General features: G+C 60.6%; 51 protein-coding genes (1 of these 51 cut by a window edge). 30 read left to right on the top strand and 21 right to left on the bottom strand.

What is annotated here, in order from left to right; translation table 11 throughout:
* A protein-coding gene (locus ACQY6C_RS09200; RefSeq protein ID WP_427967907.1) for an alpha-N-arabinofuranosidase crosses the window boundary here: on the top strand, positions 1-1,515 show its 3' portion. Its footprint begins 15 nt before the window's first position; the window shows 1,515 of its 1,530 coding nt (coding positions 16-1,530); its start codon lies beyond the left edge, outside the window; the stop codon is at positions 1,513-1,515.
* Positions 1,516-1,596: 81 nt separating this feature from the next.
* On the opposite strand, the gene galA is transcribed toward ACQY6C_RS09200, so the two are convergent.
* Positions 1,597-4,491: a beta-galactosidase GalA gene (gene galA / locus ACQY6C_RS09195; protein ID WP_427967904.1), complete on the bottom strand. Its 2,895-nt coding sequence runs from the start codon at positions 4,489-4,491 to the stop codon at positions 1,597-1,599.
* Positions 4,492-4,557: 66 nt separating this feature from the next.
* A complete protein-coding gene (locus ACQY6C_RS09190; protein WP_427967969.1) occupies positions 4,558-5,517 on the bottom strand; it encodes an alpha/beta hydrolase in 960 nt (319 codons plus the stop codon).
* Positions 5,518-5,899: 382 nt separating this feature from the next.
* On the opposite strand from ACQY6C_RS09190, the gene ACQY6C_RS09185 reads away from it, so the two are divergent.
* From ACQY6C_RS09185 to ACQY6C_RS09175, 3 genes are read left to right on the top strand one after another with little or no spacing between them, the layout of a single operon-like run.
* On the top strand, positions 5,900-7,030 hold the full coding sequence (locus tag ACQY6C_RS09185; RefSeq protein WP_427967901.1) for an aldose epimerase family protein: 1,131 nt from the start codon (positions 5,900-5,902) through the stop codon (positions 7,028-7,030).
* Complete coding sequence (locus tag ACQY6C_RS09180) at positions 7,027-8,811, top strand: IlvD/Edd family dehydratase (protein WP_427967898.1); 1,785 nt, start codon at positions 7,027-7,029, stop codon at positions 8,809-8,811. The genes ACQY6C_RS09185 and ACQY6C_RS09180 overlap by 4 nt, the downstream gene beginning before the upstream one ends.
* Positions 8,812-8,865: 54 nt before the next feature.
* Positions 8,866-9,654 carry a polysaccharide deacetylase family protein gene (locus tag ACQY6C_RS09175; protein WP_427967895.1) on the top strand — a complete coding sequence of 263 codons (789 nt, stop codon included), beginning with the start codon at positions 8,866-8,868 and terminating at the stop codon, positions 9,652-9,654.
* A gap of 150 nt (positions 9,655-9,804) precedes the next feature.
* Here the strand turns inward: ACQY6C_RS09175 and ACQY6C_RS09170 are convergent, their stop codons facing one another.
* The 3 genes from ACQY6C_RS09170 to ACQY6C_RS09160 all read right to left on the bottom strand — a co-directional run bounded on the left by ACQY6C_RS09170 (position 9,805) and on the right by ACQY6C_RS09160 (position 14,619).
* Entirely contained in the window at positions 9,805-11,034 is a 1,230-nt protein-coding gene (locus ACQY6C_RS09170; protein ID WP_427967892.1) for a glycoside hydrolase family 27 protein, read from the bottom strand.
* A 51-nt stretch (positions 11,035-11,085) separates the two neighbouring features.
* Entirely contained in the window at positions 11,086-13,452 is a 2,367-nt protein-coding gene (locus tag ACQY6C_RS09165) for a beta-L-arabinofuranosidase domain-containing protein (protein WP_427967889.1), read from the bottom strand.
* Between the two features lie 162 nt (positions 13,453-13,614).
* Positions 13,615-14,619 (bottom strand): zinc-dependent alcohol dehydrogenase family protein, encoded by a 1,005-nt coding sequence (locus tag ACQY6C_RS09160; protein WP_427967886.1) that lies wholly within the window; start codon positions 14,617-14,619, stop codon positions 13,615-13,617.
* 164 nt (positions 14,620-14,783) lie between these two features.
* Here ACQY6C_RS09160 and otsB point away from each other — a divergent pair, with 164 nt between their 5' ends.
* The 3 genes from otsB to ACQY6C_RS09145 are packed head-to-tail and all read left to right on the top strand — an operon-like array spanning position 14,784 to position 18,687.
* Positions 14,784-15,515 (top strand): trehalose-phosphatase, encoded by a 732-nt coding sequence (otsB, locus tag ACQY6C_RS09155; RefSeq protein WP_427967883.1) that lies wholly within the window; start codon positions 14,784-14,786, stop codon positions 15,513-15,515.
* A complete protein-coding gene (locus ACQY6C_RS09150) occupies positions 15,515-17,305 on the top strand; it encodes a glycoside hydrolase family 15 protein (protein ID WP_427967966.1) in 1,791 nt (596 codons plus the stop codon). Before otsB ends, ACQY6C_RS09150 begins: the two co-directional genes overlap by 1 nt.
* Positions 17,302-18,687, top strand: a complete 1,386-nt coding sequence (locus tag ACQY6C_RS09145; RefSeq protein ID WP_427967963.1) for an alpha,alpha-trehalose-phosphate synthase (UDP-forming) — start codon at positions 17,302-17,304, stop codon at positions 18,685-18,687. Before ACQY6C_RS09150 ends, ACQY6C_RS09145 begins: the two co-directional genes overlap by 4 nt.
* An 11-nt stretch (positions 18,688-18,698) precedes the next feature.
* On the opposite strand, the gene ACQY6C_RS09140 is transcribed toward ACQY6C_RS09145, so the two are convergent.
* The gene (locus tag ACQY6C_RS09140) at positions 18,699-19,127 is read right to left on the bottom strand and encodes a response regulator (RefSeq protein ID WP_427967880.1); all 429 of its coding nucleotides are present in this window, start codon (positions 19,125-19,127) and stop codon (positions 18,699-18,701) included.
* 144 nt (positions 19,128-19,271) lie between these two features.
* Here ACQY6C_RS09140 and ACQY6C_RS09135 point away from each other — a divergent pair, with 144 nt between their 5' ends.
* On the top strand, positions 19,272-20,048 hold the full coding sequence (locus tag ACQY6C_RS09135; protein ID WP_427967878.1) for a tyrosine-protein phosphatase: 777 nt from the start codon (positions 19,272-19,274) through the stop codon (positions 20,046-20,048).
* Between the two features lie 67 nt (positions 20,049-20,115).
* Complete coding sequence (gene trxB / locus ACQY6C_RS09130) at positions 20,116-21,087, top strand: thioredoxin-disulfide reductase (protein ID WP_427967875.1); 972 nt, start codon at positions 20,116-20,118, stop codon at positions 21,085-21,087.
* A gap of 46 nt (positions 21,088-21,133) precedes the next feature.
* Here the strand turns inward: trxB and ACQY6C_RS09125 are convergent, their stop codons facing one another.
* From ACQY6C_RS09125 to ACQY6C_RS09115, 3 genes are all read right to left on the bottom strand, one after another.
* Positions 21,134-21,568, bottom strand: coding sequence for an MAPEG family protein (locus ACQY6C_RS09125; protein ID WP_427967960.1), 435 nt, complete (start codon positions 21,566-21,568; stop codon positions 21,134-21,136).
* Between the two features lie 5 nt (positions 21,569-21,573).
* Positions 21,574-22,020: an MAPEG family protein gene (locus tag ACQY6C_RS09120; RefSeq protein WP_427967872.1), complete on the bottom strand. Its 447-nt coding sequence runs from the start codon at positions 22,018-22,020 to the stop codon at positions 21,574-21,576.
* A 77-nt stretch (positions 22,021-22,097) separates the two neighbouring features.
* On the bottom strand, positions 22,098-23,054 hold the full coding sequence (locus tag ACQY6C_RS09115) for a threonine ammonia-lyase (RefSeq protein WP_427967869.1): 957 nt from the start codon (positions 23,052-23,054) through the stop codon (positions 22,098-22,100).
* Positions 23,055-23,283: 229 nt separating this feature from the next.
* On the opposite strand from ACQY6C_RS09115, the gene ACQY6C_RS09110 reads away from it, so the two are divergent.
* From ACQY6C_RS09110 to ACQY6C_RS09090, 5 genes are all read left to right on the top strand, one after another.
* Entirely contained in the window at positions 23,284-24,495 is a 1,212-nt protein-coding gene (locus ACQY6C_RS09110) for a saccharopine dehydrogenase family protein (protein WP_427967866.1), read from the top strand.
* Between the two features lie 55 nt (positions 24,496-24,550).
* A complete protein-coding gene (locus ACQY6C_RS09105; RefSeq protein ID WP_427967863.1) occupies positions 24,551-24,937 on the top strand; it encodes a GxxExxY protein in 387 nt (128 codons plus the stop codon).
* 66 nt (positions 24,938-25,003) lie between these two features.
* On the top strand, positions 25,004-26,182 hold the full coding sequence (locus ACQY6C_RS09100; RefSeq protein WP_427967860.1) for a carboxynorspermidine decarboxylase: 1,179 nt from the start codon (positions 25,004-25,006) through the stop codon (positions 26,180-26,182).
* 65 nt (positions 26,183-26,247) lie between these two features.
* On the top strand, positions 26,248-26,757 hold the full coding sequence (locus tag ACQY6C_RS09095) for a hypothetical protein (RefSeq protein ID WP_427967857.1): 510 nt from the start codon (positions 26,248-26,250) through the stop codon (positions 26,755-26,757).
* 218 nt (positions 26,758-26,975) lie between these two features.
* The gene (locus ACQY6C_RS09090) at positions 26,976-28,181 is read left to right on the top strand and encodes a type III PLP-dependent enzyme (protein ID WP_427967855.1); all 1,206 of its coding nucleotides are present in this window, start codon (positions 26,976-26,978) and stop codon (positions 28,179-28,181) included.
* Between the two features lie 172 nt (positions 28,182-28,353).
* Here ACQY6C_RS09090 and ACQY6C_RS09085 read toward each other — a convergent pair whose 3' ends face one another.
* The 4 genes from ACQY6C_RS09085 to murI form a co-directional block, all read right to left on the bottom strand.
* Positions 28,354-29,049, bottom strand: coding sequence for a nitroreductase (locus ACQY6C_RS09085; RefSeq protein ID WP_427967852.1), 696 nt, complete (start codon positions 29,047-29,049; stop codon positions 28,354-28,356).
* Between the two features lie 79 nt (positions 29,050-29,128).
* Positions 29,129-29,407 carry a YdeI/OmpD-associated family protein gene (locus tag ACQY6C_RS09080; protein ID WP_427967849.1) on the bottom strand — a complete coding sequence of 93 codons (279 nt, stop codon included), beginning with the start codon at positions 29,405-29,407 and terminating at the stop codon, positions 29,129-29,131.
* A 3-nt stretch (positions 29,408-29,410) separates the two neighbouring features.
* Positions 29,411-30,631, bottom strand: coding sequence for a 5-aminolevulinate synthase (hemA, locus tag ACQY6C_RS09075; protein ID WP_427967847.1), 1,221 nt, complete (start codon positions 30,629-30,631; stop codon positions 29,411-29,413).
* 119 nt (positions 30,632-30,750) lie between these two features.
* Entirely contained in the window at positions 30,751-31,557 is an 807-nt protein-coding gene (murI, locus tag ACQY6C_RS09070; RefSeq protein WP_427967957.1) for a glutamate racemase, read from the bottom strand.
* Between the two features lie 108 nt (positions 31,558-31,665).
* Here murI and plsY point away from each other — a divergent pair, with 108 nt between their 5' ends.
* The 6 genes from plsY to ACQY6C_RS09040 all read left to right on the top strand — a co-directional run bounded on the left by plsY (position 31,666) and on the right by ACQY6C_RS09040 (position 38,683).
* Positions 31,666-32,277: a glycerol-3-phosphate 1-O-acyltransferase PlsY gene (plsY, locus tag ACQY6C_RS09065; protein WP_427967845.1), complete on the top strand. Its 612-nt coding sequence runs from the start codon at positions 31,666-31,668 to the stop codon at positions 32,275-32,277.
* On the top strand, positions 32,274-33,383 hold the full coding sequence (dprA, locus tag ACQY6C_RS09060; RefSeq protein ID WP_427967842.1) for a DNA-processing protein DprA: 1,110 nt from the start codon (positions 32,274-32,276) through the stop codon (positions 33,381-33,383). Before plsY ends, dprA begins: the two co-directional genes overlap by 4 nt.
* A gap of 25 nt (positions 33,384-33,408) precedes the next feature.
* A complete protein-coding gene (locus ACQY6C_RS09055) occupies positions 33,409-34,122 on the top strand; it encodes a hypothetical protein (protein ID WP_427967839.1) in 714 nt (237 codons plus the stop codon).
* A gap of 82 nt (positions 34,123-34,204) precedes the next feature.
* The gene (locus tag ACQY6C_RS09050; protein ID WP_427967836.1) at positions 34,205-34,870 is read left to right on the top strand and encodes a hypothetical protein; all 666 of its coding nucleotides are present in this window, start codon (positions 34,205-34,207) and stop codon (positions 34,868-34,870) included.
* Positions 34,871-34,966: 96 nt separating this feature from the next.
* Entirely contained in the window at positions 34,967-37,489 is a 2,523-nt protein-coding gene (gene topA, locus ACQY6C_RS09045; RefSeq protein ID WP_427967833.1) for a type I DNA topoisomerase, read from the top strand.
* A gap of 90 nt (positions 37,490-37,579) precedes the next feature.
* Positions 37,580-38,683: an alpha/beta fold hydrolase gene (locus ACQY6C_RS09040; RefSeq protein ID WP_427967830.1), complete on the top strand. Its 1,104-nt coding sequence runs from the start codon at positions 37,580-37,582 to the stop codon at positions 38,681-38,683.
* On the opposite strand, the gene ACQY6C_RS09035 is transcribed toward ACQY6C_RS09040, so the two are convergent.
* On the bottom strand, positions 38,673-39,095 hold the full coding sequence (locus ACQY6C_RS09035) for a hypothetical protein (protein WP_427967827.1): 423 nt from the start codon (positions 39,093-39,095) through the stop codon (positions 38,673-38,675). The genes ACQY6C_RS09040 and ACQY6C_RS09035 overlap by 11 nt on opposite strands.
* Before the next feature lie 228 nt (positions 39,096-39,323).
* Here ACQY6C_RS09035 and ACQY6C_RS09030 point away from each other — a divergent pair, with 228 nt between their 5' ends.
* Positions 39,324-39,596, top strand: coding sequence for a hypothetical protein (locus ACQY6C_RS09030; RefSeq protein WP_427967824.1), 273 nt, complete (start codon positions 39,324-39,326; stop codon positions 39,594-39,596).
* 197 nt (positions 39,597-39,793) lie between these two features.
* Positions 39,794-40,192, top strand: a complete 399-nt coding sequence (locus ACQY6C_RS09025; protein WP_427967821.1) for a response regulator — start codon at positions 39,794-39,796, stop codon at positions 40,190-40,192.
* 40 nt (positions 40,193-40,232) lie between these two features.
* Here the strand turns inward: ACQY6C_RS09025 and ACQY6C_RS09020 are convergent, their stop codons facing one another.
* From ACQY6C_RS09020 to lepB, 4 genes are read right to left on the bottom strand one after another with little or no spacing between them, the layout of a single operon-like run.
* Positions 40,233-41,486 carry an MgtC/SapB family protein gene (locus ACQY6C_RS09020; protein ID WP_427967818.1) on the bottom strand — a complete coding sequence of 418 codons (1,254 nt, stop codon included), beginning with the start codon at positions 41,484-41,486 and terminating at the stop codon, positions 40,233-40,235.
* A gap of 27 nt (positions 41,487-41,513) precedes the next feature.
* Positions 41,514-42,419: a GTPase Era gene (gene era, locus ACQY6C_RS09015; RefSeq protein ID WP_427967815.1), complete on the bottom strand. Its 906-nt coding sequence runs from the start codon at positions 42,417-42,419 to the stop codon at positions 41,514-41,516.
* Positions 42,416-43,087 (bottom strand): ribonuclease III, encoded by a 672-nt coding sequence (rnc, locus tag ACQY6C_RS09010; RefSeq protein ID WP_427967813.1) that lies wholly within the window; start codon positions 43,085-43,087, stop codon positions 42,416-42,418. The genes era and rnc overlap by 4 nt, the downstream gene beginning before the upstream one ends.
* Positions 43,084-43,914 (bottom strand): signal peptidase I, encoded by an 831-nt coding sequence (lepB, locus tag ACQY6C_RS09005; RefSeq protein ID WP_427967810.1) that lies wholly within the window; start codon positions 43,912-43,914, stop codon positions 43,084-43,086. Before lepB ends, rnc begins: the two co-directional genes overlap by 4 nt.
* A 48-nt stretch (positions 43,915-43,962) precedes the next feature.
* Between lepB and pgi the strand changes: the two genes are divergently transcribed.
* On the top strand, positions 43,963-45,501 hold the full coding sequence (gene pgi / locus ACQY6C_RS09000) for a glucose-6-phosphate isomerase (RefSeq protein WP_427967808.1): 1,539 nt from the start codon (positions 43,963-43,965) through the stop codon (positions 45,499-45,501).
* Positions 45,502-45,504: 3 nt separating this feature from the next.
* On the opposite strand, the gene ACQY6C_RS08995 is transcribed toward pgi, so the two are convergent.
* Complete coding sequence (locus ACQY6C_RS08995) at positions 45,505-46,275, bottom strand: DUF2189 domain-containing protein (RefSeq protein WP_427967805.1); 771 nt, start codon at positions 46,273-46,275, stop codon at positions 45,505-45,507.
* A gap of 309 nt (positions 46,276-46,584) precedes the next feature.
* On the opposite strand from ACQY6C_RS08995, the gene ACQY6C_RS08990 reads away from it, so the two are divergent.
* On the top strand, positions 46,585-47,988 hold the full coding sequence (locus ACQY6C_RS08990) for a DEAD/DEAH box helicase (protein WP_427967802.1): 1,404 nt from the start codon (positions 46,585-46,587) through the stop codon (positions 47,986-47,988).
* A 54-nt stretch (positions 47,989-48,042) separates the two neighbouring features.
* Here the strand turns inward: ACQY6C_RS08990 and ACQY6C_RS08985 are convergent, their stop codons facing one another.
* Complete coding sequence (locus ACQY6C_RS08985) at positions 48,043-48,588, bottom strand: VOC family protein (protein ID WP_427967799.1); 546 nt, start codon at positions 48,586-48,588, stop codon at positions 48,043-48,045.
* Positions 48,589-48,806: 218 nt separating this feature from the next.
* Here ACQY6C_RS08985 and gorA point away from each other — a divergent pair, with 218 nt between their 5' ends.
* Positions 48,807-50,153, top strand: a complete 1,347-nt coding sequence (gene gorA, locus ACQY6C_RS08980) for a glutathione-disulfide reductase (protein WP_427967796.1) — start codon at positions 48,807-48,809, stop codon at positions 50,151-50,153.
* Between the two features lie 54 nt (positions 50,154-50,207).
* A complete protein-coding gene (locus tag ACQY6C_RS08975; protein WP_427967794.1) occupies positions 50,208-51,227 on the top strand; it encodes an NAD-dependent epimerase/dehydratase family protein in 1,020 nt (339 codons plus the stop codon).
* Between the two features lie 2 nt (positions 51,228-51,229).
* Here ACQY6C_RS08975 and ACQY6C_RS08970 read toward each other — a convergent pair whose 3' ends face one another.
* Positions 51,230-52,639 (bottom strand): helix-turn-helix domain-containing protein, encoded by a 1,410-nt coding sequence (locus ACQY6C_RS08970; RefSeq protein ID WP_427967792.1) that lies wholly within the window; start codon positions 52,637-52,639, stop codon positions 51,230-51,232.
* A gap of 112 nt (positions 52,640-52,751) precedes the next feature.
* On the opposite strand from ACQY6C_RS08970, the gene ACQY6C_RS08965 reads away from it, so the two are divergent.
* The 4 genes from ACQY6C_RS08965 to scpA form a co-directional block, all read left to right on the top strand.
* Positions 52,752-54,284: an acyl-CoA carboxylase subunit beta gene (locus ACQY6C_RS08965; RefSeq protein ID WP_427967789.1), complete on the top strand. Its 1,533-nt coding sequence runs from the start codon at positions 52,752-52,754 to the stop codon at positions 54,282-54,284.
* 72 nt (positions 54,285-54,356) lie between these two features.
* Positions 54,357-54,806: a methylmalonyl-CoA epimerase gene (mce, locus tag ACQY6C_RS08960; RefSeq protein WP_427967786.1), complete on the top strand. Its 450-nt coding sequence runs from the start codon at positions 54,357-54,359 to the stop codon at positions 54,804-54,806.
* Positions 54,806-55,588 carry an enoyl-CoA hydratase-related protein gene (locus tag ACQY6C_RS08955; RefSeq protein WP_427967784.1) on the top strand — a complete coding sequence of 261 codons (783 nt, stop codon included), beginning with the start codon at positions 54,806-54,808 and terminating at the stop codon, positions 55,586-55,588. Before mce ends, ACQY6C_RS08955 begins: the two co-directional genes overlap by 1 nt.
* A gap of 1 nt (position 55,589) precedes the next feature.
* On the top strand, positions 55,590-57,502 hold a 1,913-nt coding region (scpA, locus tag ACQY6C_RS08950; RefSeq protein WP_427967781.1), incomplete at its 3' end, for a methylmalonyl-CoA mutase.

The following is a 57,502-nucleotide window of genomic DNA, read 5'->3' as shown; positions in this document are numbered from 1 at the left end:
CAGGCGGCGATCGGTGTCGCCTCGTTGCTGATGTCGTACAGTGCCAGCGCGCAGGTCGAAGTCAGCGTATCAGTTGATACAACCAAGCCCGGGCCGAAGATCGAGCGCGCCGTTTACGGGCAATTCGCCGAACATCTCGGGCGAGGGATCTACGAAGGCATCTGGGTTGGCAAGGATTCCAGCATCCCCAACGTCAAGGGCTATCGCAAGGACGTCGTGGAGGCCCTGCGCAAGATCAAGGTTCCGGTAATCCGCTGGCCGGGCGGCTGCTTTGCAGACGATTATGATTGGCGCGACGGTATCGGTCCGGCTGCACAGCGTCCGGAGCGGATGAACAAGTTCTGGGGCGGAGTGCCCGAGACCAACGCGTTCGGCACGCATGAGTTCATGGACTTTACCGAGCTGATCGGAGCTGACGCTTACGTGGCCGCAAATATGGGTTCGGGAACGCCGCGCGAAATGGCGCGGTGGCTCGAATATATGACCGCCGACGGCACCTCCACTTTGGCAAAGGAGCGCCGCGCAAACGGGCGCGAGAAGCCCTGGAAGGTGAAATACCTCGGCGTTGGCAACGAAAGTTGGGGTTGTGGCGGCGAAATGCGCCCGGAGTTTGCGGGCGATCTCAGCCGCCAGTTCGGCTCTTACGCACGCCTGCATGGCGGCAGTGCGTTTCGCGTGGCCAGTGGCGGAAGCGCGGATGACTTCAACTGGACCGATGTCATGATGGAGCGGGCCGGGAAGTATTTCGACGCAATTAGCCTCCATTACTACACCATCCCACTGGACTGGGGAACGAAAGGCCAGGCGACCGGCTTCCCGAAGGAAGAATGGGGCATCACACTCCGTAACGCTCAGGCGCTGGACGGAATGCTCGTCAGGCACGAAGCCATCATGGACAAGCACGATCCGGAAAAGCGCGTAGCACTGTCGGTTGATGAGTGGGGGACCTGGTACGACCAGGAACCGGGCTCTACCCCAGGCTTCCTCTATCAGCAGAACAGCTTGCGCGATGCCATGGTCGCGGCACTGACGCTTAACATCTTCCATCGCCATACGGAGCGGGTGAAGATGGCCAATATCGCACAGATGGTAAACGTGCTGCAGGCCATGATCCTGACCGACAAGGAACGGATGCTCCTGACACCGACCTATCACCTGTTCGATCTCTATGTGCCGTTCCAGGGTGCCATTCCCTTTCCTGCGAAGGTCAACAGCCCGCGTTATATCGAGGGTGATGTCGATATCCCGATGGTCGACGCGTCGGCGGCCAAGGACGCGAATGGCAAGATGTGGCTGTCGCTGGTGAATCTCGATCCAAACAAAGCGGTGCGGATTACAACCGACTTCACAGGCAAGGCAAAGGGTCGGATGCTGACTGCAGCCAAGATCGATTCGCACAACACATTCGACAAGCCCGATACGGTTAAGCCAGTGGCCTATTCGGGGCGCACCGTTGGCGGGAAGCTGGTGTTCGATCTTCCTGCGAAGGCCATTGCCGTGGTCGAGATCAACTGATCGCAGCCAATCTGGAAGCGCCAACAGGAAGCCGTTCGCCTCAACGGAGGCGGACGGCTTCTGTTTCTTTTAGGACCATCATTACCTGGCGCCGACGGTGGCCGGTCGCGAAAGCCCCCCGACAAGACCGGGCCGGCTTTCCACGAGCAGCGTAACCACATGTTCCTCCTCGCCCGCTGGCAGGGCCAGTTCCAGCGGCGCTTCCGCGAATTCCGGCTTTGCCGCAACCTTGCGTCCGTCCAGCCAGATCTCGGCGCGCCCGACAATCCCGCCGAAGCGCAGGGTTCCACCATTTGTCTGAACGTGTCGCCGGGCGACGAAGGTGGCGCGGAGCGAGATCCAGTTGCCTTCACCCTGCGCTGCTTCGATCTGTCCCGTGCCAAGCCACAGCCAGCTGTTCATGTCGGAATCGACTGGCTTGCGCATCGGATCCGGTTTGTCCCGGCTGGCAGGGGATTGCCTCCAGCCTTCAAGAATCTGCACCGAAGGAGTTGGCGGAACCTGCGCCCTAGGGCTGGCGGCAAGGCGCCGAATGGTCGACTGTCCGGGCTTCAACTCCTCAGCCTGCGCAGTAATACGAAGCGGCCCTGCGCCGGGATCGGCCCGCACGATCAACTGCGCCAGCCCGTTGAAGAGCTTGCGGCTGTCACCCTTCTCAGGCTCATGGCTGTTGGGATTGCCATTGCCCAGGCCGATGATCTCGCCGCCTGAGATCTTAAAATTCACAGGAAGCTGTGCGGTTGGGACGTGGCGGCCGCGGGCGTCGATCGCATCGACGGTGATCGGCTGGGCATCCTCGCCGTCACCGGCCATCACAATCCGGTCGGGCGTAAGGCGCAGGGCAACGGGCGCGCCGGTAGTCTCGACCAGGGCACGAGCAACCTCGTGCCCGGCGCGATAGCCCACTGCTTCAAGTCGGCCCGGCTCCCAGGGAACCTGCCAGCGCGGCATCTCGAACCGATCGACCGACTTGTCACCCATAGGCCGCCCGTTGAGGAACAGGGCAACCCGTTCGACATTGGTCATGGCCATCACCGTAATCAGTTCGCCTTCGCGTCCGGCCCAGTTCCAATGGGGGGCAAGGTCGAGCAGTGGCCGGTCGTCGATCCATTGGGCACGGTGCAGCCAGTATGCGGTCTTGGGAAAACCGCACAGATCCATGATCCCGAAAAAGCTGGATGCCGAAGGCCATTCATAGGGGCTGGGCTCACCGCGATAATCGAAGCCGGTCCAGACGAATGCGCCCGCCACGAACGGCCTTGTCGCCACCGCCTTCCACGCCTCGCGGTGGGTATTGCCCCAGCTTGAACGCTCATCGTCATAGGAAGCGAAGACTTGCTTGGCCGGGTCGCTTTCGAATGCGCCGCGTGTCATGAAGGCGCTGGTGTCTTCCGAACTGGTGATCGGCACATCCGGATGCACCGCATGAAACCGGTCATAGAGGTCCGGCTGGTAATTGAAGCCGACCACATCGACCGCCTGGCTGACGTTCTTGGGTGCGAAAAGGCCGGAATTCATCGCGGCGGTGACGGGGCGGCTTGAGTCGAGCGCCTTCACCTCGCTGGCCATGCGGCGGACCATTTCATAGCCGGCCTCGCTGCCTTGCATTGGTTCTTCGTTGAACACCGACCACATGATCACGCTAGGCCGGTTGCGGTCGCGCCGTACCAGCCAGCGCAGTTGCTCGATGTAATCAGGGCTGGTGTTGAAATTGCGGTTTTCGTCCATGACCAACATGCCCAGTCGGTCGCAGGCATCGAGCAGTTCCACTGGCGGCGCGTTGTGCGAACAGCGGATCGCGTTGGAGCCCATGTCCTTGAGCCTGCGGATTCTCCACTCCCAAAGCGCATCGGGAATCGCGACCCCGACCCCGGCGTGGTCCTGGTGATTGCAGGTTCCCTTTATCTTGAGGGGCTGGCCGTTGAGAAAGAAGCCTTTCTCTGCATCGAATCGAAAGGTGCGGAAGCCGATCCGCAGCACACGCCGGTCTTCCGCTTCGTCTGGTCGAGCAAGGCTTAGCCGCAGCGTGTAGAGGTTGGGATCGTCGACGGACCAGAGGCGGGGGGAGGGCACCGCCAACTCGAGCCTCGCCTCGGCATTGCCTAATGGTGGAACCGTGGCTTCGATCGCACCACTGGCGACTGTGCGCCCTTCGGCATCGCTTAATACCGCGCTGAGCGTGGCGGTTGACTCTCTCTCGAGGATACTTGCCAGTGAAGCGGTGATCGGCACTGTCCAGCGACCATCGTCGCCGCGCCGAGGGTCGGCATGGACGCCATCGGTCTGGATATGCACCGCAGGGCGTTTGGCGAGCGAGGCGTGGCGGTAGAGGCCCGCACCTTCGTACCACCAACCTTCCATCTTCTCCGCATCGACCCGGATCGCGATGGTGTTGAGATCATCGCCGAAACGCGCCGTCGGGGTCAGGTCGATATAGATGGAATTATATCCGCTCCAATTGTGGGCGGCGACCGAGCCGTTGACCCAAACCGTCGCGTTGGTCGCGATCGCGCCAAACTGTAGTTCAAGGTATTTGCCGCGATCCGCCGGGTCGAGCCGCAAAGATCGCCGGTACCAGGCATAGCCGCGCTGGCGGTAGCCCTGCGAGGGATTGGCGTCGGGGTCGAACGGCATATCGACGGCCCAGTCATGCGGCAGGTTGACGAGCGGCCAGTCCGAATCGTCGAAATTGACCGCCGCTGCTCCCTGAGCTTGCCCGGCCTTAGCGTTGGCATAGCTCCAGCCATGGCCCTTGATCTTCGGAAACGGTATGTCTCCCTGGTGAAACTGCCAGGCCTGATCCAGCAGCAGGCGGCCGGGTTCTTCAGGTTCGGACCGGAAGGGCAGGCTGTCGCGCGAAGGCGGCATAGGTAGATCAGGTCCGACAGGATCGTCGACAATACGCGCACTAACTTGCGTAATTGGTGCAACCGCCGCTGCACCGCCGATCGAGGCCAGGAATTCGCGGCGTTTCATTTGCTTGAGTACATTCCCTTGAGAGATGCCTGCCGGTTCATGGCAGTAACGAGAGGCAACTTGCAGCTATTCCGCTGGAGGCTGGATCAGTCCGTGGCCGGCTGCAAAGGCCGCGAATAGTTCAGGCCATTTGGATGCAGGCAGGTTGGCTGGCAGACGAACGCCGAAGCCGTGGCCACCGGCTTCAAAGATGTGCAGCGCCACAGGCAGCTTGTCCGCTTGCATCGCTTCATACATTGCGATGCTGTTTGCCACCGGTACGGCGCCGTCATCATTTGCGTGAAGCAGAAAGACCGGCGGGGTTTCGCTTGTGACCCGGCGGTTTACCGAAGCTGCCCTCTTTGCCTCCGGCGTTGCCCCTGTCCCCAGAAGGTTGTCGCGCGTGCCCCCATGCGTGAAATCGGCTTCAAGGCTGATGACGGGGTAGATCAATCCAGCAATATCCGGTCGGGCCGAAAGGCTGTCTGCAGCATCGATGGATTCATAGACCACTTCGGCGTGGCGTGTCGCAAGCGAGCCAGCGAGGTGGCCTCCCGCGGAAAATCCGAGCACACCCACGCGCTTGGTGTCGATACCGAAATCTGTCGCTTTGCTGCGGATCAGGCGCATGGCGCGCTGGGCATCTTGCAGCGGCACAACTTCGCGGTTCTGCCAGCCTTCGCCGGGCAGGCGGTAGAACAGAATGAATGCGGTAATTCCCCGTGCATTGAGCCATTGCGCCTGGCTGACGCCTTCGTTGTCGTAGGACAGGAAGCCGTAACCACCGCCAGGGACGATCAGCATCGCGGCGCCATTCGGTTTGGCGGGGCGCCAGACCTCAAGCATTGGTCTGGCGATGCCTCGTATCCAGCGGTCGTATACGCCGGGATCACGCGATTGATCGTCAACCCTGCGCTCAATCGGAATATCGGGATTCAGGCCCGGAGGAGGGCCGGGCCATAATTCGAGAATCTCAGGGCTGTGAGCTGTGCCAGCTTGCGCAATGGCGGGTATTGTCGCGAGCGCAAAGCCTGAAGCAAGTACCATCCGGCGAGCCAGTTTCACGCTACGATTCCCGGCTTTTCGGCCCACACGAAAACACCCCTCATTTCGCCTACTCCCAATGGCAATCTTTTGTGTGAGTATAAGGTGCACGCAGTCCCGGTCAACTGGCTCGGGATCGCGATCATTGCGGGTCGGTCAGGATTGTTCCCGTTTTCCAGCTCCATTTCAGGTACCCAGTTTTCCCCTGAGATCTGCAGCTGAGCAGCGTGCTTATTCCACTCTTTGCTTGCTCAATACCACATTTTCAGACTAGACGGAGAAATTGTCTGAGTTAGAGACTTCTGATTGATGAGCTGGCGACCGGCTTCTCAGCCATTCAGTGGATGAGAGGCGAAGTCGGCCAACATGGCGAGAGGTATTGGGGATGATGAAGGGTTTGCTTGCTGCTGCCTTGGTTACACTGGTTTCAACTGGCGCGAGCGCTGCGACCGCTGAACGAGAAGATGGTGGAACACTTGCAGATGGCCGAAAGACCGATGCGATTGTTCTCAAGAACTCGGAGGGGATAACCGCGCGTATCCTGGCCTTTGGCGCAACCCTGCAGAGCCTGAAGGCGCCGGATCGCCAGGGTTGTTTTGCCGATGTCGTGTTGGGCCTGCCAGATGCTCCAGCCTATGAAGCAAAGCAGACATTCCTCGGGGTTACCGTCGGGCGCTACGCAAACCGTATCGCTGGCGGCAAGTTTACCCTTGATGGCACAACCTATTCGCTTCCTCTCAATGACAAGACGAATAGCCTGCACGGCGGCGGTAAGGGCTTCGACTCGCAGCTTTGGACGGTCGAAAGCGTAAAGTCCGGCCCTGTCGCGTCAGTAACACTGAGCCTGGTCAGCCCCGATGGCGACGCCGGCTATCCTGGCGAACTTCACAGCAAGGTGGTCTATTCGCTCGACGAAGCGGGCAATCTGGCGATTTCATTCAGCGCCACGACGACGAAACCCACGATCGTGAACATGACCAATCATGCGCTGTTCAACCTCGCTGGTCAGGGCGGACCACGCGATGCGATGGATCACGTGCTGACCATTCCGGCTTCGCGCTATACCCCCGTGAATGATGCCCTGATCCCGACCGGCGAACTGCGCAGCGTTGAAGGCACTCCGTTCGATTTTCGCGCCGGACGCACCATTGGCCGCTCGCTTCGCGATGGACACGATCCGCAGCTAGTGATCGGCCGCGGGTATGACCACAATTTCGTGATCGACACAGGCCTTACTGCCAAGCCCAAACTGGTCGCGCGGCTGGAGGATCCGGGTTCCGGCCGGGTGGTCGAAGTGCTTTCGACCGAGCCGGGTGTCCAGCTTTATACCGGAAACTTCCTCGATGGCACGGTGCTGGGCAAGGGCCAAAGCATCTACCGGATGGGAGACGGCATTGCGCTCGAGCCGCAGAAGTTCCCCGACACACCCAATCAGCCGGCCTTCGGTTCGGCGCGGGTCGAACCGGGCAAGCCCTATTCACATACAATGATCTATCGGGTGTCGGTGAGTAAATGAGCAAGAAGCTTCGTTCTGCCGCATGGTTCGATAATCCCGACAATATCGACATGACGGCGCTCTATCTTGAGCGCTACCTCAACTTCGGGCTCAGTCTGGACGAACTGCGTTCTGGCAAGCCGATCATCGGTATCGCGCAAACCGGCAGTGACCTCTCGCCGTGCAACCGGCACCATCTGGTCCTGGCGGAGCGCGTGCGCGAAGGCGTGCGCGAAGCGGGCGGGGTTCTGATCGAGTTTCCGGTTCACCCGATCCAGGAAACCGGCAAGCGGCCCACGGCCGGACTTGATCGAAACCTCTCATATCTTGGCCTGGTCGAGGTGCTCTATGGCTATCCGCTGGATGGCGTTGTCCTGACGATCGGATGTGACAAGACCACCCCGGCAGCTCTGATGGCGGCGGCAACGGTCAATATCCCGGCGATCGCCTTGTCAGTGGGGCCTATGCTGAATGGCTGGCATCGCGGCGAGCGGACTGGCAGCGGCACGATCGTGTGGAAAGCGCGCGAAATGCTGAGTCGTGGCGAAATCGACGATGCCGAGTTTATTCGCCTGGTGGCCTCGTCGGCCCCGTCGACCGGCTATTGCAACACCATGGGTACGGCGACCACGATGAACTCGCTGGCCGAGGCGCTGGGTATGAGCATGCCCGGCAGTGCCGCGATTCCCGCGCCCTATCGCGACCGTCAGGAGAACGCCTATCTCACCGGCAAGCGGATCGTCGACATGGTGCGCGAAGATCTCAAGCCGTCAGACATCATGACCCGGGACGCATTCCTGAATGCGATCAAGGTCAATTCGGCGATTGGCGGCAGTACCAATGCCCCGATCCACCTCGCAGCAATCGCTCGCCATATGGGGGTCGATCTGGATATCTGCGATTGGCAGGAGCATGGGTTCTCGGTGCCGATGCTCGTCAATCTTCAGCCTGCTGGCGAATATCTGGGCGAGGATTACTATCGGGCTGGCGGCGTGCCAGCTGTGGTCAACCAGCTGATGGGCCAGAACCTGATCGCCGAGCATGCAATGACGGCCAATGGCAAGACCATCGGCGAAAATTGCCGCGAAGCAGGGATCGAAGACGAAAGGGTAATCCGTCCTTTCGACAAGCCATTGGTCGAAAACGCGGGTCTTACCGTCCTTACCGGCAACCTGTTCGACAGCGCAGTAATGAAGACCAGCGTGATCGGTCCGGAATTCCGTGAACGATATCTTTCCGATCCCGATGATCCCGATGCCTTCGAAGGCCCGGTGGTCGTATTCGATGGGCCGGAGGATTTCCATGCGCGGATCGATGATCCCGCTACCGGGATTACAGCCAGGACATTGCTGGTAATGCGCGGAGCAGGTCCGATAGGCCATCCCGGCGCGGCCGAAGTGGTCAACATGCGCGCGCCGTCCTATCTGCTTCGCGAAGGTGTCAGCGCCTTGCCGTGTATCGGCGATGGGCGGCAGTCGGGAACTTCAGGTAGCCCGTCTATCCTCAATGCCAGCCCCGAAGCAGCAGCAAATGGTGGGCTGGCGCTGCTCAAGACCGGCGATCGGGTTCGCATCGACCTGCGCAGGGGCACGGTAGACGTTCTGATCGACGACGCTGAACTGGCCGAGCGCAAGGCCGCGCTGGAGGCCGCGGGCGGTTACGCCTATCCCGCCAGCCAGACCCCGTGGCAGGAAATCCAGCGTTCGCTGGTGGGTGACATGGGCCGTGGCATGATCCTTGAGGGCGCGGAGAAATATCAACGTATTGCCCAGTCCAAGGGCCTGCCACGGGACAATCACTGAGGGGAAGGCGGGGCGACAAGTCCTTTCGATCACTCACTCAACGAGAGGTTAGCTATGCGACCATTATTGCGGATCGGTTCAATCCTGCTGGGAACCGCCCTGTGCGCGGTCCAGGTTCAGGCGCAGGTTGAAGGGGGCCCATGGCCGGACGGCAGGAAAACTGCCGTGGTTCTGACATATGACGATTCTCTCCCGTCGCATCTCGACATCGCCATTCCGGCGCTCGACAAGGTCGGATTGAAGGGCACATTCTTCCTGATCGGCAAACAACTGGGACCCGATCAGATCGAACGCTGGCGCGCAGCATCGCAAGAGGGCCACGAACTGGCCAACCACACGTTGCGGCACGCTTGTTTGCAAGGAGACAACGCCGAAGGCCGAAAGTTGGGCAGCAGCGATTCCTATGACGTCGAGATGATGCTCGAAGAGATCCAGATGATGAACAATCTGCTGTCTGCGATCGATGGCAAAGCCCGGCACGGATATGCCACGCCTTGCGGCCAGCATCTGGCGGGTGGCGTCGATTACCTTCCGGCACTGCGCGAGAGCAATATTGTCCAATACCACCGGGGCGCCTGGTGGGCGGGCGAGACCGAGCTCGATCCGATGGATCTTCCGGCCACCTGGTTCGATGAGAAGGCAACCGGTGCCGACATGATCGCGGCGGTCGAAAAGGCGTCAGAAAGCGGCGGATTGGTGGTCCTGGGCTTTCACGGAGTTGGCGGAGACTATTTGAAGGTCAACGCAAAGGCACATGCCGAACTGCTCGCCTATCTCAAAGCCAATGAGGACAAGATTTGGGTCGCGCCCTTGTCGTCGGTGATGGCACATACGGGTCGATAAAGAGCTCTTCGGACAGCCAGCCTTGAGCTGACAAGGTTTCTGCCCGGCGAGATAGGGCGTGCCGCCCGGTTCATCGAAACTATCGCAAAAATGAGAAAGGCGGCGCCACCCGGCACCGCCTTTTCCCTATGCATGACAAGTAGGTTGCGGTTACTTCTTCGGTTCCAGGATAAACACGGCAGTATCGCGCGGGCCTACCGACACTTTCAGTTCGGTCCCGGTGTCGCCGCGCACCTTGCCGGTCCAGGCATCCATGATCTGCATCTTGCGTTCGTTCAGCTTGGCCGAACGCTGCGACAGACCGTCGCTGAGCGGCTCTGCCTTCCAATCGATCGCATGGGTGCGGGCAACAGAGCTGCGGTTGAGAACGGCAACCGCCCAGCGATCTTCCGAAAGAGGTCGGGCCCAGACTTCAAGTTCAGGAGTCTTCATCCAGGGGAAGCCCTGGATGCCCAGCGGGTCCTGATCGATAGCGATAATGTGCGGGCTGTTCAGGATTTCGGCAATCTCCGGTTTCATTCCGACAACATCGGTCCCTGCGATCAGCGGCGCAGCGAGCATCGCCCACATTGCAAAATGCGAGCGATTTTCCGCCAGGCTCGGAAGATTGCCGACTTCCATCATGTCGGGATCGTTCCAGTGCCCCGGACCAGCCACGTTGCGCAGTTCCGCCTGCTTGTCGAGAATCTCGAGTATGCCCAGGCTGTACCAGGTGCCGTGACCAAGCTGACAGGACCAGCAATTCGTGATGTCGCCGGTCGTACGCCACAGATGGCCGACGTCCTGCGCCCATTCCCACGGCTTGTTGTCACCCCATTCACAGATCGAAAACACCACTGGCCGTCCGGCCTTGTAAAGCGCGTCACGCATTGTGGCATAGGCCTCGCGCGGGTTACGCTGAGCGGGTCCCTCGCCAGTGTTGCACCAATCATATTTGAGATAGTCGACGCCCCAACGCGCGTATTGAATTGCGTCCTGATATTCGTACCCCTGGCTACCGGCCCGGCCGCCACAGGTCGCTGATCCGGCATCGGAATAAATGCCGAACTTCAGGCCGCGAGCATGGACGTAATCGGCCAGGGCCTTCATTCCTGAGGGGAAACGCGAGGGATCGGGCTGGATGAATCCGTTCTCGTCGCGCTCGCCCTGCCAGCAGTCATCGATGTTGACATAGACGTAACCGGCATCGCGCATGCCATTCGCGACCATGGCGTCGGCAGTCTTGCGGATCAAATCTTCATCGACGTTGCAGCCGTAATGGTTCCAGCTGTTCCAACCCATCGGCGGCGTCTTGGCGACGTCAGGGAATTTTTGCGCCATGGCAGGGCTGGTGGCCAGGGCCAGGCTACCAACAGTTAACATAAGTTTCTTCAGGATCATTTTCGTTCACCTTGTTGAGGTCAAATTTTCCCGGGGACGACGGCCCCGGTGTCAGGTTTCAACTTGTTCCGTACCCAGGGTGCGGCATTCATACACTGTGACCCATTGGTCGCTGTCCGCTTCAAAGCGGACGGTCATCGTATCCCCGGCCAGCAGGCCTGCCGGGATCGGATAGCTGATGACATTGTGCTGGACGGTGGGCTCGCCGGAGAGTCTTTCCCTGGTCAGCCGCTGGCCATTCACGAGGATCGCGAAGTCGCGGTTGCGGGCATTGCCGCTGTAAACCACCCGCAACTCAACGGGGCCGGGCTTTGTCGCGAGTTTGAATTCAAAGAAGCCCTTGGCCACGTTCCGCCCACGTTCGGCGATATTGGCATAGGGCATGGTGTTCGGGGTGCCAGAGAAGGCGTGATCGCGTTCGGGCTGCATCTCGCCCAGGCGAATGATATCGATAGTGCGTGCTCGCGCTTCTGCCTGTTCCCGGGCCTCGGCCAGATATTGGGCCTCAGCCATCGGCCATTCCTCCGGCGTGAAGCGGCGGAAATATACGGCAGTGCGCATGTCGTGGCGGTTGAAGAAAGGCTTGAGCACCAGGTCCTGGGGGCGGCTGAAGCCGGAAAGCGCGAATGCCGGGCCATCATCGATCTGGCGCAGAGCCCCGCCAGCGTTGGCAGCGACGATAACCGGATCGAAAGCCATGTTGCGAGGCTCGTCGGCCGTTCCCATTTCCGCAGCGAGTACCAAAGGTCCGTATAGATAGGCCTGGATCCGGTCATTGTCCGGCATCACCTCGTGGTGAAGTGCCATTGGCAGCGTCAGCTCGATCACGTCTTCCGCCGCCAGCCCGTCAAGCATCAGGTAGCGATCGACGATCTTCGCCCGGCGTGCGTCCCCGTTGACTTTGATCTTCGGAGCGCTGGCCCAGCCGGGTATGCGCATGCCCAGATCGACTCCTTCTCGCGCCTTGGCGACGCGCAGGCGGATCGTCTCCTGCATCGGAAAACCCGTTTCCATCTCCAGCCGGACACCTTTTTCTGTCCAGTCGAGTGTCGAGGGATAGAACAGGTTGACCAGCACCCGTTCGCCCCTGCGCCACCAAATACTATCGCCGTGCTTGGAATTGCTTTCCATGCCCGAACCGACGCAACACCAGAACGAATCGCCCAGGGTGGAGCGGACCCGGCCGAAGCCTGAGGCGAGCGGCGTGAAGTAACTGAACATCCCCGTTTCGGGATGCTGCTGGGACATGATGTGATTGAGATGTGTGCGTTCGTAAAAGTCGAAATAGCGTGCGTCTCCGGTCCAGCCATAGAGGTGGCGGGTCAGCTTCAGCATGTTGTAGCTGTTACATGCCTCGCAGGTCTCCTGGCCGAGCCGACCCGATAATTTTCGGGGTTCGCCGAAATGTTCGTGGTCCGAATTGCCGCCAATCACATAGCTGTGATTTTGCGTCACCGTGTCCCAGAAGAACATCGCCGCGCCAGCACAGTCGTGGCGGTGCTGAGGCGTGGGGGCGACTTCATAGATCCGCGCCAGCCCGATCAGCTTGGGAATCTGGGTGTTGGCGTGCTTGCCGTTCAGCTCATCATGCTGTGCAGCGAGCGGATCGAGCACCGCGCGGTGGCGCAGCCGGTCTGCGATCCGTAGCCATCGTTGATCCCCGGTGCGCGCATAGAGCTCGGCATAGCTCTCGTTGATGCCGCCATGTTCGGACTGGAGGATATCCTGGACCTGATCATCGGAGAGCCCATCAACCAAATCGCCAAGAAAGCCAGCGAGCCCCTTGGCAACATCGAGGGCCATGGCGTCCTGGCAATGGAAGTGGGAATCGAGCGCCCCTGCCAGAAGCTTGTGATAGGTGTAGAGCGGCACCCAGCAATCGTTGAGGCCGAACCCTGATGCCCGAATGTCCCCCTGACGGATCTCGTCATAGATGACCTTGGCGCTGATCGTCTTACCATCGCGGTCGACAGTCGCTGCGCCCGCATAGCCGTCACCATGCGCCTGTTGGACCGCCGCCAGTTCGCGCGAGATGTAGAGCGAGCGGTCACGAAACCGTTCGTCCCCGGTCTGGGCATAGATCAGGCTGAGCGCGGATTGATAATGGCCAAGGCTATGCCCGGCGATGCCCATTGCTTCCCACCCGCCATAGAGTTCCCCCTTGGGTTCAAGCCCAGCGAAGCGGCGGAAATTGTGCAGGAACCGGTCCGGATCGAGCGCCAGAAGGGTGCGTTTGTTAGTTTCAACCGATTGCAGGAAAATCGAGGGATTGAGCCGCACCTGATGGAGAGGGAAGGGCTGCGCGGGTCCCGCGCCGGGAGGCATTAGTTCGATTCCCTCGGCAGCACGCGAAGCACTGGCCAGCGTGGTTGCGCCAGCTATCCCCGCAAGCAGAGTTCGCCGTTTCAAGCCTATCATCCCGATATCCTCAACCATCTCGTCCAGTTTTGCGGCGCGACTATGACTTGTCCGAATGTCATGTCAATACTCATACAATAACCATTACGAGTTCATCCTCCGGCGTAGTGCTGGCCTGCGATGCGATGGGTGGGAGGAACCCACTCGCATCTATTGCCAACCTCATGGAACCAGCACTGCCGCGCCTTGCAAGCGGCCTTCGCGCAAATCCGACAGCGCCCGGTTTGCGTCTTCCAATGCATATTGCGTCGTGTGCATCTTGATCGACGCCGTGTGCTCGGCGGTCAGGAAGCCCGTGCCATCGGCGCGGGTGAGATTGGCCACGGACTTGATGCTGCGCTCGCCCCACAGATCGGTATAGGGAAACGCGGGAATTTCGCTCATGTGGATCCCTGCGCAAATGATGCGACCGCCCTTGCGCACCGCCTTGAGCGCGGCAGGGACCAGCGCGCCCACAGGAGCGAAGATGATCGCTGCATCCAGTTCTTCGCCGGGATTGGAACTGCTCGAACCGGCCCATTCGCAACCGAGATCGCGTGCAAAGTCTTGCGAAGCGGTGTCGCCTTCACGCGTGAAGGCGAAGACTCTTCTGCCATCGGCCAATGCTACCTGCGCGAGGATATGTGCGGCGGCACCAAAGCCATAGAGCCCGAGCCGTTTGCCTTCACCAGCCATGCGATAGGCACGCCACCCAATCAGCCCCGCACAAAGAAGCGGGGCGGTTTCGCAGTCGCTGAGGCCCTCGGGCAAGGGGAAGCAGAATTGCGCATCGGCAATCGCGTGCGTGGCATATCCGCCATCGCGCGTCGCACCGGTGAAGATCGGATCATCGCACAGGTTCTCCTGTCCCGAGCGGCAATAGTCGCATTTCCCACAGGTTCGCCCAAGCCAGGGCACACCGATCCTCATGCCTCGCGCGATGCCCGTTACGTCCGATCCAGTCTCGATCACCTCGCCGACGATCTCGTGACCCGGAACGATGGGATAAATGGCAGGGATATCGCCGTCGACGACATGCAGGTCCGTTCGGCAGACGCCGCAGGCGAGCACTTTCACCAGCACTTCGCCATAGCCGGGCGAGGGCACCGCGCAGTCCTCGCGCCGCAGGGCCTGCCCGGGTCCGTCGCAGACCATGGCCCAGCATTCACTTGTGTCGTGACTGGACAATCCTCGATTCTCCCGTCGTGGTTTGGACAGAGAAACATAACACAGGCCGAGCGGCTACGGCTCGCTTCGAATTGCGCGGAATTCATGGATCGTTGAGGGCGAGGACTACGAATGCCCTGAGACTGGCGCTTGCGCGACGGGCAAGGTCCGCTATTGCTAGGGAAATGTTGCAGCGCAGCAGACTTTCCTCTCCACCTTCGCTCAATAGCTTGGGCGCGGTGGCGCTGTTTCTCGATTTCGACGGCACTCTGGTCGAGATCGCCAAGGGACCCGATGCCATCGAGGTTCCGGGCGACCTTGGCGCCAGGCTCAACTCGCTGGCCGCAAGGTTGGAAGGGGCGCTGGCGATCGTGACCGGGCGCAGCATCGACAATCTCTCCAGCTTCGTGGGCCTTGAGGGAATACATCTGGCCGGATCGCATGGCGGGCATATTCTCGATGCGGCGGGGAATGCCCTGCGAGAGGCCGAAGCGATGCCTGACGAGGTGCGCAGCGCGCTGTCGGCCTTCGCGCAGCAACACGGTCTGCTGCATGAGCGCAAGACGCATGGCGATGCGCTGCACTATCGCAGCCGCCCCGATCTGGAGGATGAGGCGCTCGCTTTTGCGAGGACACTGGCCGATGAGCATGGACTGGCGACCAAGCCGGGCAAATGCGTGATCGAACTGGTCCGGCCCGGCATCGACAAGGGTGGCGCGGTCGAACTCCTTGCTGGCCAGATACCCTTCGTGGGGGTTACGCCGGTGTTCATTGGCGACGACGTCACCGATGAAGATGGCTTTGCCGCCTGCAATCGCCTGGGCGGATTTGGAATCCTAGTCGGTGATCGCGCGGATACTGTGGCGCGATATCGTCTTGAAAACGTGGGGGACGTATATCGATGGCTGAGCCTGTAATGTCCGATCTGGAACTCTGGCCGATCGGCAACTGCCAGGTTAGCGCGCTGGTGAACAGTGAAGGCAGCATTGTATGGGGCTGCGTTCCGCGCGTGGACGGCGATCCCGTTTTCTGCGCTCTGCTCAATGGCGATAGCCAGGATGCAGGCGTGTGGCGCTTCGAACTGGAGGGGCAGATCAGCGCCAGCCAGGAATATATTCGCAACACGCCGATTCTGGTGACTCGGCTCGAAGCAGAAGACGGCAGCGCGGTGGAAGTGCTCGATTTCTGCCCGCGTTATGAAGAAAAGGGCCGGATGTACCGCCCGGTGGCGTTCGCTCGCATCGTGCGGCCTATCGCGGGAAGTCCCCGCATCCGTGTGGTGCTGCACCCGATGAAGAATTACGGGGCGCAACTGGCCGACACCACCAATGGCACCAATCACATTCGCTATCTGGTCGGCCAGCAGGCGCTGCGGTTAAGCACCGATGCACCGGTCGGCTACATCCTCGAAACGCGCACATTCCGGATCGAGCAGGATACGCATTTCTTCCTCGGCCCGGACGAGCCCTTCATGGGTAATCTGCGCGAGGAAATCCGCCGCATGGAACAGGCGACGCGCAAATACTGGCAGCAATGGGTGCGCGGGCTCGCAACGCCGTTTGAGTGGCAGGACGAAGTCATCCGCTGCGCCATCACGCTCAAGCTGTGCCAGCATGAGGAGACTGGTGCGATCGTTGCCGCGCTGACGACTTCGATACCAGAGGCTCCACATAGCGAGCGAAATTGGGACTATCGCTACTGCTGGATCCGCGATTCCTATTACACGGTGGTCGCGCTCAACCGGCTCGGCGCGCTGGACGTGCTGGAGAAATATCTCGCCTATCTGCGCAACATCGTGGATTCAGCCAAGGGCGGGCAGATACAGCCGCTCTATTCGGTGATGGGCGAAAGCGAGCTGGACGAGACAACTGCCTCTTATCTCGCCGGTTATCGCGGAATGGGGCCAGTACGGCGCGGGAATGCGGCCTACAAGCAGGTCCAGCACGATTGCTACGGCCAGATTGTCCTACCGACGGTGCAGGGTTTCATCGACCGGCGCCTGCTGCGCATGGCTGACGAGCGCGACTTTGAAAGCCTGGAACAGGTGGGCGAAATGGCCTGGGCCATGCACAACCAGCCCGATGCGGGCCTGTGGGAGTTCCGCACGCGGCAGGAAGTGCACACCTATTCTGCGGTTATGAGCTGGGCCGCTTGCGACAGGCTGTCCAACATTGCCAGCTGGCTTGGCGTGGAGGATCGCGCGGCACTTTGGTGTGAGCGTGCCGATACCATCCGCGCGACGATCGAGCGCGAAGCCTGGGTGGAAAATGGCGAGGAGGGCGGCCATTACGGCGCCAGCTTCGAAAGCGATTATCTCGATGCCAGCCTGCTGCAGATGGTGGAGCTGCGCTTTCTTTCGCCAGAGAATGAGCGGTTCAAATCCACCTTCGCTGCAGTTGAGAAGCATCTGCGCCGCGGCAACCATATGCTGCGATATGCCGCCGAGGACGATTTCGGCGCACCGGAAACCGCCTTCAACGTCTGCACCTTCTGGCTGATCGAGGCACTGCATCTGGCGGGCAGGGATGCCGAAGCGCGCACGCTGTTCGAAACCATGCTAAGCCATACGACGCAATCGGGCCTGCTCAGCGAAGATCTCGATTACGAAACCAACGAATTGTGGGGCAACTTCCCGCAGACCTATTCGCTGGTCGGCGTAATCAACTGCGCCGGATTGCTTTCGAAACCATGGAGTAATGTACGATAGGACGCCTGGTAGTCATCTCGAACCGCGTTGCCGTGCCCAAGGCGCGCGGCGCAGCCGGGGCCCAGGGCGGGCTGGCGGGCGCGTTGAACTCGGCGCTCAAGGATTACGGCGGAATCTGGTTTGGCTGGTCGGGCCAGGAAAGCGATGATCGCACCGGCAATATCAATATGCAGCGCAATGACGGCGTCACAACCGCAACTATCGACCTCCCGGAGCGGGACATAGACGAATATTACAACGGCTATGCCAATTCGACGCTGTGGCCGCTGTTTCACTACCGGCTCGATTTGACGGAATATGAGCGCGAAACCGGCAAGGGATACGAGCGCGTCAACGAACGCTTCGCCGAATGCGTTACTCCGCTGATCGAGGAAGACGATCTGGTCTGGGTGCATGACTATCACCTGCTGCCACTAGGAGAGCGACTGCGATCGCGCGGGCTGAAGAACCGGATCGGCTTCTTCCTCCATATTCCCTGGCCGCCCACGCGGCTGTTCGTCTCGCTGCCGTTTCACGAGCGGCTGGTGAAGACGATGCTCGAATACGATTTGATCGGATTCCAGACCGGCGAATGGCTTGAAAGCTTCCTGCATTATTGCCGCAAGGAACTGGGTGCCGAGGTCGACGAAGCGAGCGGCAGGATCACGCTGGACGGGCGAACAGTTATTGCCAAGGCCTATCCGATCGGGATCGACTGGGAGCATTTCCAGAGCCAGGGCGAAACCGAAACTGCGAAGCAGGCTGAGGAGCGGTTGCTGTCCTCGACCCGCAATCGTGCCGCTATGATCGGCGTTGACCGGCTGGATTATTCCAAGGGCCTGCCAGAGCGGATCGACGGCATCGGGCGCTTCTTTGACCAGCACCCCGACCGGGTGCGTGACCTGGTCTATATCCAGATCGCTCCGCCAAGCCGGGAGGATGTGGAGAGCTACCAACATATTCGAGCCATGCTGGAGCAGAAGACCGGCCAGATAAATGGCGCGCGCTCGGAAGTCGATCTGGTGCCGATCCGCTACGTCAATCGTGGCTATTCGCACCCGGAGTTGTTCGGGTTCTTCCGCGCGTCGAAGATCGGGTTGGTGACGCCGCTGCGCGACGGTATGAACCTGGTGGCGAAGGAATATGTCGCGGCGCAGGATCCCGAAGATCCTGGCGTACTGATCCTCTCACGCTTTGCGGGGGCAGCGCAGCAATTGCCCGATGCCGTGCTCGTCAATCCTCATAGCCCGGACGATGTAAGCCATGCCATCCGCATCGCTCTCGACATGCCAAAAAAGGAACGGCGCGAACGCTATGAAGCGATGATCGGGACAATCCGAGATGACAATGTGCAGGATTGGACCAAGCGTTTTTGCGCCGATCTGGAAGCCACCAGAAACTGACGCTGGCAGAATTATGTTGCCATAGTTGCGGTGGCTCCAACTTCAATCGATGCGCGGTACGGCAGTTGGCGGGCCCGCGTCTCCAACAAGCGATCGACCTTGAACGCCAACAATGCTGGGTTGAGCGGTTTGCTGATAAAGTCATTTGCTCCCGCGACGAGTGCGTTCTGTTCGATTTCGTGACCGTTCACTGCCGTGAACATGATTACAGGCAGATCGCGGTGTTCGGGTGAAGCGCGAAGCATTCTCAACACCGTTGTCCCCGACATTCCCGGCATATCCTGATCGAGCAGCAACAAATCGGGACTGCGCCATTTGAGCAGGTCGAGAGCGTCTTCGCCGGAGCTTACCCAGCCGCAGGCGTGGCCGGCGGCGCTGAGCAGGTTGGAAGCGAGCGCCGCAATGAGATCGTCATCGTCTACAATCAGTATCTGCGCCACATTCAGGCCCCTTTCGACGTACTGTTTCAGTACCAATAGAGGCGAGGTGGCAAAGGCCCGGTGATGCCTGGCATAGGGAGAATTGCCTATCCCAAAGCCAATCCAGGTTGTGAAGCCTGAGGCAGCCTGCCACCGTCCCACGCAATGATTCGCGATACATTCCTGAAGACTGAAGGCATTCACAATTTCCGCGACTATGGCGGCTATGCAGTTGCGGGCGGAAGCCGTGTGAAGAAGGGCCTGCTGTTCCGGTCGGGCCAGCATGTCGAAGCGAGTGATGAGGACCTCAAGCGGCTTGAGGGGCTCGCGATCAGGACTGTGATCGACCTCAGGGGCGAGAGCGAGCGGATGCGCTATCCCTGCCGCCGGTTTGGGGGATTTGCCGCTGAAGTGGTCGCCCATGATGGCGAAACCAGCAATTCGCCGCCGCATGAAGCGGCCGCGGAGGCGGGCATGACTCCGCAACGCGCCTTCGAGCGGATGATCGCTGTCTATACCCGGATGCCGGTGAACCCGGCGATGATTTCTATGTTCGGGCGATATCTGCGCGCAATCGCAGAGCGCGAAGGCGGCAGCCTGGTGCATTGCTTTGCCGGCAAGGATCGAACCGGAATCGCGGTGACGCTGCTGCAGCATATTCTGGGTGTGCACCATGACGATATCGTCGCGGAGTTCCTGCTCACCAATGATGCGCCGAACCGGGAGATATTGCAGCGTCAGTCCGTTCCGCGGATGGAAGCAATCTATGGGCCGCTCGATCCCGATGCCGTGCACAATCTACTGGGCGTGAGGCCCGAGTATATCGAGACCTATATGGCCGAGGTCACGCGCGACCATGGCTCGCTCGATGCCTATCTCGAAAAGGTCATAGGTGTGGATGAAGCGCTGCGTGCCCGCTTGCGAGAGCGGCTGGTAACGTGACAAGGGCGAACAGGCTTCCCATATAGGCGCGCTAACAACTCAACACATCGCGAAAGTTACAGACTCCATGGCTACCCATCGCACCAAGATGCTGATTATCGGCTCAGGCCCGGCAGGCTATTCCGCCGCGATTTACGGCGCACGCGCCATGCTTGAACCGATTGTGGTGCAGGGATTGCAGCCGGGCGGACAGCTGACGATCACCACCGACGTCGAAAACTATCCCGGCTTTGCAGACGTGATCCAGGGCCCGTGGCTGATGGAGCAAATGCAGGCCCAGGCCGAGCATGTCGGCACGCGTATGATGTGGGATACGATCGTTGAAGTCGATCTGGAGAATGGTTCGCCCTTCCGTGCCGTGGGCGACAGCGGTGATGAATATATCGGCGATACGCTGGTGATTGCGACCGGCGCGCAAGCCAAATGGCTGGGCGTCGAGGGCGAGCAGGAACTGGGTGGCAAGGGCGTTTCCGCTTGTGCCACTTGCGACGGGTTCTTCTATCGCGGCAAGAAGGTTGCGGTGATTGGTGGCGGCAATACCGCTGTCGAGGAGGCGCTCTACCTCACCAATCATTCGGACGACGTGACGCTGATCCATCGCCGCGATGAGCTGCGTGCAGAAAAGATCCTGCAGGACCGGCTGTTCAAGTCGCCCAAGATCAGCACGCTTTGGAACAAGACGGTTGTGCGTTTCGAAGGGGGCGAGAATGGCACGCTTGGCCATCTGGTGCTCAAGGATACGCAGACCGGGGAGGAATCGACGCTGGAAGCAGACGGCGCCTTCGTTGCGATCGGACATGCGCCTGCGACCGAGCTGTTCAAGGGCAAACTGCCGATGGATGCGGGCGGTTACCTGCTGACCGAACCCGGTTCGCCCAAGACCGAGATCCCGGGCGTTTTTGCCGCCGGCGACGTTACCGACCACACCTATCGCCAGGCTGTGACCGCAGCAGGCATGGGGTGTATGGCCGCACTCGATGCCGAGCGTTTCCTGGCCGCTGCAGAGGACGCTGGCGAAGAAGCGGAAGCGGCAGAGTAAGCGAACGGCGGCCCCCGCATCTGCGGGAGCCGCACGTTTCGCGGTCCTACATATGTATGTCGAAAACGAAGATGCTCGCGTGGAAGATCAGCGCGATCAGCACCAGGCTGGAAAGTGCAAACAGGACGAAGCGAACCATTACCTTGTTCGCAGTGACCTGCACCAGCGAATGCACCACCCTTAGACCGACATAGATCCACGCCAGAAGCGCGTTCATTCCATCGCCCTGGCCAACGATCGCCAGCACAATTGCAACTGCATAGAACACTGTAGGTTGTTCATGCAAATGATTGTAATTATGCGCTTTCCACTGGACTCTATCAGGCAGGATCCCGTCCAGATCCTTGCCGGTCCCTCCAGTCAGATTCGCAGTGTCGATCTCCGACGATTTCGACATCGCCGGAATGCGTGTGGCGTACATCCATGCCCACATCACCATGGTCCAGATGGTGAGAGCGACAACTGGTTGAAGAATTGCCATTCCGATCACGCGACTACTCCGGGGTTGGCGAAAACGGTCAGCATGACGGCGCGATAGGCGAGATAGACCAGGGCCACTGTCGATGCGAGGAAGATCAGCAACCGCACCGGCACGACGTTGACCAGCGACTGCCAAAGCGAGTGGATAACCCTTAGCCCGACGTAAATCCAAGCTGCGGTAACGTCGCCTGCGGCTGCGCCCGACATCGCGATGATGATGACAGAGGCGTAAAAGATCGTCGGCTGTTCCATCAAATGGTTGTAGTTGTGCGAGATCCATTGGAGCTTGTCTGGCAGGACACCATCGAGATCCTGTCCGCGTCCACCAGGCTTGGCGTTCTTCATCGCGCCCGATTTGGCCAGCGCGGGCAAGCGGGTCCCCGCGAGCCAGAACAGCATCACCAGCGACCAGGCAACGAGCGCCGCAGCGGGCGCGAGCATTTGAGCTTGCATGATTTACTCCTCCCCAGAATTCAGAGCGGCAAACTGCGAGACAGCAGACGAATTGTCAATTGCAACCTAATTCCAGCCTAGTCATAGCTTGTGATGGCCGCCGCGAAGCTTTCTGCGTCGGTATTGCCGCCGCTAAGCACAATCACAGTCTCCCCATCCAACGGCACCTTGCCTGCCAGCGCTGCCGCCAGCGCTGCCGCGCCGCCGGGTTCCAGTACCAGCTGGAGATTGGCAAAGGCAAACCGCTGGGCCGCGCGGACCTCTGCCTCGCTTACCGTCACGCCCGGTGAGGCGCGGCGCTGCAGGATCTCGAAATTGAGCGGGAAGGTTGCGAAGGTCTGCAGCGCATCGCAAGCTGTGGACGGCGCGTCGGGCGCCACGCGCCGGATACTCCCGGCGGCGAGCGAGCGAGTCACATCGTCCCAGCCTTGGGGCTCCACCGGGATAATCTCGCTTTCGGGGCAAGCGAGGGAGAGGCCGGCGGTCAGACCGCCTCCACCGCAAGGCGCGACGATCCGGCTGGGCTGCCGGCCCAGTTGCTCGGCAATCTCGATCCCGGCGCTACCCTGGCCTTCGATCACCCAGGGATCGGCGAAAGCATGGACAAGCGTCGCGCCAGTCTCTTCGCACAAGGCATTGGCGATTTCATCACGGTCTTCGCTCATGCGGTCATAGGAGACCACCGCAGCGCCCATTTCGCGCACCCGGTCAAGTTTCACTCTCGGCGCATCGGAAGGCATCACGATTGTTGCAGCAATGCCCAGCCGCTGTGCTGCCCATGCTACTCCTTGCGCATGATTGCCGCTTGAAAGCCCCACCACGCCGCGAGCACGCTCTTCCTCGCTGAGGTCGCTCAGTCGGTGCCAGGCGCCGCGAATCTTGAATACGCCGATGGGTTGGAGCGATTCAGCCTTGCACCACGCCTTCGCACCGTTGATCTCGACCGGCAACAAGGGAGTGGGTGGCAGGATTGCCGCAATCTTCGCGGCGGCTTTGGCCACGCCGTCATGTGTCGGCTCGCGCTGTTCAGTCATCGGGCAAATCCTACAGGATGGAACACATGGAACACTGTTCTGAACTTGAAAAAAGTCGGCCAAAATTCGTGCGTAAGAGCTCTTGTGAAGCGATTGAGACCGGGAGAATCATTGCGTTCCTATTACCCAATTGCCAGTCGTAGGAAAGCTGCAAGGCCCGGGCCCGATTTACGCGCCCTGCGCATTGCATTAGAGCGCGCGCAAGATTCGTTTCCGGAGAAACCAACCCATGTCCACAGTCCTGGTAATTGGAGCTGGCGGTGTCAGCTCGGTCTGCGTCCACAAGATGGCATTCAATCGGGATATCTTCACCGATATCCATCTCGCCAGCCGGACCAAGAGCAAATGTGACGCGATCGCGGCCTCGGTGAAGACCCGCACCGGGGTGGAAATCGGCACTTATGAAATCGACGCGGAAGAAGTCCCGGCGATGGTCAAGCTGATCCGGCAGATACAGCCGTCGCTGGTGGTCAATCTGGCACTTCCCTATCAGGACCTGCCGATCATGGACGCCTGCCTGGAAGCTGGCGTGAATTATCTCGATACGGCCAATTACGAGCCGAAGGATGAAGCCAAGTTCGAGTACAAGTGGCAGTGGGCCTATCACGACCGTTTCAAGGAAGCGGGGATTATGGCGCTGCTGGGATCCGGCTTTGATCCGGGCGTCACCAGCGTCTTCACCATGTGGCTCAAGAAGCACAAACTCAAGACCATCCGGACGCTGGACATTCTCGATTGCAATGGCGGCGATCACGGCCAGCATTTCGCCACCAACTTCAACCCGGAAATCAACATCCGCGAAGTGACCGCGCCCGCGCGGCACTGGGAAAACGGCGGGTTTGTTGAAACCCCGGCGATGGGCAAGAAGGTCGCTTTCGACTTCGAGGCGGTTGGCCCGAAGAACATGTACATGATGTATCACGAGGAGCTGGAAAGTCTCGCGAAGTTCAATCCGGAGATGGAGCGTGCCCGCTTCTGGATGACGTTTGGCGATGCTTACATCACGCATCTGACTGTGCTGCAGAATGTCGGAATGACTTCAATCGAGCCGATCAAGTATCAGGGCAAGGAAATCATCCCGCTGCAGTTCCTCGCCGCCGTGCTGCCCAAGCCCGAAACGCTGGGCGAGACGACCCATGGCAACACCAATATCGGCTGTATCGCCACCGGCGAGGCGCTGGACGGCAGCGGCGAGAAGACATTCTACATCAAGAATATCTGTTCGCACGAGGCGGCCTATGAGGAAACCGGCAACCAGGCTGTCAGCTACACCACCGGCGTCCCCGCGATGATCGGCAGCGCCATGATGGTGCAGGGCGTCTGGCAGGGTAAGGGCGTGTTCAACATGGAAGAGATGGACCCCGATCCCTTCATGGACATGCTCAACCAGCACGGCTTGCCGTGGTCTGTCGAGGAGCTGGACGGGCCGGTCGAGTTTTGATTCTAGTTTCACGCAGAGGCCACTGAGGAAAGGAGATCGCAGAGGGTGCAAGTGGATGCGTAGCGACGACATAACTGGGATCGTGATCGATGAGGCTATCGGCATTCATCGCGAGCTGGGCCCGGGACTGTTCGAGAGCGTCTACGAGACAGTGCTCGCAGGAAGGCTTGCAGCGCGGGGATTGAAGGTCGCGAGGCAGGTGCCGGTACCGATCACCTTTGACGGGCATCTGTTTGAAGTCGCGTTCAAGGTCGATATCCTGGTCGAAGACAGCCTTGTTCTGGAAATCAAGGCCGTGGAGACTCTAAGCAAGGCCCATGCGAAACAGCTTCTAACCTATCTGAGATTGTTAAAGCAGCCCGTCGGGCTGCTTCTGAATTTTTCCGGCGCGACGATGAAGGAAGGCATTCGCCGTATGGTCAATAACCATCTTGCGGAATAGACATCCCTGCGGCCTCCTTTCCTCCGCGATCTCTGCGCGAAACCAGAAAAGGGCACAACGTCAATAATGGAAACCAGAGCCGGCGATCCGGGCGCATTCGCCCATTTCGACCTCAATCGGGTCGATAGCCCAGCCTTCGTCGTCGATGCGGCGAAGCTGCGCGCGAACCTTCAGGTGTTGGCGGAAATCCGCGATGCGGCCGAGATCAAGATGCTTGCCGCGCTCAAGGCCTTCAGCATGTGGTCGGTTGCGCCGATCGTGGGCGAATATCTTGATGGAGTGTGCACCAGCGGCCTTTGGGAAGCACGGCTCGCGTCCGAGTTCTACGATGGCGAGATCGCAACCTACAGCGCTGCCTACAAGCCCGATGACCTCGATGAAATCTGCCGCTTGTCAGACCATGTGATTTTCAACTCGCCCGGCCAGATCGAGCGCGCATCGCTGATCCTCGACGCAGCGAGGGCTGCAGGGCAGGATTTCGACGTCGGGCTGCGGCTCAATCCCATGATCCCGCTCGGCGAAGTCCCGAAATACGATCCCAGCGCCCCGCATTCGCGGCTCGGTTTCCCGATCGACCAGCTGACGGACGAGCATTTCGAGGGCATCTCCGGGGTCCATGTTCATAATCTTTGCGAGCAGGATCTCGAGCCGCTCAAGCGTACTTGGGACCAGCTGTTCGATGTGCTTGAGCCGTATTTCGGCCAGCTCAAATGGATCAATCTTGGCGGCGGGCACCACATCACGCGAGCGGATTACCAGCGCGAGGAACTGGTCCGGTTCCTCAGCGATATCCGCGAAGACAGTGGGGCCGAGGTCTATCTCGAGCCGGGCGAGGCGATTGCGCTCGATGCGGGAATCCTCGTTGGCACGCTGCTCGATACACATTGGAACGGCATGCCGCTCGGCATCACCGATGTCTCCGCCACCTGCCACATGCCCGATGTGATCGAGGCGCCCTATCGCCCGGCGATGCTTGGGGAGCTGGAGGATGAGGAGCAGGTTCCGATCCGCCTTGGCGGGCCGTCCTGCCTCGCGGGCGATGTGATCGGCGATTACCGCCTTCCCATGCCGGCCAAGCCTGGCGCGCGCTTCGCTTTCCTCGACCAGGCGCATTATTCGATGGTCAAGACCAACACGTTCAATGGCGTCCAGCTCCCGTCGATCTGGTTGTGGGACAGTGAAACCGATCAGCTCGATCTGGTCCGCAGCTTCGGATATGAGGATTTCCGTAACCGTCTGAGCTGATTGGGCTGCATGTACCTGCAGTGCTGCACGAATGATCGGTACGAACAAAGCCGGGGGGCAGTCCGATGAAACGATCCACTCCACTTGCGATGGCATTTGCCGCCCAATGCATTGCTGCACCCGTTGCGGCTCAGACCTACGACCCCGCGCGGATTGTGAAGTCGGTCGAGACCGCCGATCTGGTGGCGCTGGTCAGGAATCTCGATCACGAAGTCATCGAGACATCGCCCGAACAGGGCGACAGGAGCCTGCTGGCAAAGGATGCGGACGGGTTCGTCTATTCCCTGTCCGGCACCGCCTGCGATGCGAATGGCGTTTCCGGCTGTCAGGGCGTGATGATGCAGGTTCGCTTTGACGCTCCCGAAGGGCTTGGCGCCGACGCAATTATGCGCGCGAGCTTGCAGATTGCGTCGATCAGCACCTGGCTGGACCGTGAGAACAACACGTTAGGCATGACGCGCTACGTCGTGCTCGACCACGGAGTGACCCTGGCGAATCTGCGTGAGAATGTGCTCGTCTTGCTCGCGTCCGCGCCCGCGGCACTGGACGTAGTTACGGGGAAGGATGCCCCGTAACGGCCGCTAGCTGAAATCCGTCGAGTTGAACCCGGCGTGCGATTGGAGCCGGAACATCGGGCAGGGTCCATTCATTTGGAATACTGACGATGAGCAGGTGCGATTTTTGTTTGCGATTTGCCGCGATGGACCTATATGCGCGCATCCGCTGCCCCAAGGGGACTCTTAACCGCAAGGCAGCCTTGTTCAGAACTTAAACCTTCTGGGGGTCCCTTGAGTTGTACATCTATCCTGACGCTCGGTCTGTAGTTCGCGCTCTCGCGCCGGACGAACCGGTAATCCTCAACCGCCCGCACGCCGCCGCGCGCGCCGCCCGATTCTTCGTCGAGAAGTTTCCGGGCAAGTCGCTCTATGCGGTCAAGGCGAATCCCTCTCCCGATCTGATCCAGATTCTGTGGGACAATGGCATTTCGCATTATGACGTGGCGTCGATCGCGGAAGTGCGGCTGGTGCGCGCGCAACTGCCCGAAGCGGTGCTGTGCTTCATGCACCCGATCAAGACGCCTGCGGCGATCCGCGAGGCCTATCACACGCATGGCGTGCGTACCTTCAGCCTCGATAGCGTCGAGGAATTGGAGAAGATCGTCGAGGCCTGCCGCAATCCAGAGACTGGCGAACCGGCGAGCGATCTGCGCCTGTGCGTGCGGCTGCGCGTGTCGAGCGAGTTCTCCGAACTTTCCCTAGCCAGCAAGTTCGGCTGCGATCTGACCGAAGCGCCGCTGCTGTTGCAGCAGACCCGCCAGCATTGCGACTGGCTGGGCCTGTGCTTCCACGTCGGCAGCCAGGCGATGACGCCCTTCGCTTTCGTCCAGGCGCTAGACCGTACCCGCGCGGCGATTGCCGAGGCGTCAGTGGTGATCGACATGATCGATGTGGGGGGAGGTTTTCCTTCCGTCTATCCTGAGCTCGATCCGCCTCCGATGGAGGATTACTTCGCGATCATCGCGCGGCATTTCGAATCGCTGCCGGTGGCCTACAATGCCGAGCTGTGGTGCGAGCCGGGCCGGGCACTGTGCGCCGAGTATTCATCGATGATTGTGCGCGTGGAAAAGCGCCGCGGTGAAGAACTCTACATCAATGATGGCGCCTATGGTGCGCTCTATGACGCGGCACATGTCGACTGGCGCTTCCCGGTGCAAGCCCTGGAAGACGATCTGCGCGATCCTCCGTCCGATTTCGCATTCTACGGGCCGACCTGTGACGATGCGGACTACATGCAGGGGCCATTCTCACTGCCGTCTGACATCCAGGCGGGCGATTATATCGAGATCGGAATGTTGGGCGCCTATGGTGCGGCAATGAAGACCGGCTTCAACGGTTTCGGCGCTGCAGAGCAGGTCAAGGTCGCAGACGAGCCTATGGCGAGCCTCTATGACGGTAGCCGCCAGCGGCCAGAAGCCGACAATGTGGTGAGCCTGCGCTGAGGTCTGCTGGTGTTGGGACTGCGGCGGGGCTTTTCTTACCCCGACTGGGGGACATACACGCAGGCTTGCCCAGCTGAGCATTGCGAAGGGCACTTTGGCCGAAGTTGATGGAAGGCCGGGCCCGGCAGGTCGCATACTCCTCTCCTCACGAAGGAGCGGCAGGGCGAGCTGTTTAATCTTCAAAGCCCACGAAGCGGACCGCATCTTCCAGTGGCTTGCGGGTGATATAGACGGCGTTGGCGGGAAAGTCGGGATCGGGCCAACCCATGGCAACGGCCTTCATGATTACCTGGTCTTCCGGGATGTCAGCATATTCGCGTACGACGGGTGACTGCATGATGCCTTGCGAATTGATCACGCAGCCTAGCCCGCGAGACCATGCTGCATTGACCAGCATGGTGGTTGCCGCCCCGCAGTCGAAGGCGGAATCGTCGCTGTCGGCCAGTTCCCTGTCATAGGTGACGATCACGCAGACAGGCGCATCGAACTGGCGAAATCCGCGCAGCACCCAATCCTGCCGCCGTTCCTTGTCGTCACGCTCGATTCCCATCGCTTCGAACAGCTGGATCGCGCAGCCGACCTGGCGACTGCGGTGAATACCTTCGAAGGGATGCCCGCGGCGGAACTCGCGGCTGTCAGGGACGCCGGCAAGGATGTTCTCCGTATTGCCCTTGCGAATCCGGTCGAGCGGTTCGCCCGTGATGACATGGAAGTGCCAGGGCTGGGTGTTCATCGAACTGGGCGATCGCATCGCCAGCGAGATGATTTCTTCGATCAGCTTTTTCGGGACCGGCTTGTCGAGATAGCCCCGGATAGATCGGCGATCGAGCACGACCTCTTCAAATGTCTGTTCGGGGTCTCCGCCCATGCTCAAATCCTCTCCCGTTTGCGGGAGGATTAGCGCAGCATTTTGCAGCGGCAAAGGACGCTACGGCAAGGCCGATGGCTCAGGCATCAACCCATTTTCGCGCCGACTCACGGCGATGGGGGCAGCCCGGCCAGCAACAGGGGCGCCGCTTGCCCGCGAGTATGTCTTCTTGAAGCCGCGCCAGACGCTTGGTGCGCGTCTCGGCCTTCTTGCCGGAGGTCATCCAGCAGATCCATTCATTGCGGGCGAGGTCGGTCAACCCGTCCCACTTCTCCCGCAGGGGCGCATCCGTGCGGAGAATGTCGTCAAGATCAGATGGTGTGCTGTGCCGAAAGTCCGGGGAAGCAGGTGCAGCCAAGGCTCAAGCCGCCTTGCGCAATTCCAGTTCCATCCGATCCCAGATCTCGACCAGCGCGATGACCAGCTCTTCCATCATCTCAGCTGTGTGGGCAGGGCCGGGGGTGAAGCGCAGGCGCTCTGTCCCACGCGGCACGGTCGGGAAATTGATCGGCTGCACATAGACGCCGTATTCGGCGAGCAGGATATCGCTGATCTTCTTGGCGCGGACAGGATCGCCCACCATCAGCGGAACGATATGCGTCACGCTGTCCATTACCGGCAGGCCCGCATCGCGCATCTTCTGCTTGAGCATGGCCGCGGCGGCCTGCTGTCCATCGCGCTCTTCGCTGGATGATTTGAGATGTTTCACCGCCGCCAGAACGCCGGCCACCAGAACGGGGCTGAGCGAAGTGGTAAAGATGAAACCGGGCGCATAGGAGCGGATGCAATCGATAATCCGCGTGTCGGCCGCGATATAGCCGCCCATCACGCCGAATGCCTTGCCCAACGTGCCTTCGATGATGTCGATGCGGTGCGCGGCCTCGTCACGCTCCGAAATGCCGCCGCCATGATCGCCATACATGCCCACCGCGTGCACTTCGTCGATATAGGTCAGCGCGTTGTATTTCTCCGCCAGGTCGCAGATCGCATGGATCGGGGCGACATCGCCGTCCATTGAATAGACGCTCTCAAAGGCGATGACCTTGGGCGTATCGGGATCTTCGGCGGCGAGCAGTTCTTCCAGATGCTCGACATCATTGTGGCGGAAGACGCGCTTCTCGCAACCGGAATTGCGAATGCCCGCGATCATGCTGGCGTGGTTCAGCTCGTCGGAAAAGATGATGCAGCCTGGCAGAAGCTTGGCGAGAGTAGAGAGGGTGGCATCGTTGGAAACATAGCCGCTGGTGAACAGCAGCGCGCCTTCCTTGCCATGCAGGTCGGCCAGTTCCTGCTCCAGCTCGATGTGGAGGTGCGTGTTGCCGCCGATATTACGCGTGCCGCCCGAACCCGCACCCACATCGTAGAGCGCGTTTTCCATCGCTTCGATCACCTTGGGATGCTGGCCCATGGCGAGATAATCGTTCGAACACCACACTGTGATCGGCTTGGGGCCGTTATGCCCGTGAAAACAGCGCGCATTGGGGAAAGCGCCCTTATTGCGCATGATGTCGATAAAGACGCGATAGCGCCCTTCCTCGTGCAGGCGGTCGATCGCCTTGTCGAAGACCTGATCGTAATTCACTCGCGCGTTCCGCTTCCCTGCACCGCACCTCATGCGGCCAAAGTCAGGGTGATCTAATCGTTTGGGTCTCGTTTTACCACCTTGATCTTTGCGAGTGGTTCTTAAGTATCATGCGCCGATCAAAAGGACTGGAAAGCCTGCAACTCGTTGATCCCATGGGCGGCAAATGCCGCGCGAAGGGGTTCGAACGCCTCCAGCGCGCCGGTCGTCACGGCAAAATCCGGGCAGTCGCGGGCAAAATCCTGCCCCTGCGTTAGAAAGGCGATACGGCGCGCAATGCCCTCAGCGCCATGGACGAATCGCACATCCGGTCCGAAGACTTCGCCAAGTTCATGCTCAAGCAGTGGGAAATGGGTGCAGGCAAGCACCACCGTATCGATCTGCTCGCCGCCTTCCATGTCGCGCAATCCTGCCACAGCCGCGTCGATGCTCGACGAATCGACGAGCTCGCCGCGCAGCTTGGCTTCGGCGGTTTCGACGAGTCCCGGTGCGGCATGGCGCAACAGGCGACTTCCGTTTCCGAACTCAGCCTCAAGATTGTCGACATAAGCCTGGCGGATTGTTGCTTCCGTCCCCAGCAGGCCGATCGTTCCGGTTCGGGTCATCGAAGCCGCCGGTTTGATTGCGGGTACGGTTCCGACGATCGGAATCTCCAGCACTTCGCGCACCATGCCCAATGCAATGGTGGAGGCAGTGTTACAGGCAATGCAGGCGAGGCGGGGGCGATAGCGTTCGCTCATCCGCCCCAGCAGGCCCGCGACCCGTGCGGCAATTTGTGCTTCGGACTTGGTGCCATAGGGCAGACCCGCCTCGTCTGCGGCATAGATCACCGGCGCATCGGGTAGCAGTTTGCGCAATTCAGCGAGCACGGTCAGCCCGCCAACGCCGGAATCGAACAGCAGGATTGGTGAAGATGCCTCGGTAATGGTTCTATCCGTCCGGCTTGAGCTTGTCGAAACGCGGTCTTTTACTTAGGCCGCTTGAAATTGAAAGCAGGGGATGACCTTGCCGGGTATAGAGGATACTTGTTCGATATGGATACGCTCTACGCTCTGCTGCTCGGATACCTATGCGGTTCGATTCCCTTTGGTCTCGTGCTGACCAAGGCAGCGGGGCTGGGCGATGTGCGCGAGATTGGCAGCGGAAACATAGGTGCGACCAATGTGCTGCGAACGGGAAATAAGAAGATGGCTGCGGCCACGCTCGCGCTAGATCTCTTCAAGGGTTTCATCCCGGTCTACCTGGCGGGCAAGATCTTCTACCAGGGATATTTGCTGCCAGAAGCGAGCTTTGGCCCGATGCCTGCTGCGGCATTGGGTGCGGTAGTCGGGCATTGTTTCCCGGTCTGGCTGAAGTTCAAGGGGGGCAAGGGCGTGGCCACCAATGCCGGGGTCAGCTTCGGCCTCGGCTGGCCGATCGGCCTCGCCTATGCGCTGATCTGGATTGCAGTGCTGGCAATCGGGCGAATCAGTTCGGTTGCGGGGATGAGCGCGGTTGTAGCCGCCGCCCTGGCTGCCGCGACTTTCGGCTATCCCGAATTCATTCCGGTCCTGCTGGTCATTGCAGGGCTCATCATCTACCTGCACCGGGAAAATATCGGCAGGCTGCTGCAGGGTGAAGAACCCAAGGTCGGCAGCAAGAAGTGAGCTCTGAAGCGGAAGAGGCGCTTTCGCGGGAGGAGGCCTTTGCGCGGATCCGCCTGCTGCGCTCGCCCAACATCGGGCCGGTCAGCTATCGGCAGTTGCTGGCGCGTTTCGGGACCGCACAGCTTGCGTTGGACGCGCTTCCCCACATCGGCAAGCGCGGCGGGAGGCAATATCGCGCGATCGCCCCCGAGATCATCGCCGAGGAAATCTCGCAGGTCCGCCGTGCGGGTGCGAAATATCTCTTCCACGACCAGCCCGATTATCCCGCGCTGCTGAATGAGCTGGAGAGCGCGCCGCCGGTCCTCACATGGCGGGGGGATGTTTCGCTCGCCTCGCGCCCATGCGTTGCGATGGTCGGCGCGCGCAATGCTTCGGCTGCGGCGGTCAAGCTGGCGCGGGAGTTCGCGGGTGCACTGGCAGAGGAAGGTATCGTTGTTGTTTCCGGCCTCGCCCGCGGGATCGACGGGGCCGCGCATGAGGGCGCTTTCCCGGCCACTATCGGCGTGATCGCCAGCGGGATCGACGTGGCATATCCGCCGCAACATGCCGAGTTGCAGGAGCGTATCGCAGGTGAAGGCCTGCTGCTGGCCGAACAACCGCCGGGCACGGAACCGCGCGGCAGCCACTTCCCCAGCCGCAACCGCATCATTGCGGGGCTGGCATTGGGGACGCTGGTGGTCGAAGCCGCGCCGAAATCCGGCTCGCTCATTACCGCACGGCTGGCGGGTGAAGCGGGAAGGGAAGTGATGGCGGTCCCCGGCAGCCCGCTGGATGCGCGTTCGCAAGGCTGCAACCAGCTGATCCGCGAAGGTGCGGTGCTGGTGCAAGCGCCCGAAGACGTGGTGGAACTGCTGAGCGGGTTCGACGGGCGGCCACGCTCAACCTTCCGCGAAGCTGTGGGTGTGATGGATTATGCGCCGGTGGAGCTTGTAGAGGCCGAACCGGCAGAGATCGGCGGTCTGCTCACCACCGCGCCGGTCGCAGTGGACGAGCTTATCCGCCAGTCGGGCGAGAGCGCCGCAGCGGTGCAAATGGCGTTGTTGGAGCTTGAAATATCAGGTGAATTGGTGCGACATGCAGGCGGGCGGGTATCGCTCGCTGGTTGAATCTCGACCGATGGGGGGAATGAATATGGATCGAAATGCGGACTTTGGCGGTTTCCTGGGTCAAGCAATCGATTTGGTCACGACCAATTCCCGGGCCTCTCTCCTGTTCATCGCAGTCGTGGGTGGGTTCAATGCGTTTGGTCTCATGATGGGACTGATCGACGGGAACGATTCAATCGCAGGTATCGGCTTCGGTTTTAGTATCGATGCGTCTGAGGGAATCACAGCGGCACTTTACCATCTTGCCACGGCTGCGCTCTCGATTGTCGCTTCTTATTTCTTGCTTATGGTCCTGCTTGCGAGCTGTGGCCGCCTGAGAGACAGGTCGACGCGCATCTGGGCCTATATCGGGATGTCCATCCTTATGGTGCTGGGCGCAGCGCTTGGAATGTTGCTGCTGATTGTGCCCGGGATCATTCTGCTGGTCCGCTGGTCTGCCGCCTCGGGCTTTCTGATTGGTGAAAGAGCCGGTGTGACAGAATCGCTGGGCCAGAGCTGGGAAGCGACAAGGGGCTATAGCTGGCCAATATTCTTTGCCTTTCTTGTGCTGATAGTCGGTTTCATGGTCGTCGCAGGCGTGATCGGCGGCGTGGCCGGATTCATCGGTAGCGATCTGATCATAGCGATTGCTTCGAGCGCAGCTGAAGCCGCGGGCAGTGTGCTCTCGCTTGCATTCGGGATCGGCGTCTTCACCCTCCTTCATGATGACAGCCAGCAGGTGAGCGAAGTCTTTTCCTGAGGCAAAGCGCGTTGAGAGATGCCGTCGAAACGATAGGAGCGCTAGCGGTTTCACTTGCAATGATTGCGTAGGGGAGATGGGGATGCACCAGAGCGCGCGTCATAGGATCGAAACAGTCGATTTCCTTCGCGAGGCTTGGCGATTGATGGTTGCGGCAAGCGTTCCGGTGATTGTCGTTGTTGGCCTGCTTTCATTGATTGGATTCGGCATCGACTATGTTGAAAATGCTAGCCTGAGCGACCAAGCCTATAATATCGCTTCATTCATTACTGGATACTATCTGACGATCGAAATGCTTCGAAAGGGCGGATTGCTGGGTGAAGGGTTGAAAGCCGGGATTTGGACCTACTTTGGCATTTCCCTGCTCAGCGGCCTTGCAATTCTTTTCGGGGCCCTGCTGTTGATAATTCCCGGACTTGTGCTGCTGATGAGGTGGCTTCCCGCCTACGGAATCGCACTGGCCGAAGGAACTGGTGTCATCGAAAGCTTGGAGAAATCCTGGGGCCAAACTCAAGGTCACTTTGCCGCTCTGTTCATCGCCTTCCTCGTGCCGGTATCGATGATGGTCATAGGTCTGGGAATCTACTTCCTTCCTGAATTGATAAGCGATCCCATGGTGGATATCTTTTCCGTCGTGCTAGCAAATATCTTGTTGGCAACCTTCAGCGCGACGATGACTGCGCTTGGCATTGCCAGCTATTCTTTGCTTGGAGGAAGGTTTGTCGAGGTGAGCGAGGTGTTCTCGTGAAGCCATGCACGAGAACCCCTCTTGACGAAATGCGAATCCCGACCCCACCTTCGCGCGTACGTACACGTATACGCGTAAGGGGCCTCTCAGACTTCCATGCAACTCGTCATTGTTGAATCGCCGGCCAAGGCAAAGACCATCGAGAAATATCTCGGCAAGGACTTCAAGGTCCTCGCATCCTACGGCCATGTCCGCGACCTGCCGCCGAAGGATGGCAGCGTCCGGCCTGACGAGGACTTCGCGATGGATTGGGAACTCTATCGCGACAAGCAGAGCCGCTTCAAGGAAATCGCCGATGCGGCCAAGAATGCCGACCGGCTCGTGCTCGCGACCGACCCTGACCGCGAGGGTGAAGCGATCAGCTGGCATGTCCAGGAACTGCTCAAGAAGCGCAAGGCACTGCCGACCAAGGTCGATCGGGTCACTTTCAACGCAATCACCAAGAATGCGGTGACGGAAGCGATGAAGAGCCCGCGCGATCTGGATACCGATCTGATCGACGCCTATCTCGCCCGCCGTGCGCTCGATTACCTGTTCGGGTTCACGCTTTCGCCGGTGTTGTGGCGCAAGCTGCCCGGCGCAAAATCGGCGGGTCGCGTGCAGTCCGTCGCACTGCGGCTGATCTGCGAGCGCGAGCACGAGATCGAGATATTCAAGCCGGAAGAATACTGGTCTGTCATCGCCCGGCTGGAGCAGGATGGCACCGAGTTCGAAGCGCGGTTGGTGCGCTTCAATGGCGAGAAGCTGGACAAGATGTCGCTTGGCAACGAGGGCAGCGCCCTGGCCGCCAAGGCCGCTGTCGAAGGCGCGCGCTTCACGATCGAGGATATCGAAACCAAGCCGCTCAAGCGCAATCCCGCGCCGCCGTTCACTACTTCGACCTTGCAGCAGGAGGCCGCGCGCAAGCTGGGTTTTTCCGCCAGCCACACCATGCGGTTGGCGCAGTCGCTCTACGAAGCGGGTGCGATCACATACATGCGTACCGATGGCGTGCAGATGGATCCGGGCGCGATCCATTCGCTGCGCGATGCCATCGCCGAGCGCTATGACAATGCATTCCTGCCGGAAAAACCGCGCTTCTATTCGACCAAAGCCAAGAACGCGCAAGAGGCCCACGAAGCGATCAGGCCGACCAATTTCAGCCGAGATCATGCCGGTTCGGGTGACGAAGCCAAGCTCTATACGCTGATCTTCAAGCGCGCGATGGCGAGCCAGATGTCCGCTGCGCAGCTTGAGCGCACAACCGTGACTTTGCGCGATCCGACCGGACAGCACGAGTTGCGTGCGACCGGTCAGGTGGTCAAGTTCCCCGGCTTCCTCGCGGTTTACGAAGAGGGGCGCGACAGCAAGTCCGATGAAGACGAGGAAGGTCTGCTGCCGGTGATGCACAAGGGTGATTGCCCGCTCAAGAAGGCGGTGGATGCCAATCAGCACTTCACCCAGCCGCCGCCGCGTTACTCCGAAGCCAGTCTGGTCAAGCGGCTGGAGGAGCTGGGAATCGGGCGTCCGTCAACCTATGCCTCTACCATCCAGACCCTGCGCGACCGCGATTATGTGCGGATGGAAAAGAATCGCTTCCATGCAGAGGAATCGGGTCGATTGCTGACGGCGTTCCTCGAACGGTTCTTCCCCACTTATGTCGCCTATGACTTCACCGCGGGGATGGAGGACGAACTCGATACGGTTTCGGATGGACGCGAAGCCTATAAGGACTTGCTCTCCAAGTTCTGGCGCGACTTCAAGCCCAAGGCCGATGAGGTGATGGAGAAGATGCCCTCGGAAGTGACAGAGGTGCTGGACGAATATCTCTCCGACTTTCTGTTTCCTCCGGTTGAAGGCGGTGGCGATCCGCGCGCTTGCCCACTGTGCCGCGATGAAGGCCGCGAAGGTGGCCGTCTAGCGCTGCGTGGCGGACGCTACGGAGCCTTTGTCGCTTGTGCCAATTACCCGGAATGCAAATATACCCGCCGCTTCGCGCAACCGGGCGCCGATGGCGGCAATGGTGACGATGATGGCGTGATGGGCACACACCCCGAAACGGGTGAAGAGATCCACCGCAAGACCGGCCGTTTCGGGCCTTACATCCAGATGGGCGAGGGCAAGGAGGCGAAACGCGCTTCGATCCCCAAGGACCTCGACGATTTCGATCTCGAATGGGCCGTCAAGCTGCTCGGTCTGCCCCGCATCGTGGGTGAGCACCCCGAAACCGGCAACGAGATCGAGGCCAATATCGGGCGCTACGGGCCGTATCTCCGGCATGACGGGAAATACGCCAAGCTCTCCTCTACCCGCGATGTGTTCGATACCGGCATGAATGCGGCGGTCGCGCTGCTGGCTGAAGCGGCCAACCGCAAGGGCGGCGGGCGCACCAAGGCCGAGCCGATCAAGACGCTTGGCGCCCATCCGACCAGCGGCGGAGAGATCAAGGTCATGCCGGGGCGCTATGGTCCCTATGTGACCGATGGCAATGTCAACGCGACGATCCCCAAGGATATCAAGCCCGAGGATATCGAGGCGGCCAAGGCTATCGAACTGATCGATGCGCGCGCGGCGAAAGGTCCCGCCAAGAAGAAGCGACGCAAGAGCCCGGCCAAAAAGAAAGCGGCTGCAAACAAGTAGTTTTCCTGTAATCTCCAGCCGATAGATGGTTTGGCTGGAGATGTTTCGATGATCTTGCGCTTTCTGACTCTTTGCCTTGCGCTGTGTGGATTGGCCCTGAGTCAGGGCGTGAAGGCAGAGGATGCCGGCACGCTCATTTCGGCCGAGCCGGTCGTCGATACGCCCCCTGGTTCGCAGGCCTGGCGCGTTACCTATTGGACGCGTAGCGAGAGCGACGAGCCACTCCGTGTCACAGGCGTTGTGATCGCGCCGCGGGAGGCGATGCCTCGCGCTCCGCGAAAAGTCGTCGCCTGGACACATGGGACGGCAGGCGTGGTGGAGCGCTGCGCGCCGTCCTCCAGTTCCGAGTTCTTCGCTTCCGTTCCTGCGCTGGGCGACATGATCCGTGCAGGCTATGTCGTGGTAGCGCCCGACTATCCTGGCTTGGGCAGTTCCATGCCGCACGGCTATCTTGCGGGTCGTGAAACCGGGCGCTCCGTCCTGGATGCGATTAGAGCCGCACGCCAGATTTCCGGTGCGGCGGCAGGCAATGATTTTGTCGTTTGGGGCGAATCGCAGGGCGGCCACGCGGCGCTTTGGACCGCGATCGAATCCCGCCATTATGCCAGGGAACTGAACCTGTTGGGCACACTGGCTGTCGCACCGCCGACCGACCTGCGCGAAAACCTGCGACAGGCAAGCGATCAGAATGCCCGCGCCTTGCTGGCAGCTTTCCTCACCTATAGCTGGTCTGAACGGTATGGGGCGCCGATGGACAGCGTATTCAACCGTATCGATCGGGGTGTCGCAACGCGGCTAGCAAGGAACAATTGCGTCAGGCTGGAAGCGAGCCCGCGGATTGGGACAATCCTTGGCATTCTCGCGATCCGCAATGCAATCAAGGACAAGGATATCGGCTCGCTGCCCGTTTGGTCGCGCCTCGCCCGGCGGAACAGTGTAAGTGCGCGCAAGGTTCCAGGTCCAATCTATATCGCGCAGGCAATCGATGACCCCATCGTTGCCTCATCGATCACCGCGAATTTTGCGCGCAAGCTTTGTCGGAAGGGCCGGGCAGTGCAATATGAATCCTTGCCGGGCAGCGATCACGCCAACAGCGGACGCAACAGCACAGGCTCCGCGCTGGCGTGGATCGCAAACCGCTTCGACGGGCGGCAGCCCAACAACAGCTGCCGGGCGCTATCCTTTATTCAGTGATCGTCACGTCGGGAATGGTGGCGAGGACAGTGTCGCCACATCCGATGATGATCTCGCGAATGCGTGGGTAGGGGGTGACCTCGCGATAACGCACCTCGGTCGGCGTTACGACTTGGGGCACCATTCCATCAGGGGACTTTGCTTCCAGGCGGAAGCGAAGGCCGGGGGGCATGGCTCGATCCGCCGGACCTGCAGTCAGCGAAACGCTGTATCCGGGCGTTGGCAGATCGACCTCGCCAGTGATGTTCAACGTCGGTTTGCTGCCCGGGCCAGGCATCCGGTCGATCCAAGCGTGCCAGTTGCGGCTCTCCAGAACCGGGCATCCCTTCACCGCCGGAGTATCAGGGGGCGTTTCCATCGGCGCACATGCGGCCAATGGAACGAGTGCAGCCAAGACGGGAAGACTTCGCATGACAGAAATCCTTTTGAAGAGAGGGGCATGGCCTGGCTAACATCACATGATGATTGCACTTTTGCAATCTAGTCAAGCTGGTATTGGCAGTCGGCTGCACGATTTGAGTACCACACTGGAAACCTCACGATAACCATTTTCCGCTCGTTTTCTGTTCACCATCCGGCGTTGGCAATTCGTCAAACTTTGGCCGTTAGTGATGATCCTTAAGTCAAAGGATAGTCGCAAGTGATCGAGATCGAAGTCCAGAATGAGACCCACCAGACGCAAGAGCGCCGGCGTTTTGCCGCCGTGCCGCGCATAGGTGAGGGGCTTCGCCTGCGTGAACCGGATGGCATGTGGGCAAGCTATGACGTGCTCGACGTGTGGTACCAGAAAGCCGAATATGGCGATATCTGGGTTCCCTACCTGCACGTCCGGATGACAGCGGGTGAAGCCGCAGCAGGCGAATCCGCCAATGGCTTTGCCGTTCAGTCGGAGGCCGTACCATTCACAATCTGATCAAACGCACGACCGGGCCGAATGCGGCGCAGGGTGAATCGAAGCTCGAAGGCAAGACGCTGGCCGAGAAGCTGGCGGCTACTCAGTTTGAACCCGACGAAGTCGAAGATTTTGAGGAAGTCGAGGAAGTAGCTGAATCGGCACCTCCGCAATCCGATCCAAGCGACACTGACGAGATCGTTCGCGCTGCCAAGGCGATGCGCGATAGCGTTGGTGCGGGACAGCAGGTGAGGGGCACGTGCCTGATCGTCGACGATAGTCGCGTGATCCGCAAGATTGGCAGCAAGATCGCTGCCGCGCTCGGCTACAAGGTGATCGAAGCCGAAAATGGCGAAGAAGCGCTGGCGCGCTGCAAACTCGGCATGCCCGAACTGATCCTCACCGATTGGCAGATGCCGGTCATGAGCGGTATCGAGTTCGTGACCCAGCTACGCGCGATCCCGACGCCGATTGCGCCCAAGGTCATGTTCTGCACTTCCAAGGGCAGCGCAAGGGATGTTCATGACGGTATCAAGGCTGGCGCCGACGATTATATCGTCAAACCGTTCGACGAAGCTGCACTGAAAGCCAAGCTCGAGAAACTGGGCCTCCACTGATCGAAGTCGCGGACCGCGCAAGGATCCTGCCGGTCCGGTCTCATAACCTCAAATATCCCACGACCAGGCTCGCGGCGAGGGCGGCCATGCTTGCCGCCAGCGCCCAGGCTGCGGGCCTTGCTGCAGAACGCCCATAGACGATCGTCACGCCCAGCTTGACCGTCATATTGGCGAGGATTGTGCCTGCAATCGCCAATGCAGCCAGTTCACTTGTGATTGTGCCCGGTTCCAGGCCGCCTGCTGTCACGATCGCGGCATCGACATCCATCGTACCCATCAGCAACAGCAGGACCGCAATGCCTTCCTGTCCGAAGCGGCCTTCAGCCCAGCGCGCTGCGATGGCGGCCAATGCAACAAAGGCAACGAAGCCGAGTGCCGGCAGCAGCGCGATTGGGTTGCCGGGCGGGGCAGGGCCTTCGCTGTGCGGAGCGCGCCGATAGAGCACGTAGGCAACCAGAGCGCCGACGATCAGCGCGGGCGACACGACCACCGCGAATGGTCGTAGCAAGGGCGCTGCAAGCACCGACACAAGCACGATCACGCGTAGATACATCACCGCTGTCGCCAGCGCGATCCCGGCATTTTCGGCCCCGCCGCCGGAACCCGCGCCAAGCTTTTGTGAAAGCGATTGGGTGACCGCAGTCGAGCTATAGGCGCCGCCGATTATGGCCGTTGCGATCGTGCCGCGGCGCGCGCCGAAAATCCGGTTCGCGGCATAGCCTATGAAGGAAAAGCCCGTTACGGCGACCACGACGAGCCAGAGCAATTGCAGGTCCCATGCCTCATAAGGGCCGTAGCGGCCTTCAGGCAGGAAGGGATAGACGGCTAGCGCGATCACGGCGTAGCGCGCGAGCGCCTTCACATCGTCCTCATCGAGCAGTCCGACAATGCGGTGCATTTCGCTGCGCAAGGCCAGGATCAGCGTCACGACAGCAGCCCCGGCGACGGCCAGAGTCGGCTCGCCCGATCCGCCCAGGAAGCCCAGCGCCACCGTCAACAGAGCCGCGACCGCGGATGTCGCATCAGGGCGCCCGTCGCGCAGTACCGACCGCGAATAACCGATGGCGATGATCGCAACCATGCCTGCGACGATCGCGCCGGCGATGAAGCCAAAGCCCAGTCCGTTGACTACGCCGCCAAGGGCACCTGCAAGGCCAATCAGGGTGAAAGTGCGGATGCCCGCTACGCGCGATCCCTCGACCTCGCCGCGCAATGTCCAGCCGCGCTCGATCCCGACCAGCAGTCCGGTCGCGAGGCCGGATCCCAGGTCGAGTATCTGATCTGCCGGTAGCATGGCTGATCTATCTCACACCTGCGCGGTTCAACGGACCCAGTCGAGCCCGATTTCCTCGAAGACCTCGCGGCTTTCGGCCCAGTTCTCGTCAACTTTCACGTGCAGGAAGAGGTGAACCTTCTGGCCGAGTATCTCTGACAATTCCTTGCGTGCCGCTTCGCCGATTGCCTTGATCCGGCTGCCTCCTTTGCCAAGCACGATCGGTCGCTGGCTTTCGCGCCCGACCACGATCTGCTGGTGGATTTCGACGCTGCCGTCCTTGCGCTGCGTATAGCTTTCCGGGCGCACGGCGCTGTCATAGGGCAGCTCTTCGTGGAGCTGCTGGTAGAGCTGCTCGCGCGTGATTTCGGTCGCCAGCAAGCGCTCGCTGGCGTCAGAAACCTGGTCTTCGGGATACATCCACACGCCGTCCGGCATCATCTTGGCGAGCGCTTCCTTCAATTCAGGGACGCCATCACCAGTCAATGCAGAGATGAAGTAGATTTCGACGAAATCGACCTTCCCGGAGAGTTCTTGCGCAAGTGCCAGAAGCGGTTCCTTCTTCGCACGATCGACCTTGTTGAGCACCAGGATCTTGCGCTCAGGTCGCTTGGCGAGCGCTTCGATCAGTGGTTCAAGCTCGTGCCGTCTTTGCTTGATGGGGTCGACGATCAGCAGCAGGGCATCTGCGCTCTCGGCGCCTTCCCAGGCGGCGCTTACCATTGCCCGGTCGAGCCTCCGCCTGGGAGCGAAAATACCGGGCGTATCGACCAGGATCATCTGTACCGGCCCAAAGAGGGCTATTCCCAGCATGCGCGCGCGTGTGGTCTGCGCCTTGGCGGAAGTGATCGCGACTTTCTGACCGACCAGCTGGTTTACCAGTGTGGACTTGCCCGCATTGGGCGCTCCGATCACGGCCACGACACCGCATTGGGTGGGGGCAGGCTCGTTCATGCGTATTTCTCCATGAAGGCTTTGGCGGCGCGCTTTTCAGCTTCCTGTTTGTTGGTCGCCGTGCCGTCCGCCTCGCCGACATTCTTCACGCTTACACGGACAGTGAAACGCGCGGCGTGATCCGGCCCTTCGCGGTTGACCAAGACATATTCCGGCTGTTTGCGGCCATTGCCCGCCGCCCATTCCTGCAGAGCGCTCTTGGGATGCTTTGCGTGACCGGCATCGCCCGCAAACTCTTCGGCCCACAGCGAGCGAACAAGATCGCGCGATTCGGAAAATCCGCGCTCGAGAAAACTCGCGCCAAGCAGGGCTTCCATCACGTCGCCCAGGATGTTTGTGCTTTCCCTGCCACCATCCTCGCGCGCTTGCTTGCCCAGGATCATGTGGTCGGCCACGCCAATCCGCCGGGCAATGCGGGCGCAAGTCGCGCGGCTGACGAGGGCGTTGAGCCTTTGTGAGAGCTTACCCTCCGGCGCATCGACCTTCTCATAAAGCCATTCCGCTACGCAGAGGCCCAGGACCCGGTCGCCAAGAAATTCGAGACGTTCATAGTCGACGGTGGAATCGTGGCTGCCGTGGGTAAGGGCCTCAACCCACAGCGGCTCTTCGCGAGGCTCAATCCCGATGCCGGCAAACCAGTCCAGCGTATCTTGCGAGAGCGTGCTCATATTCCCTCGAGCATTCGGTTCCAGCGCGCCGCGGTGAACCAGGTCCAGGGCCGGATGTAGCTCGCGCTGCCATCGGTCGACCACATCATTATCGTTGCGCGGCCGACCAGATTGTCTTGCGGAACCAGACCCACACCGCCTCCAGGGACGGCGGGATAGCGGCTGTCCTGCGAATTGTCGCGATTATCGCCCATCACGAACATGCGCCCATCGGGCACTATGACGGGGCCATAGTCGTCCGCATACTCAGCGCCGAAATCGAGCACATTGTAGGTCTTGCCGGATGGCAGGGTTTCGCGGAATTGGGCGTAGCGACATTCCGGCTCGCCATCTTCGTTCGTGTCCGGCACCGCGCCGCTTGCACAGCTGGTGTTGGGCGAAACGGGAATCGTGAAATCCTCGATCCGCTCCTTCGGCACGGGCTGGCCATTGAGCACGATCTGGCCGTCGCGCATTTCCACGGTATCACCGGGCAGGCCGATCACCCGCTTGATATATTCCGTCCCGTCGACCGGGTGCTCGAAGATCACAACGTCGCCGCGAGCTGGCTGACCGGCGAGCACACGGCCCGGGATCAGGGGCAAGTCAAACGGCAGCGAATTGCGCGTGTAACCATAGGGCCATTTGGCGGCCAGCAGGTAGTCCCCATCCCATAGGCGCGGCAACATGCTCTCGCTGGGAATTGAAAATGGCGCGAAAACGAAACTGCGGAAGATCAATACTACCGCCGCAAGTTTCAGAACGAAGAATGCAAAGCTGCCAAGAGATTCCGATTTCTCGTCGGTCTTTTCGGCTTGTGCATTCGTATCTTGGGTCTTTCCATCCATCGCTGACGTCCCTAGTCGCGACTTGACCGCCAAGGAAGGGTTTTTGCAATGACGGACCGGATCGACACCGCCTGGAACACGCTCGGCTCGCTGCCGCAGAAGACGCTGCAGCAGCTGTTCGAGCAAGACGGGCGCGTCGAAGCGCTTAGTGGACGGATCGAATGGAGTTCGGAAGAGGGAAGCTCCGGCATCCTGTTCGACTGGTCGAAAACGCATCTCTCGGATGATTTGCTCGACGGATTCGAGACGCTGGCCGGGGCTTGCGATTTTACAAGTAAGCGAGCGGCGCTGCTGGCGGGCGAACATATCAATGTGACCGAGGACCGCGCCGCAACCCACACGGCCGAGCGCGGCGTGGGCGCGGAGCCGGCAGTGGAAGAAGCTGTGGCGCTCCATGCCCGGATGCGGCTGCTGGTCGAGGCGATCCACCAGGGCGCTCTGGGTGAAGTCAACCATCTGATCCATATCGGTATTGGCGGGAGCGCGCTGGGCCCCGCGCTGGCTGTGGATGCACTCACCCGCGACCTCAAACTGGTCGATGTCCATGTCGTCTCGAATATTGACGGTGTCGCGCTGGAGCAGGCCTTTGATGCGTGCGATCCGGCGACCACCATGGTCGCGGTTGCCAGCAAGACTTTCACCACGATCGAAACCATGACCAATGCGCAAAGCGCGCTCAAATGGCTGGCGGACAATGGCGTTTCCGATCCATCGGGCCGCGTGGTGGCGCTCACCGCCAGCCCCGAGAAGGCGGTCGAATGGGGTGTCGACGAGACGCGCATCCTGCCCTTCGCGGAAAGCGTGGGTGGGCGCTATTCGATCTGGTCATCGATCGGATTCCCGGTCGCGCTGGCCGTAGGGTGGGACGAGTTCGAGGCTATGCTGGCTGGCGCGCGCGCGGTGGACGAGCATTTCCGCGACAATGACGGGCGCGACAATCTGTGCCTGCGCGCGGCCTTCGCTGACCAATATTACACGCGCTTGCGTGGCTGCCAGACGCGCGCAGTCTTCGCCTATGATGAGCGGCTTGGCCTGTTTCCCGACTATCTCCAGCAGCTCGAGATGGAGAGCAATGGCAAGCGCGTGCTGACTGATGGCTCTCCTGTAACTGGACCGACCGCGCCGATCACCTGGGGAGGGGTGGGGACCGATGCGCAACACGCCGTGTTCCAGCTATTGCATCAGGGCACGCATCTGATTCCGGTCGATTTCATTGCCAGCATCGCGCCGGGAGATGCGCTCGATCCGGCGCATCACGCCATCCTTCTCACCAATTGTTTTGCGCAAGGGGCGGCGCTGATGGCGGGCGGAAATATGGCAGGGGATGGGAAAGATCCCGCGCGCGCATTCCCGGGCGACCGGCCCAGTGCAACCATGCTGTGCGACGATCTCGATGCGACGACGCTTGGCGCGCTGATCGCCTTCCACGAACACCGTGTGTTCGCCAATGCCGTGCTGATGGGGATTAACCCCTTCGATCAGTTCGGTGTCGAGCTGGGCAAGAAAATGGCCAAGGACATCGAAGCTGGCGGCGCAGAGTTCGATGCCAGCACGACGGCTCTGCTGGCGAAGGCGGGGTTGGGCTAAGCCTCAGTGAACCGCGCGGCGGTAAAGATGCCAGGTCGCATGGCCCAGAACCGGCAACACCAGAAACAGGCCGAGAAACAGCGGTAGCATCGCCAGGAACAGGCAAAGTGCGACCAATGCCGCCCAGGCAAGCATCACCGGCTTGTTCAGTTGAACGACCCGCACGCTGACTATCATTGCGGTAACGAAATCGACGTCCCGGTCTATCAGCATCGGCATGCTGACGACGGTGAGCGAAAAGAAGGCCAGGGCAACCAGGCCGCCGACGGTACTGCCTACCAGCAGCATCAATAATCCGTCCTGCGACATCAGGGTCGCCAGTGGATCGGAGCCTAGACCTGCCTGTCCGAGAAAGATTCCGAAAATCCCGTGGGCAAGGATGATCCAAAACGAGAAGATGACGAAGGCAATCACCCCGATGAAGGGCAATTGGTCGTCGCCTCGCCCGCGAACCGCGAGCAGGATCGAGGGCCAATGCATGGGTAGCCCATCCTCGATACGGCGGCTCACTTCATACAGTCCCGCCGCAGCAAAAGGTGCGAGTAGGGGAAACCCCGCTGCAGCCGGTATCAGCCACGCCATCTCACCGCGCTCCGTCAGCGCGAAATAGAGATAAATCCCTGCAGCAATGAAGAAGCCTGAAAAGAACAGTCCGAACACGGGTTGTTTGCGAAAGTCTCGCCCGCCCGCCACGATTGCTTTCCACAGATCCACCATTGCGAGATTTGTCGAGACCGTGACAGATGCGACCTGGGCCTGTCCTGCCGTTACCATGCTTCCTCTCCCTTGCCGGGCTCCCGAGAGGGGATGGTGCTACAAAGCCTTCGCATCATCAAGCTTCTCGGTAAGGCTTACGGCACGGCAAGACGGCGATTTCCTTTGACATTTTGCACTGCAGCATCCACATGCGCGCCATCGAGACGCAAGGCAGCGTGAACCGGCGGATAAAGAAAACACCGCCCCGGCCGCGTTTCGGTTGATTTTCCAAGGACTTCCCAATTCACGCGGGTCGTTTGAGACACCCGCGCCGCGCGATGAATCCGCCCGGATTCCATCTGCGCGCCGCATATATTGCGAGTTTACATGACACAGTTTTCCGACCTTGGGCTGTCACAGCCCGTATTACAGGCCCTCGACATGAAGGGCTACAACACGCCGACCCCGATCCAGGAACAGGCGATCCCCGCCGTGCTGGAGGGGCGTGACCTGCTGGGTATCGCCCAGACCGGCACCGGCAAGACCGCGGCTTTCATGCTGCCCGGCATCGATCGGTTGCGCGAAAGCGACAACCGCATCCCGTTCAAGAGCTGCCGTATGCTGGTGCTCGCGCCGACGCGCGAACTGGCGGGGCAGATCGCCCAGGCGGCCAAGGATTATGGAGCGCTGGCAGGCCTCAAGGTGCACAGCATCGTTGGCGGCACTTCGGTCAGCAAGGATCGCAACAAGCTGCACCGCGGCACCGATATTCTCGTCGCGACGCCGGGGCGGCTGCTCGACCTGATCGACCAGAAGGCGTTCAATCTTTCGGGCATCGAAATCCTTGTGCTCGACGAGGCTGATCAGATGCTCGATCTTGGCTTCATCCATGCGCTGCGCCGTATTCACCAATTGGCGCCGGCAGAACGGCAGACGCTGTTCTTCAGCGCCACCATGCCGAAGGCGATCAGGGAACTGGTTGGCGCCTATTGCAACGATCCGGTCCAGGTATCTGTGACGCCCGAAAGCACGACTGCGGAACGTATCGACCAGTATCTCTTCATGGTGCAGGCGGACGAGAAGCAATCACTGCTCGAACTGATCCTGTCCGAACGCCATCAGGTGCCGGGCAAGTTCGAGCGCGTCCTGATTTTCACCCGGACCAAGCATGGCGCTGACCGTGTGGTGAAGAAACTGGGCCAGCGCGGCATTCCCGCCAACGCGATCCACGGCAACAAAAGCCAGCCGCAGCGCCAGCGCGCGCTCGATGAGTTCAAGCGGGCCAAGACGCCGATCCTGGTGGCGACCGATGTTGCCGCGCGCGGGATTGACATTCCGGGCGTCAGCCACGTGATCAATTACGAACTGCCCAATGTGCCGGAACAATATGTCCACCGGATCGGCCGTACCGCGCGTGCGGGCAAGGACGGCATTGCGATTGCCTTCTGCGCTGAGGACGAACGCGCTTACCTCAAGGACATCCGCAAGACGACCGATGCCGAGTTCGAGCGTCTGGCATTGCCGGACAACTTCCGCGCAGTGGTGGAAGGTGTCGGCCCGACCAAGCCTGCTCCCAAGCAACAGCGCCAGCGAGTAAGCGCGAAGCCGCGCGGCGGCGCCGTTTCAGACGGACAGCAGCGCAAGCCCAAGCGCAAGCATCCGTCACGCGCAGGCAAGCCTCATCGTGAGGGCGGTCAGCCTGGCGGTCAGCGTAGCGGAGAGAATCGGGGCAGCCGCAATGCCAATCGCCGCCGGGGCAGGGGCGGGCAAAGGCGCTCCGCCCAGTCGTAACCTGTTGCGCGCCCATGATGGGCGCGCGCGAGCTGCCTTCGTATAGTTGCGCGCTTAATCGCGGCTGCGCGGGTTGGGCAGGGCGCGTTCATCTTCGCTCATCCTGCCGCGCGGTACGATGAACTCGAGCCGCAGGCCGGACGGCTCACGGATCATCATGTGCGTCGTTGGGCCATCGCCCAGAAACTCGGGTGCGAACTCGATCGTGACGCGCGGGTGTTGTTCAAAGCGATGATGCAATTCGTGCAGCGTGGTCAGGTCGCGCACAGTAATCGCCATGTGGTGCAGGCCGACGTTGCTCTTGCGATCGAATGGCGTGGCCGTGGCGGGATCTGTCACGCGCCACAGTGTGACAAACATCTCGCCATTGGTGACGAAGATAGCAGGATAGTCGGGGTCACCGCCCGCGCGTTGCCAGCCCAGCGTTTCGGTGAAGAAATCCGCGCTGGCTTCCAGGTCGCTCACCGCAAACCCGATGTGATTGAGACCTAGCGTCTCGGCTTCCTGCCTGGCTGACGTTTCTTCCTCGGCTGACAGTGGGCCGGCTATTGTGAGAGCGAGGGCCGCAAAGGCTCCACTCGCAAGTTTCGCAGAAATCATCCCATCCCTCCATTGACCTCTTGAAGCTAGTCCAAGCCGCCACAGCGGCAAGCTGCAGCCGACGAGCGGCCGATCCGCTTGGACGAGCGCCAATGCGGCTTGCGGTAACCTGCGCCGCGCACTCGCCGAATAGCCATCAAACCCGTGGCTGCCGTGCGCGGAGCTTGGCAATCCCGACTTGGCTCGCCATATCGAACCGGCAAAAGGAGCTGCCCTCAATGGCTGAATACGACTACGATCTCTTCACGATAGGCGCTGGTTCAGGCGGTGTGCGGGCAAGCCGTGTAGCGGCCTCGTACGGAGCGAAAGTGGCGGTCGCGGAAGAACACAGGGTCGGCGGAACCTGTGTGATACGCGGTTGCGTACCCAAGAAGATGCTCGTCTATGGTTCGATGTTCGCTGAGGAGTTGGGCCATGCGGAAAATCTCGGCTGGACCATTGAAGGAAAGCGTTTCGACTGGGCGGCCCTGCGCGATTTCGTGAACGGCGATGTGGACCGGCTGGAAGGTCTCTATGGCCAGACGCTGGCAAGCCATGAGGTGGAGCTCTTTGCCGAACGGGCCACTATCACGGGTCCGCATAGCGTGCGTCTCGACAGCGGGCGTGAAGTCACCGCGAAATACATCCTCGTTGCCACCGGATCATGGCCTGCCATGCCTGATTTTCCAGGTGTCGAACATTGCATCAGCTCCAACGAAGTGTTCCATCTCGAAGAACAGCCGCATTGCCTGATGGTCGTCGGTGGCGGGTATATCGCGATGGAGTTCGCCGGGGTCTTCAATGCGCTCGGCAGCGAAGTTACGGTGGTCAACCGGACCGATCGGATCCTGCGGAGCTATGACGAACAGATCGTCGAGCGGATGCTGCATATCGCCATGGGGCGGGGCATCGATTTCCGTATGCACAGCCAGATTCAGCGGGTCGACAAATCGGATGACGGCTGCCTGCTGGTCGATCTGGGGGAAACCAACCCGGTCAAGGTCGATCAGGTACTGATTGCGACCGGTCGTACGCCCAAGACGACTGGGCTAGGGCTGGAAAATGCAGGTATCGAACTGGGCAAGGGCGGGGCAATTCCGGTCGATGAATACAACCGCACAAGTTGCGAGAGTATCTATGCCGTGGGCGATGTGACCGACCGTGTGCAGTTAACTCCGGTCGCGATCCGCGAAGGCCATGCCTTTGCCGACACGGTGTTTGGCGGCAATCCGCGAACCATCGACTATTCCGCCATTCCCAGCGCAGTGTTCAGCCAGCCGCCGCTCGCAGGTGTCGGCATGACGGAGGCAGAGGCACGGCGCAATTATGGCGATGTGAAGGTCTATTCCTCTGACTTCCGGCCGATGAAGAACATCTTTTCGCCCCATCCCGAGCGCGGCCTTTACAAGATGATCGTCGATGAAACTTCGGAGAAGATCCTCGGCATTCACATGATTGGGCCTGAATCTCCCGAGATTTTGCAAGTTGCAGCAGTCGCATTGAAAGCCGGGCTGACGAAGCAGGCTTTCGACGATACCGTGGCGCTGCACCCGTCGATGGCCGAGGAACTCGTGCTCCTCAAGTAGTTAGTTGCAATATGCAACTTAATGTCCTAATCTCGCGTTCAAGGGAGATTGGGAATGGCAGGCACTGTACTGGTAACGGGCGGGACGGGATATATCGGCGGCGAGGTCATCGACCAGTTGCTCGGGCGCGGCTACACCGTCCACACCACTGTCCGGAACTCGGCCAAGAGCGAGCCGCGCTTGCGCGCCCGCTGGCCCGAAGCGGGCGAGCGGCTGAAGATCTTCCAGGCGGATTTGATGAGCGATGACGGCTGGGCCGATGCCAATGCGGGCTGCGACGCCGTGGCGCATGTCGCTTCGCCGTTCCCACTCGGCATTCCCAAGGACAAGGACGAACTCGTCGTCCCCGCGACAGAGGGCACGTTGCGAGCTCTGCGTTTCGCCAACGCTGCCGGGATCAGACGCTTCGTGCAAACAAGCTCTGCCGCAGCCATCGCCTATGGTCAGCCCGAGAAGGATCATTTCGACTACACAGACTGGACCAATCTGACCGCAGGTGTGCCGCCTTATATCGAGTCCAAGACGGTTGCGGAGCGCAGCGCGCGCGACTGGGTCGCCGCCAATGCTCCCGACATGGTGTTCTGCTCGGTCAATCCGGTTGCGGTGTTCGGACCGGTTTATAATGACGACCTCTCGACCAGTATCGAGATGGTCAAACGCATCATCGATGGATCGATCCCGCTGATCCCCAACATGGGCATATGCGTCACCGACGTGCGCGACGTGGCAAAGGCGCATGTCGCGGCCATAGAAGCACCTGCAGAGAAGGTGCGCGGCGAGCGGTTCCCGACTTCGACCAAATTCCTCTGGATCGCGGAAATGGCGGATGTGCTGCGCCAGCGTGCGCCGGAGATCGCGGGCAAGGTTCCCACGCGCCGAATGCCCGATTGGCTGGTGCATGTGCTGTCGGTCTTCATGCCCGAAATGAAGCAGATCAAACCCGAACTCGGCAATGTGCGCGACGTTTCGGGCAGGCATAGTGAGGAAGTGTTGGGTTTCACTTTCATCCCTGCCGAACAGACACTTGAAGATACGGCGCGCAGCCTGGTCCAACTCGGTATCGTGAAGGTCTGAACCTAGCCGATCCGGTAAGGCACCACGCCGCGATTGTCGGGATCGACTTCGATTGCGCGGTCGCTGGGCGGGAAGGCACGCTGGTCGCAATCTGCGCGCGGACAGATACGGCATGAAATCCCGATAGGGGTGACAGATCGTCCCGATGCAATGTCCAGCCCATCGGCATAGATGAACTCGCCAGCATGTTGCACTTCGCAGCCCAATGCCACGGCGTAGCGGCGCGGCGGGCGTTCGAATGTGCCGGAGGGTTTCACCAGCCCCTTGGCCATCGAGACATACCGTAGCCCGTCGGGCGTTTCCGCCAGCTGCACCAGGATACGGTCGGGCACGGCGACGGCTTCATGCACGATCCACAGCGGGCACGCGCCGCCGAACCGCGCGAATTGCAGGCGCGTGGCGCTATGCCGCTTGGTGATATTGCCTGCCATGTCGACCCGGCAGAAGAAGAAGGGCACTCCGCGCGCGCCCTCGCGTTGCAAGGTCGATAGCCGGTGGCAGGTCTGTTCGAAGCTCGTGCCGAAGACTTGCGCCAGCCGGTCGATATCGTGGCGCAGGCTGCGCGCGGTACGGCGGAAATCCTCATAGGGCATCAGCAGCGCGCCCGCCGCGTAGTTGCTCAGCCCCACGAACAGTAGCTGCCGTGTCGCGGCGTTCTTCAATCTTGCGCCTTCGACGACGCCGAGGATTTCGTCACGCAGCGCCAGCGAAACGAGCTGATGCGCGAGCTGAAAGCGGCGGCTTTCGGCAGGCTGGCCGGGATCGATCACCAGATGGCTCATCTCCGCATCGAAGCTGCGGATGCCTGCCTGGCCCGAATAGATCAGCGAGATCGACAGCGCCTGCCGCAAATGGTTCTCGATCGCTTCCACGCTGGGGGAGGGGGAGCTGCCGCGCAATTGCCCCGCCAGCGCTTCGGCCGCCCGATCGAGCCTATCGACATAGTTGTTCGAGAAGTGGAACCAGTCTCGCACCTCCTCCCAAGGCAGGCGCGCACCATCCGCGCTGTCGACCGATAGCGCCTCGTCGACCATTTCCAGCCGCTGACCCGCGCGGCGATAGGCTTCGTGCAATGAGACGAACCGTTCGGCCAGAACGGGTTGCTGCTCAACCATTCGTGCAAGCTGGTCAGGTTCGATTGGTTCGGCAAAGATCGGATCGGCAGAGGCTTCGCGTAGCGCGACGATCAATTGTTCTGTGCCATCGGTATCGAGGTCTTGCCAATCGATCGGGAACAGATCGGCCAGCCGTTCGATCAGTGCATTGGTGAGCGGGCGCTGGTCGTTTTCAAGCTGCGAGAGGTAAGAGGCGCTAACGCCCATCTTCTCGGCCAGTTCGGCCTGCCGCATAGCATGCGTATCGCGCAGCTTGCGCAGGCGGGCCCCGGCAAAAAGGCGTCTGCGAGTGGACATGTCTCCGGCATAGTTTGCAAAGTGGGACTTTGCAACTTTACAACTTTGCATTGGACTTGCGCATTGACCCCCGCCAACAGGAAGGTTCCAAGCAATTGCTTTCGGGGAACGCATGTCCGCAAACATCGCTGAAATGGAACGACGCCGGAATGCCGCACATCTGGGCGGAGGGCAGAAACGCATCGATGCGCAGCATGCCAAGGGCAAGCTGACCGCGCGCGAACGGCTCGAGATTCTGCTCGACGAAGGTTCATTCGAAGAACTCGACACCTATGTCGAACATGACTGCATCGATTTCGGCATGGAGACCCAGCGTGTGCCTGGCGATGGCGTCGTCACCGGATCGGGAACGATCAACGGCCGTCTGGTCTATGTCTTCAGCCAGGATTTCACTGTGTTCGGCGGTTCGCTGTCGAAGCGCCATGCCGAGAAAATCTGCAAGGTGATGGACACGGCGATGAAAGTCGGCGCGCCGGTGATCGGCCTCAATGACAGCGGCGGCGCGCGCATCCAGGAGGGCGTGGCCTCGCTGGGTGGCTATGCCGAGGTATTCCAGCGCAACGTGCTGGCATCGGGCGTGGTGCCGCAGATCAGCCTTATCATGGGGCCATGCGCGGGCGGGGCAGTCTATTCGCCGGCCATGACCGATTTCATCTTCATGGTGAAGGACAGCTCCTACATGTTCGTGACGGGGCCAGACGTGGTGAAGACCGTCACCAATGAAGTCGTGACGCAGGAGGAACTGGGCGGCGCCGTAACGCATACGACCAAGACTTCGGTGGCGGACGTCGCGTTCGAGAACGATATCGAAGCGCTGATTGCGACGCGCAGTTTCGTCGACTTCCTGCCGTTGTCGAACCGCGAGCCGGTGCCGGAACGCCCGACTTCCGATCCGTGGGACCGCGAGGAGATATCGCTCGACACGCTGATCCCGGATAACGCCAACCAGCCCTATGACATGCATGAGGTGATCCGGAAGGTGCTCGACGAGGGCGACTTCTTCGAGGTTCAGCCCGCCCACGCAGGGAACATCATCTGCGGATTTGGCCGGGTGGAGGGACGCACGGTGGGCGTCGTGGCGAACCAGCCGATGGTGCTGGCGGGCGTGCTCGACATCAATTCCTCGAAAAAGGCCGCGCGTTTCGTGCGCTTCTGCGATGCCTTCGAAATCCCGATCCTGACCTTCGTCGATGTGCCCGGCTTCCTTCCCGGCACCGCGCAGGAGCACAATGGCATCATCAAACATGGTGCGAAGCTGCTGTTCGCCTATGCCGAAGCGACTGTGCCCAAGATCACCGTCATCACCCGCAAGGCCTATGGCGGGGCCTATGACGTGATGGCCTCGAAGCATTTGCGCGGCGATTTCAATTATGCCTGGCCGACGGCAGAGATTGCCGTGATGGGTGCGAAGGGCGCGACCGAGATCATCCACCGCGCCGATCTGGGCGATGCAGACAAGATCGCGGCCCAGACCAAGGAGTATGAAGACCGCTTCGCCAATCCCTTTGTGGCGGCGAGCCGGGGCTATATCGACGAAGTGATCCACCCGCATTCGACGCGGCGGCGCATTGCGCTGGGGCTCAGGAAGCTGCGTGGCAAGCAACTCGAAAATCCCTGGAAGAAGCATGACAATATCCCCCTCTGACAAGCGAGCGCTATTGTTCGCGGCCGGCACCATCGTGGGGGCGACCCTCTATTTTTGGTTGAGGTATTTTTGATGAAACTCGGACGCATGAACCATCTGGGCTATGCCGTGCCCGATATCGACACGGCGATTGCGCATTATCGCGACGTGATGGGTGCGACACTGATCACAGAGCCCTTCGACATGCCCGAGCAGGGCGTGCGCGTCTGCTTCGTCCATACACCTAGCCATGGCGAGGGATCGGACGGAACGGAAGGCACACAGGTCGAATTGCTCAGCCCGCTCAGCGAAGAAAGCCCAGTCACCGGTTTTCTCGCCAAGAACCCGCTCGGCGGGCAGCATCACGTCTGTTTCGAAGTGCCCGATATCGATGAAGCGCGTGCCTATTTCGAAGGAATCGGCAAGCGCATTCTCGGCCCCACGCGCATCGGCGCGCACGGGACGCCGATCTTCTTCGTCCATCCCAAGGATATGATGGGCATGCTGACTGAAATCATGGAAACGCCCAGGGAGGGGCATTGATGAGCTACGAACACATCCTCGTCACCAGTGACGGACCGGTAACGACCATCACGCTCAACCGGCCCGACCGGCTGAACGCGTGCCCGCCCGAGATGGCGGAGGAAATCCGCGATGCGCTCGGCGCAACCGGCGATGCGCGCTGTTTCCTCATCACCGGGGCGGGGCGCGCCTTCTGTTCTGGAGCAGACCTTGCCAGTACGGGCGACCGCGCCGTAGCGGGCGGGCGCGGTTCCTACGATGCCCTGTCGAAGAGCTATAATCCGCTGATCATGGAAATGACGCGATGCCGCGCACCTATCGTCGCTGCGGTCAACGGCCCCGCTGCCGGTATCGGATGTTCGATCGCTCTGGGTGCAGATTTCGTGATCGCCGCCAACAGCGCCTATTTTCTCCAGGCTTTCGTGAATATCGGTCTGGTGCCCGACGGTGGGGCGAGCTGGATGCTGCCGCGGCTGATCGGCAAGGCGCGAGCAACCGAGATGATGATGCTGGGTGAGAAGATCCCGGCCGAAAAGGCCGAGAGCTGGGGCCTGATCTACAAGGCGGTCGAGGACGAAGCGCTGGCAGATGAGGCCGGTGCGCTCGCCGCACGGCTTGCCAATGGGCCTACGGTGGCGCTGGGCCAAATGCGGGAGAACCTGATCCGCGCGCTGCAGAGCGACTACGCTTCGGGCCTCCACCAGGAAGCCGTGGGGCAATGGCGTGCGGGAGGCAGCATGGATGCGCGTGAAGGCATCGCGTCCTTCCTCCAGAAGCGCAAACCGGAGTTCAAGGGCGAGTAAGATGGCCGACATCGAAGACTGGAAGGCGCTGGCTGACAAGGAAGTCAAAGGGCGAGATCTGACCTGGCACACGCCTGAGGGCTTCGACATCAAGCCGCTCTACACGGGCGAGGACACGAGCGATCCCGGCCTTCCCGGCTTCGCGCCGTTCACGCGCGGAGTGAAGGCCAGCATGTATGCGGGCCGCCCCTGGACGATCCGGCAGTATGCCGGCTTCTCGACCGCCGAGGAATCCAACGCCTTCTATCGCCGCAATCTCGCCGCCGGTCAGAAGGGCCTTTCAGTTGCTTTCGACCTTGCGACCCATCGCGGTTACGATTCTGACCACCCTCGCGTGGTGGGCGATGTCGGCAAGGCAGGTGTCGCGATCGACACCGTGCGCGACATGGAGATCCTGTTCGACCAGATCCCGCTCGACACAATGAGTGTGTCGATGACGATGAACGGCGCCGTCATTCCGGTGCTCGCATTCTACATCGTCGCAGCCGAGCGGCAGGGCGTGTCGCAGGACAAGCTTTCGGGGACCATCCAGAACGACATCCTGAAAGAGTTCATGGTCCGCAACACCTATATCTATCCGCCCGAGCCATCGATGCGGATCGTTTCGGACATCATCGCATATACTTCGGCCAACATGCCGAAATTCAACTCTATTTCGATCTCCGGCTATCACATGCACGAGGCCGGGGCGACGGCTGTGCAGGAGCTCGCCTTCACCATCGCCGACGGCAAGGAATATGTCGAACGCGCCTGCGCTGCAGGACTCGATATAGATGCCTTCGCCGGGCGGCTCTCTTTCTTCTTCGGAATCGGCATGAATTTCTTCATGGAGGTGGCGAAGCTGCGCGCCGCGCGTACGCTGTGGTACCGCGTGATGGACGGGCTGGGCGCCAAGAGCGAACGCTCCAAGATGCTTCGCACCCACTGCCAGACGAGCGGCGTCTCGCTGCAAGAACAGGACCCTTACAACAACGTCATCCGCACCACGGTGGAGGCGATGGCCGCGACTTTGGGCGGGACACAGAGCCTGCACACAAACGCACTTGACGAGGCCATAGCGCTGCCGACCGACTTCTCCGCCCGTATCGCGCGCAATACGCAGCTGGTGCTGCAGGAAGAAAGCGGCATCTGCAATGTCGTCGACCCGCTTGGCGGCAGCTATTACATCGAAGCGCTGACTTCCACTCTGGTCGAAGAGGCTGAAAAGCTGATTGCCGAAGTGGACGAAGCTGGCGGGATGACCGCCTATGTCGATACCGGCGCGGCCAAGGCCGCGATCGAACAGGCCGCTGCCGCCAAGCAGGCGAGCGTCGACAAGGGCGAGACGGTTATCGTCGGCGTCAACAAATACCGGCTCGCTCAGGAAGAGCATCTCGACACGCTGGAGGTGGACAACCACGCTGTGCGCCAGGGGCAGATCGCGCGGCTCCAGCGTGTGCGCTCCGAACGCGATGAGGAAGCCTGTCAGGCAGCGCTCAGGGCGCTGGCCGAAGCGGCCGCTACGCAACCGACGCCGCCCGACGTTGACGAGGACCGCGACGAGCGCGGAGTTCCACTGCCTCCTTCAGTGATCGAGGCCCGGCTTGCCAAGGGCGACATCAACCTGCTCGCCCGCGCGGTCGAGGCGGCGCGTCACGATGCGACGCTGGGCGAGATCTCCGCCGCGATGGAAGAAGCCTTCGGGCGTTACGACACCATGCCGCGCCCGGTGCGCGGGGTGTATTCGCAAGCTTATGCCGAGGATTCGCGTTACCAACAGGTCATCGAGGGCGTCGAAGCCGTCGAGCGGCGGCTGGGCCGCAAGCCTCGCGTTATGGTGGCCAAGATGGGGCAAGACGGGCACGATCGCGGCGCGAATGTGATCGCCAGCGCCTTTGCCGATATGGGCTTTGAGGTGATTTCAGGCCCGCTGTT

This window comes from Altererythrobacter sp. (assembly GCF_050299635.1).
Classification (GTDB): domain Bacteria; phylum Pseudomonadota; class Alphaproteobacteria; order Sphingomonadales; family Sphingomonadaceae; genus Erythrobacter.
The sequence above is the reverse complement of the archived record's forward strand: the minus strand, read 5'-3'. Positions and strand labels throughout refer to the sequence as shown.

What these genes read in the sequence shown, in the direction of transcription:
- era (WP_427967815.1), bottom strand. Translation starts at nt 42,419, where the DNA reads ATGAACGAGCCTGCCCCCACCCAATGCGGTGTCGTGGCCGTGATCGGA.
- ACQY6C_RS09035 (WP_427967827.1), bottom strand. Translation starts at nt 39,095, where the DNA reads ATGCGAAGTCTTCCCGTCTTGGCTGCACTCGTTCCATTGGCCGCATGT.
- ACQY6C_RS09120 (WP_427967872.1), bottom strand. Translation starts at nt 22,020, where the DNA reads ATGCAAGCTCAAATGCTCGCGCCCGCTGCGGCGCTCGTTGCCTGGTCG.
- ACQY6C_RS09100 (WP_427967860.1), top strand. Translation starts at nt 25,004, where the DNA reads ATGGAAACCAGAGCCGGCGATCCGGGCGCATTCGCCCATTTCGACCTC.
- gorA (WP_427967796.1), top strand. Translation starts at nt 48,807, where the DNA reads ATGGCTGAATACGACTACGATCTCTTCACGATAGGCGCTGGTTCAGGC.
- ACQY6C_RS08990 (WP_427967802.1), top strand. Translation starts at nt 46,585, where the DNA reads ATGACACAGTTTTCCGACCTTGGGCTGTCACAGCCCGTATTACAGGCC.
- rnc (WP_427967813.1), bottom strand. Translation starts at nt 43,087, where the DNA reads ATGAGCACGCTCTCGCAAGATACGCTGGACTGGTTTGCCGGCATCGGG.
- ACQY6C_RS09125 (WP_427967960.1), bottom strand. Translation starts at nt 21,568, where the DNA reads ATGGCAATTCTTCAACCAGTTGTCGCTCTCACCATCTGGACCATGGTG.
- ACQY6C_RS08995 (WP_427967805.1), bottom strand. Translation starts at nt 46,275, where the DNA reads ATGGTAACGGCAGGACAGGCCCAGGTCGCATCTGTCACGGTCTCGACA.
- ACQY6C_RS09095 (WP_427967857.1), top strand. Translation starts at nt 26,248, where the DNA reads ATGAAACGATCCACTCCACTTGCGATGGCATTTGCCGCCCAATGCATT.
- ACQY6C_RS09190 (WP_427967969.1), bottom strand. Translation starts at nt 5,517, where the DNA reads ATGGTACTTGCTTCAGGCTTTGCGCTCGCGACAATACCCGCCATTGCG.
- ACQY6C_RS09025 (WP_427967821.1), top strand. Translation starts at nt 39,794, where the DNA reads ATGCGCGATAGCGTTGGTGCGGGACAGCAGGTGAGGGGCACGTGCCTG.
- ACQY6C_RS09085 (WP_427967852.1), bottom strand. Translation starts at nt 29,049, where the DNA reads ATGGGCGGAGACCCCGAACAGACATTTGAAGAGGTCGTGCTCGATCGC.
- topA (WP_427967833.1), top strand. Translation starts at nt 34,967, where the DNA reads ATGCAACTCGTCATTGTTGAATCGCCGGCCAAGGCAAAGACCATCGAG.
- lepB (WP_427967810.1), bottom strand. Translation starts at nt 43,914, where the DNA reads ATGGATGGAAAGACCCAAGATACGAATGCACAAGCCGAAAAGACCGAC.
- otsB (WP_427967883.1), top strand. Translation starts at nt 14,784, where the DNA reads ATGTTGCAGCGCAGCAGACTTTCCTCTCCACCTTCGCTCAATAGCTTG.
- ACQY6C_RS09150 (WP_427967966.1), top strand. Translation starts at nt 15,515, where the DNA reads ATGTCCGATCTGGAACTCTGGCCGATCGGCAACTGCCAGGTTAGCGCG.
- ACQY6C_RS09175 (WP_427967895.1), top strand. Translation starts at nt 8,866, where the DNA reads ATGCGACCATTATTGCGGATCGGTTCAATCCTGCTGGGAACCGCCCTG.
- ACQY6C_RS09170 (WP_427967892.1), bottom strand. Translation starts at nt 11,034, where the DNA reads ATGATCCTGAAGAAACTTATGTTAACTGTTGGTAGCCTGGCCCTGGCC.
- ACQY6C_RS09105 (WP_427967863.1), top strand. Translation starts at nt 24,551, where the DNA reads ATGCGTAGCGACGACATAACTGGGATCGTGATCGATGAGGCTATCGGC.
- ACQY6C_RS09165 (WP_427967889.1), bottom strand. Translation starts at nt 13,452, where the DNA reads ATGATAGGCTTGAAACGGCGAACTCTGCTTGCGGGGATAGCTGGCGCA.
- mce (WP_427967786.1), top strand. Translation starts at nt 54,357, where the DNA reads ATGAAACTCGGACGCATGAACCATCTGGGCTATGCCGTGCCCGATATC.
- ACQY6C_RS09180 (WP_427967898.1), top strand. Translation starts at nt 7,027, where the DNA reads ATGAGCAAGAAGCTTCGTTCTGCCGCATGGTTCGATAATCCCGACAAT.
- ACQY6C_RS09020 (WP_427967818.1), bottom strand. Translation starts at nt 41,486, where the DNA reads ATGCTACCGGCAGATCAGATACTCGACCTGGGATCCGGCCTCGCGACC.
- pgi (WP_427967808.1), top strand. Translation starts at nt 43,963, where the DNA reads ATGACGGACCGGATCGACACCGCCTGGAACACGCTCGGCTCGCTGCCG.
- plsY (WP_427967845.1), top strand. Translation starts at nt 31,666, where the DNA reads ATGGATACGCTCTACGCTCTGCTGCTCGGATACCTATGCGGTTCGATT.
- galA (WP_427967904.1), bottom strand. Translation starts at nt 4,491, where the DNA reads ATGAAACGCCGCGAATTCCTGGCCTCGATCGGCGGTGCAGCGGCGGTT.
- ACQY6C_RS08985 (WP_427967799.1), bottom strand. Translation starts at nt 48,588, where the DNA reads ATGATTTCTGCGAAACTTGCGAGTGGAGCCTTTGCGGCCCTCGCTCTC.
- ACQY6C_RS09185 (WP_427967901.1), top strand. Translation starts at nt 5,900, where the DNA reads ATGATGAAGGGTTTGCTTGCTGCTGCCTTGGTTACACTGGTTTCAACT.
- ACQY6C_RS09050 (WP_427967836.1), top strand. Translation starts at nt 34,205, where the DNA reads ATGCACCAGAGCGCGCGTCATAGGATCGAAACAGTCGATTTCCTTCGC.
- ACQY6C_RS09110 (WP_427967866.1), top strand. Translation starts at nt 23,284, where the DNA reads ATGTCCACAGTCCTGGTAATTGGAGCTGGCGGTGTCAGCTCGGTCTGC.
- ACQY6C_RS08955 (WP_427967784.1), top strand. Translation starts at nt 54,806, where the DNA reads ATGAGCTACGAACACATCCTCGTCACCAGTGACGGACCGGTAACGACC.
- ACQY6C_RS08965 (WP_427967789.1), top strand. Translation starts at nt 52,752, where the DNA reads ATGTCCGCAAACATCGCTGAAATGGAACGACGCCGGAATGCCGCACAT.
- ACQY6C_RS09115 (WP_427967869.1), bottom strand. Translation starts at nt 23,054, where the DNA reads ATGACTGAACAGCGCGAGCCGACACATGACGGCGTGGCCAAAGCCGCC.
- ACQY6C_RS09135 (WP_427967878.1), top strand. Translation starts at nt 19,272, where the DNA reads ATGATTCGCGATACATTCCTGAAGACTGAAGGCATTCACAATTTCCGC.
- ACQY6C_RS09055 (WP_427967839.1), top strand. Translation starts at nt 33,409, where the DNA reads ATGGATCGAAATGCGGACTTTGGCGGTTTCCTGGGTCAAGCAATCGAT.
- trxB (WP_427967875.1), top strand. Translation starts at nt 20,116, where the DNA reads ATGGCTACCCATCGCACCAAGATGCTGATTATCGGCTCAGGCCCGGCA.
- ACQY6C_RS08975 (WP_427967794.1), top strand. Translation starts at nt 50,208, where the DNA reads ATGGCAGGCACTGTACTGGTAACGGGCGGGACGGGATATATCGGCGGC.
- ACQY6C_RS08970 (WP_427967792.1), bottom strand. Translation starts at nt 52,639, where the DNA reads ATGTCCACTCGCAGACGCCTTTTTGCCGGGGCCCGCCTGCGCAAGCTG.